Consider the following 56614-nt stretch of genomic DNA (forward strand, 5'->3'; position numbering starts at 1 on the left):
TCTCTCGAGCGCCCGGGTGAGAAGCGGATGGCTTCTACTTTCGGCTGTCAGATCGTGCGGAGTATAGCACGGGGGTATCAGGCCGTCAATCGCACGAAATCGAGTCGAGACTGTCAAGCCCAGGGTTGCGCTTCCCTTGGCCTATGATGTTGGTGTTCGACTTGCTAGCCTCCCTTGGTGATCATCGGAGTGCGTCTGGCATCACGCTGAAGGAGCCAGCTCGCCTGCACCACCACCGGCAGCGCCCGGCGGCGGTACTCCCGTAGCCCACTCCCCGCCCCCCTGGATAACCCCGTGCACTTGGCGCTGCGCCACCGGCTGCTCACTCAAGCCCGTCTTCACCGCCTGCCACAGATGCCACCGGTCCAGCCGGAACTCACAGTTCGGAAGATACTCGATCCCCTGCCGGATCCACCCCGCCCCATCCCCGTTCAGCACCGCCCACCGGACCTGCTCCAGCGCACAGTACCCGTGCAGGCTCAGCACCGCCCCCCGCCAGAATGCCTCGGCCCCTGCCACCGCCCCATACACGTGCTTCCTCGCCAGCCGATACTCCGCACTCCCCGGATGCCGCCGCTCCCACCCCCGGTCCCGCAGCCCCGGACTCACCGTCACCTCCGGCGGCAGCCCCACCGCCTCATCCAGCAGGTCCCGCCACCGCCGTTCCCCTGTCGCCAGCTCCTCCCGATACCTCCGCCGCCGGATCTCTACCCGCCCGATCAGCCCCTCAACTATCCGCCGCTTCCACCCGCAGTGCCGCAGCCCCGCCGGGCGCCGCGCCATCAACGCCGCGTCCAGCGCCTCCAGCACCGCCGTCAACTCCGCCCGACCCGCCGCGGCCGTCGCCTCCCAGATCTCTGCCTCCAGGGTCTTGAAGTCTGGCTCCCTCTGTAGGATGCTGGAGATGCTCCACTGCACCACGGAAAGACCTCACCCCTTTCTCCGCCTAGAGAAGTCGTGAGGTCTTTCTGCTTCCAGGCTCAGTACACCCTCAACTGCTACCCTGGACTTTACTCAAACAGCCAGGGCAGTGCGTACCCAGGGAAGCGCGCGCCCGCGCAGGGGAAACGCGCGCCAGGACAACGAACGAAGTAGGAGTATGCAGGGAAGCCCCAGGGGGATCCGTGACTCGCAACCGCCGGTCGCCGCGCTCGGGAGCGCGGTCCTCCACGGTTTGTCCGAACTCGGCAGGGCCGCCCTGATGCTGGCCGCGGCGCTCCGCTGGGTACTCCGCGGCCGGCTGGAGGTCCGCGAGACGGTGGCCCAGATCAACCGCATCGGCGTCGAGTCCGTGCCGGTCGTCCTGATCACCGGCGCCTTCTCGGGCATGGTCGTGGCCTTTCAGACAGCGCGGCAGCTGGCGGATTTCGGCGGTCAAGGCTTCGTCGGCGGTCTCGTGGGCCTATCTCTGGCCCGTGAGGCCGCACCGGTCTTCACCGCGATCACCGCGGCCGGCCGGGTGGGCGCTGGGATAGCCGCGGAGATCGGCACGATGGCCGTGACCGAACAGATTGATGCCCTGCGCGTGCTGGCCACCGATCCGGTACGCTACCTTGTGGTCCCGCGGCTGGCTGCGGCGGCCATGGCGCTGCCGATCCTGACCGTCTTCGCAAACGTCGTAGGAGGGGTCGGCGGATACACCGTGGCTACCGCCGCCGGTATCAGCAGCGGCGCCTTCATATCGTCGCTCCAACGGTTTCTCTGGCCGTATGACCTCGTGGTCGGCCTGATCAAAGCGGTGTTCTTTGGGCTCATCATCGCCTCGGTGGGCTGCTACCGGGGGCTGCACGCCACCGGTGGGGCGGACGGCGTGGGACGCGCTACGACCGGCGCTGTGGTTGCAGCGATTGTGCTGATCCTGGTGTTCAACTACTTCCTGGACCTAATATTCTTCTAGACCAGGTGGCCGCGTAAGACGATGGGAAGGGGAATGGGCGAGGAGAAGGCGATCGAACCTCATCCGCCGGGCACGCCGGGCGATGCGGTCATCGCCGTGTCGGATCTCTGGAAGTCGTTCGGCCCGACCGCGGCGCTGGCCGGCATTTCCATAGAGGTCCGCCGCGGCGAGATCCAGGTAATCATGGGCCCCAGCGGTTGCGGGAAGAGCGTCCTGCTCAAACACCTCGTGGGGCTAGTCAAACCCGATCGGGGCGAGGTCCTGGTTTTCGGACAGCCGGTGCACGCCATGTCGGACCACGAGCTCGACGCGCTGCGGATCCGGATCGGCGTCGTCTTTCAGTCGGCGGCCCTGTTTGACTCGCTCACCGTGGCGCAGAACGTGGCGTTCCCCCTGCGCAGACACCGCCACATGACCGAGAGGGAGGTCGCCGGGCGCGTACGCGATCTGCTGGCGCTCGTGGAGATGGACGGCACCGAGGACCTCGTGCCGGCGGCGCTCTCAGGGGGCATGCGCAAGCGCGTCGGCATCGCCCGCGCCCTGGCGCTCGACCCTCCTCTCATCCTGTATGATGAACCTACCAGCGGGCTCGACCCGCTGACCGCGCACACCGTGGACGGCCTCATCCTGCGGCTGCGGGCGGAGTTGGGGGTGAGCTCGGTGGTCGTCACCCACAGCTTGGACAGCGCCTTTCACCTGGCCGACCGGCTGGCGGTCATGGACTCCGGCCGCCTGACCGCCGCCGGCACGCCAGACGAGATCCTGGCATCCACGGACCCGTTCGTCCGGCGGTTCCTGGACACCCGTGCGATCGAGGTGAGGGCTTCATGAGCATGGAAACCAAGGTGGGGATCGTCACGCTGCTGGGGGTCGTCGCGCTGGTTGGATCCATCGCTTTGCTGCGCGGAGGGTTCGCATTCCGCGATCCCGACTACACCCTGCACCTCCGGGTGGCCAACGCCGGCGGTCTGACCCTGGGGGCTCCGGTGCACATGGCAGGGATCGATGTCGGCCGCGTGAAGCGACTCGGCCTCACGCCGGAGAAGAAGGCGGATGTCGTTCTCAGCGTGCGACACGGGGTTTCCATCCCGGAGGGCTCACGCTTCTCTATCACCTCCTCAGGGTTGCTGGGTGACCGTATGGTAACGATCATCCCGGGCCCGCCCGGCGCTCCGGCCCTTGCACCAGGGTCGGTGGTGGTGGGCACCGAGCCCCTGACGACCGACGAGCTGCTCGAGCGCGTGGTTTCGGTGGCCAGGCGCGCAGAGGAGGCGCTGTCGAGCGTCAACCGGGTCATAGGCGATCCGAACCTTGCCGAAGGCCTGCGCGAGACCGTGCTCAACGCGCGCGAGGCATCGGCCCGGATGGCACGCGCGGCCGACCACGTGGAGCGCACGACGCGGACGCTCGACCGCACTGTGACCGGCGAGGTCCCGGAGATAGCCAGGCAGTTGCGCGGCATGGCAGAGGAGCTGGCAGGGGCAGCCGGAGAGGTGCGGACGCTGGTCAGGCAGGTGGCGGCGGACGGTCGGACGGCAGAACAGGTTCGGGCGGCCGTGGCCTCGATCCAGAAGGCAACCCAGGGGATCGAGAAGATGGTGGGTGATCTCTCCGGCGTGGTCAACGAACAGGAGGTCCGCGCAGTGCGGTCCTCGCTGGCCGAGGCTCGGACCGCGATCACCGATGCCAAGCTGGCCGTGGGCGAGGCCCGTGCCGTGATCGGCCGCGCCGACCGCGTGGTCGAGCGGGTCGGGCGGATCCTGCCCGAACGGCTGGAACTCCCGGACTTCCGCAGCGCCTACCGGCTCGAATACGCCTTCTGGCACGACGGAACGCGCCTGGGACACGACGTGAGCTTCACTTTGCTGCCGGACGCGCCGCGCACCTACCTGTTCACGTGGCGAGAGGTCGGAGGGGCGAACCGCATCGGACTGCAGGCGGGCAGCAGGCTGGACGAGCGGATGTTGTTCCGCTACGGGCTGATAGACTCACACCTGGGTGTCGGCCTGGATTACAAAGCGTCGCCCAGCATCTCGTACGCCGTGGACCTGTACAACATCAACAACATCAGCCTGAACCTGTATGCCCGCTACTACCTCCGGCCGGATTACGGCATCACCCTGCGGGCTCAGGGCGTGTTCTCCCAGCCGACCTTCGGGCTTGGGATGTTCAAGAGGTTCTAGCCGGCCAGCACCGCCTGGAACGCCCTGGCCACGACCGGCACGTCATCGGGCACGATATGCCGGTTCGTCACAAGCCGGATCCGGCGCGGACCCGAGGCGCCAGCCCAGACGCCGTGTTCCCGCAGACGCTCCGTGACCGCGCCGGCCTCGTGGCCGACGAGATCTACCCGAACGATGTTGGTCTGCACGCGGGCCAGATCAATCTGCAGCCCAGGAATGCCGGCAAGAGATGCGGCCAGCGTGCGCGCAGTCCGGTGGTCGTCGGCGAGACGGTCCACCATCTGCTCCAGGGCCACGATCCCGGCTGCGGCCAGCACTCCGGCCTGACGCATCCCGCCCCCGAGCATCTTGCGGAAGCGCCTTGCGCGGTCCACGAACCCGGACTCGCCGCAGAGCAGCGATCCCACCGGCGCAGAGAGCCCCTTCGACAGGCAGAACGCCACCGAGTCAACCGGCGCCGACAGCGCCGCCGCCGGCACGCCCAGCGCCACGGCGGCGTTGAACAGCCGCGCCCCATCCATGTGCACGGGTATTCCGTGCCTGTGGGCGGTCGTGGCCAGATCCTCGATCTGCCGAAGAGGAATCACCGTTCCCCCATGCCGGTTGTGGGTGTTCTCCAGGCAGACCAGCCGCGTTGGAGGATAGTGCACGTTCGGCGGCCGTAGCGCTGCCTCGAGCTGCTCGCCGGTGATGCACCCCCACTCGGTCGGCAGGGCTCGCGGCATGGTTCCGGCAAGGGTGGCTAGCGCCCCACCCTCGTAGTGCAGAATGTGGGCCTCGGAGTCGGCGATTACCTCGTCGCCCTTCTGGGTGTGGGCCATGACCGCCAGCAGGTTGGCCATGGTACCGCTGGGAACGAAGATGGCAGCGGCCTTGCCCGCGCGCTCTGCGGCCAGGGTCTCCAGCGCGTTGATCGTGGGGTCTTCACGGTAGACGTCGTCGCCGACCTCGGCGCGCGCCATTGCCTCTCTCATCGCCTCGGTGGGATGTGTCACGGTATCGCTGCGCAGGTCTATGGCGCGCGCCGTGCGACCCTCCAGCCGCGGCAGGGCGCTACTGCTCATGGGGAGCCCTGGACGCGGAGTACAGGCCTATGCCGCGGCCGGCCACGGCCGATCCGACATAAGCCATCAGGAACAGCAACACTCCCTTCAAAGCCAGAGTCCGCAGCGCCTCGCCCGCGTCCACCGCAGGGGCAGGGCCCGTGAGTTGCCCGATGACGCCGGCCCCTGTGAGGTCCCGGTAGGCCAGCGTGAAGACAATCACCAGAAAAAGGATCCCCAACAGGAACACTGCCAGGCCCAGCCGCCTTCCCGATTGATCGCTCTCAGAGCGCACTTTGTTCATCCATCCCCCTCCGACGCGTATTCTGCTGCGGCCGGCTACGATCCGGCACCGACCAGCGCTGACCCACAGCGGCACGTCCGCTCGCCAGGCACCGCGGCCACCACGCCCAGTATCAGATCCCGCAGCCGGGGAAGGTTGGCCTGAAAGCTGCGGAGCACCTCTTCCGCGCTGACGGGTGAGGCCTGCGGGTCGCCCTCCACGCCCACATCATAGTCGGTTATCAACGAGATGTTCAGGTAGCAGAGTTCGGCCTCCCGGGCCAGGAGGGCCTCTGGATACTGGGTCATGTTGATGACCTCCCAGCCGGCCGCGCGGAACCAGCGGCTTTCTGCCCTGGTCGAGAACCTGGGGCCCTGTATGACGACCACGGTGCCCGCCGGGTGCGCGGGGAGGCCCAACCAGTTGGACACCTCATGCGCCACGCTCCGGAGCTGCGGGCAGTAGGGATCGGCCAGGCTGACGTGCACGGTCTCCGGCCCGTCAAAGAAGGTATCGCGCCTGCCGCTGGTTCGGTCCACGAGTTGATCGCAGATGACGAACTCGCCCGGACGGACATGGGCCTGCAGGCTGCCCGCGGCCGCCGGTCCAATGACGCGGGTCACCCCAAGCTGCTTCATTGCCGCGATGTTCGCACGGTAGTTGATGGCATGCGGCGGAAACTGGTGTCGCCGGCCGTGCCTGGGAAGGAACGCCACCTTTCGGCCCGCGACCTCACCCAGGGTGACCAGGTCGCTGGGCTGCCCGTACGGGGTCTCGACCTCTACCTCCCGCGCGCCCTCAAGAAGCGAGTAGAATCCTGAGCCACCGATGACGCCGATCTCTGCCTCGTTCATGCGGCCTCACGCCTCCTCCTGCACAAGTCGCGCCCGCACAAAGATCGGCCCGGCGCCGCCGGGCCGTCAACCTTAGAGGGTTGGCTCTGCGTGGGTACTATTTCTCTGCTCCTGCAGCCCCATCCTGCCCGAGCAGGGCCGCGATCTCCGCAAGCACGCCCCCTGCGCTCGCCCGGATCGTGATCGCGGCCCGGTCGTCGTACGGCGTCGGCTCGTGGTTGACGATGATGAGCCTGCCGCCGCCCTCCAGCACTTCCAGGGGCAGGTAGGCCGCAGGCGTAACCTGAAGCGATGAGCCCACAACGAGCATCAGGCGGCTGGCACGGGCCGCCCGCACCGCGGCCTGCCACGCTTCCTCTGGAAGAAGTTCGTCGAAGAGGACCACGTTGGGCTTCAGGAGCCCGCCGCAAGACGTGCAGCGCGGAAGGCTGCCGGCCTCCAGGGCGGCGCGCAGTTGCGCGGCGTGCCCCAGGTCTCCACACCCGATGCACACCGACTCCCGCAGGTTGCCGTGCAGTTCGATGACGCGGCAGGATCCTGCTGCCTGGTGGAGGCCGTCCACATTCTGCGTGACCACGGCCTTCACCCATCCTGCGCGCTCCATCGCCGCAAGAGCACGGTGCCCGGCGTTGGGAGCCGCGCCGGCCAGTGAACTGAGCCGCTCGCGGTAGAAGGTGTAGAAGATCTCAGGGCGACGCTCGAGCGTACGGCGTGACGCAACCGCGATGGGGTCCACTCCTGCCCACAGGCCGGACTCCGACCGGAAGTCGGGAAGGCCCGACTCGGTGCTCATGCCGGCGCCGGTGAAGACGATTGCTCCTCCGGCCGCCCTGACCATCGAGGCCGCCTCAGGCGCGCCCATCACAGGTCGGTCAGCCACCCGTCCGGGCCGAACGGCCACTCCCGGCTCTCGCCGATCTCGACCCCTTCCTGGCCCCGCATCTCCTCGGACACGACCCGGGATACCAACAGGCGCTCCAGGTGTAGGGTGTTCGGAATGCGCACCACCCTGGCCCCCCGAGGTTCAACGATGCCCAGCGTCTTGAACGCGGCTGCTATCGCGTCGCGGTCGCATGAGAGGGTGATGGGAATGAACGATCTGGTTATGAACGTGCTCGTAATGGCGTTCAGGTTCGTGATCTCCCGGTCTATGGCATTCACCAGACGCTGCGTTGTGAGGTCGGCAAGACCGATGCCGTTGGCATTGCCCTCGGACTCGGGCGAGAGGCGCAGGGCCACGATGCGGCCGATCCGGGGAGAAGCGGGCTCTGGGAATCCGGGGATGCGCATCCGCCCGATGATGTTGGGGTCCATCCCGGTGCCGGAGAAGTTCTTGCCGACCTGGTCCACCACGAGGACATCCAGGTTGTCCACGGGCAGGCGTGGCATCATCTCGCGCGCCCTGGCAAAGAGCGCAACCTCTCCCTCCACCAGTTCGTGCGGTGAGAGCGCCTCGACTATCGCGGGCTCGTCGCGCGCATTCTCAACGACGGCCAGCCCTCCCACGACCATGCCGCGATCAAGGTAGACCTGTGCCATTGCGCGGATCGCTTCCGGCAGTGCGGTCAGCCCCTGCCGGTGGATCTGCTCTGCCCCTTCCACCTTGCCGAGGCCGACCCCGAGCATCTTCATGAGGCCGCTGCCAAACGGCTCGAAGAAGATCGTGTGGGGCTTGATGCGGTTGATCACCAGTATCCCATCGCAGCCGGCGGCGGCGCGGTCGCAGAAGACGGCCAGGCCGTCCGGCGTGTGCCCGATGACAACGGTCTCCATGCGCGTGGAGATCGTTGCGCCCACGGTCTCCTGGGTAATGCCAAGATGCGCGAGCAACCGCCGCTGCCCCTCGCTCGTACCGCCGCCGTGGCTGCCCATGGCGGCCACGACCAGCGGATCGGCCCCGCAGCAACGCAGGTAGTCCACCGCGGCCCGCAGCACAACCGCGATCTGGGCGATCCCCCGGCTGCCCGCGGTGAGCGCGATGCGCTTCCCCCTGATCCGCGGAGCCATCTCCAGGCGCGCCAGTGCCTGAAGGGTCGCCTCCTCGACATCGGGAATCCGTGCGCCGGGCAGGCGCCGGCGCACAGGATGCATCTCCGGAAATGCTGTCATCAACGACCGAACGGCCTTCCTTCCGGGGGCTGGTCCTCCCCGGGCTCCTGCCACTGGGTGCGCTGGCGGCGCAGCCGCGCAATGTAGAGGCGGGCCGCCGTTTCCATGGAGGCGGCGCGGGCCGCTGCCTCGGCTTCATCCTCGATGCGCCACCGATCGGCGGCGGCGTACTCGGCGTCGTCGGGGACCGGCGCTTTGCTTACAACGGCCGCAGCCATCGCCGCCGCGCGCGCCAGGCCCTGCTCGATCGCCGGCAGGCGGCGGAGCGCGATCTCGGCCGCGAACCCCACCATAGCCATGGCACCGAAGAGGGGCCACAGCGGCCGTGACCTGCGCTCGGGAGAAAGCGGGGGGGCCAGGGCCTCGGCAGGCGTTGCCACGACGCGCGCGCCTGCCGCCTCGACCATTTGCGCGATCACCGCTCGGTTCAGCCCAACCTGCCGGAGCTCCGGCGAGTACGGTACAGCCATCGGGAGCGCAAACCGGCCCGTCTGGCGGCCGCCCTCGGACGCGGCCACCCTGACGAGATACCCCCCGGGCGGCGGAAGCGGAAGGTCGGCCTCGTACCAACCCGGCCGGGTCTGGAGCATGGGCGCTGTTCCGGCGTCGCCACCGTCGCCGACAAGGGTCACGGCGGCCTCCCAGCCCATGTAGGGAGAGCCGTCGGTGGCACGCGCGTCGAGCACGATGCGCACGCGCTCGCCGACCGTCTCGGCGTGGACGTCCAGCGATCCGGTCTGGCGGCTCATCGCCCAACGCACGGGCTGGGACCAGAACCGCGCCGCGCCGCTCCAACCGCTCCAGGGAGCGGTCCACCGGAACCGCGCGTCGGTCGTAATCGCCACTGCCCGTCCGGCGCCGTAGTTCCATGCCGCCAGGATCGGATCGTCGTGAGGGGAGGTCAGGATCACCTCCGCGGACGGCTTGGGCACCGACGCGAGGTAGCCCAGCAGCGGGGGCACCGGTCCCAGCTCCGCAACCATCGCCGAGGTGCCGGCGACGCGCGGGGTGAACCGTTCCCCCACCACATACGTCCGTGTTGCCAGGAGCGCCTCTGCCGCGAGGATCCTGGGGATGCTGTAGGCATCTTGGGCAACGTACGCCCGGCCGCGGCCCCATCCCGCGATGCTGCGCATGATCTCGACGTCGGCGTCACGGCCTATGGCGACCGTGCTCACGGTGATCCGTTCGGAGGCCAGCGCGGTGGCAAGACCGCGGAAGTCGCCGGGATCGGTCTGCCCGTCCGACAGCACTATGATGTGCTTGACCCTGGCTTCTACACCTCGCAGCGCCTCGCGTGCCGCCACCAGCGCCGGATGCAGGTTCGTGCCGCCTCCGGCGCGGATACGGCTCACCTCTTCCAGGATGCGTGCGCGCTGCGATGCGGCCGTGGGTTGCACGAGCCAGCGGGGCGCCTGATCAAAGGCCAGGACACCAACCACGTCGCGCTCTCCCAGCAGGTCTACCACAGATTGAGCGGTTTCCTTGGCCAGCTCCACCTTGGCCAGTTCGTTGCCGAAACCACCCATGCTCCCGGAGGCATCGAGCACCAGGATCACGGCCATCGTCGGTATCGCCAGCCGGTGCCGCACGTCCATGCTGACGGGAAGCGCCTCCTCCAGCGGGGTCCCGGCGTACCCGCCGATGCCGAAGCTCTGGGTGCCGCCCACTGCCACCAGCCCGCCGCCGCCGATCCGGACGTAGTCGCGCAGCGCGGCCATCTGCCCTGGAGAGAGCAGGTATGCCGGCACATCGTCGAGCACAACGGCCGCGGTTCCGTGGTACCCTGCTGCTGATCCTGGAAGCTGGGCAGGCGAGATCCTGCGCACGGAGAGCCGCTGCGACTCCAGCAGGGATGCCAGCGGGCCCGCGCGCTCGCTCGTATAGACGACCGACGGCCCTCCAGAGATGAGCCCGAGCGCGAACGCCCGGTTGTTTCCTGGCTCGGCGTCCGGGGATGCCTCGATCGTCGCGTCTATGCGGAGCAGCCCGGGCTGCGCAGCCAACACCTCCAGGTCCACACCGGTCCGGCCCGCACGCAGGTTCAGGTCCCGCGCGAGCAGCAGGACCCCATTGGCCCGAACGCGCAACTCGGCCTCGGCCGGCGCGGATGCGCGCAGGGCTACTGTGACTGGTGCCCGCTCACCCACCGATACCAGGGGCGGCACCGTAACCTCTTCGACCAGCACGTCCGGAGCAGGATCAGACGCCATCGGTGCCACGACCAGTTCAATACCGCGGGCCCGAACCTCCGCGAGAGCCGGCGCAAGATCTCCGGCCGTGGCCTGGCCGTCGGTCAGCAACACGAGCCGGCGCGCGGCACCTGCGGGGAAGGCCGGGATGGCGCGCTGGATGGCCGCGGCTATGTTGGTGCCATCGGTTCGCGGCCGCGATGCCATTGCCAGTCTGGGATGCTCGGAGGGCGCCTCCTCCAGTTCGGAATTGTATCCAAATGTCACCAGTCCAACGCGCATGCCAGGACCGGCCCGGGACCGCGCCTCGTCCAGGAACGCACGCATCCGCCGCGCGCCCGCCGGACCGATGCTGTCGGAGCGATCGGCGGTTAGGATCACGGTCAGATCTCCCACCGCGGATGCGATCTCAACCCCGGCGAGGCCCAGCACCAGAAGCGTGATCACACACATCCGCAGGGCCGCGAGGTTCTTCCTCCTGCGCGGCCGCGGCAGCAGACTGCGGGTCCACAGCCACCACTCCACCGCGATCAGGACCGACGCGAGCCCAAGCAGCCAGCGCGCCAACGGGACATGTGCCGGAAGCCGGACGGGCGGCGCGGTAGTGCTGATAGGGGAAGGCGCGACCTGGAGTTCCGACTCACGCCGATCCACGGCGGGCACTACCCAGCGCCGTTCCCATCCGTCGGTTCGGAGCCGGTAGGCACCCACGCGCTCGAACGGCGGCAGCAGAAAAGTGCCGTCCCGGGCGAGTACCTGCCGGGTACTACCCGCGGGATCGTGCAGCCAGGCCTGACGCCAGGGGCCGGCCAGCACTACCGGTGCGCTGCCCGGCGCCAGCGCCGAGCCGCCGCCCGCAAGCCAGTCCAGCGCATTGGCAATCAGTACCGGAAAAGCCGCGCTATGTGGAAGATCGCTCGCTGCCAGCGAGAACGGCAGCACCACGGCCCGGATGCCACGCCCCTCGTAGGCCCACACCAGCGGTACGTCGCCCTCGGCCAACACGGTGCCGGCTTGGGGCCGGAGTGCAATGGCTTCACCCACACGGACGCCGCGCAAATCAGCCATACGCATGACCCTATGGGTGGCAGATACCGTGCGGACTACCTGCTCGGCGGCGTCACCCTCGACGCGCACCGGCAGGTTGGAACCTACGGTACCTATCAACAGATAGGCGCCCGGAGCCAGTTCGGTCGGCGGCACCCTGTCGAGCACCACAACATCGGCCCCTCCCCATTCCGAAGGCGCAATCTTGTCGGTGCGCGAGAACCCTGCGAGGGGCACAGCCCGCAGTGCCGCATCCAGCACCGGGTTGTCCTCGCCCGCCACGAGCACACGCGGCAACCATTCCCGGCCGGCCGCGGCCACGGCCCGGTCGTCCGCGGCCAGCGCGTCGTGGCCCTCCAGCGAGGCCGCCACCTCCCCGCTCGTCGCGCCCAGGTCGAAGACAGCGGTTCTGGGGGTCCCGGGAACGAGGTCGAGGTTACGGCGGGCGATGGTCTGCCCACCTGCCGTAACCACGAGCGCCCGATCAGGGAAACTCCCGCCGAAGGCCTCAACCCTTACCAGCAGACGCGTGTTGCCCAGGGCGTCGGTGCGCGCGTGCACCGCGGTCACGGCCGCGTTGGGCGCCCCATCTCCGACCCTGTGCCAGCGCACGCGCGGGTCCGCCGGGGGCTGGTCGCCAAAGAGGTGCACCTCTGCGGGCCGTCCGTGCGCACGCAGGCTGCCGGCCAGCGCCAGCGCCTCGGCGACCGAGTCACCGGCATCGGATGCCCGCAGGCCGCCAAGCGCCCTCCCCAGCACGGCGCGATCGGTTGTGAAATCAACGAGCATCACAGGGCGGGCGCCCGCGGCGAGCAGCGCAACGGGCTGGCGCGGAGAGAGCCCGGCCAGCAACGCCCGGGCCTCCTGCTGCGCTGCGGCCAGGCGGCTGGGCCGGACATCCGTCGCCTGCATGCTGGCGCTGGTGTCCACCACCATGATCACCCCGTCGCCGGCAAGGCCTGGAAGCGAGATGGAGGGCCGGGCAAGCGCCAGCGACAGGAGGGCAATCGCCATCACCTGAAGCAGCAGGAGCAGATTGCGCTCGAACCGGCGCACCGGCATCCGGGCCACGAGATCGCGCGCTGCCCGCTCCCAGAGCAGCGTGCTGGAGACCACGCGGGGCTCCCGGCGCGCCCGCAGCATATAGAGCAGGATCACCAGGGGAACAAGGGCCAGCCACCAGAGCGCTGCGGGCGCGCCGAGGACCATCAGGCGATGAGCCCTCCCCGCCGCAGGTACCGGAGCACCAGGTCCTGGAACGGGATCGAGGTGGAAGCGCGCAGGTACTCCACTCCAAGCCTCAGAGCGGCCCGCTCGATCTCATCAAAGTACCGGTCCCGTGCGCGCGCGTAGGCCGCGGCAGACGCGGCGTCCGCGGTGACATCCACGGCGGAGCCGGTCTCGCTGTCCACAAGGCGCAGGTCGCCGTCGAGGACCGGGGCCAGCTCGTCGTCAGAGAGCAGGTGAACAAGGAAGGGCTCGAAGCGATGGTATCTGGCCAGGCGCAGCCCGGCCTCCACCCCGCCGGGGAGCATCAGGTCCGAGATCACGACCAGGATTCCGCGCCGCCGGGTGCGGACCGCATACTCCTCCAGCGCCGCGGCGAGATCGCTCGTGCCGGAGGGAGTGATGCCCGCCAGGAACCTAAAGAGAGCAAGGACTCCTGCCCTTCCCCGGCGCGGCGCCAGCGTGCGGACCGCGCGATCGCTGAAGGCCACCGCACCCACGCGGTCCAGGTTGGCCAATCCGATATAGCCGAGCGCGGCCGCGGTCTTGACCGCGTAGTCCAACTTGGAGGGCGATCCCCACCCCATTGATCCGCTGGAGTCCACGAAGAGGTGCACGCTGACATCCTCGTCCTCGCTGAAGAGCTTGACGAAGAGGCGATCCAGGCGTGAGTAGATGTTCCAGTCCACGTACCGGAAGTCATCACCGACCTGGTATGGACGATAGTCGGCAAACTCCACACCGCGGCCCATCGTCGCGCTGCGGCGCTCACCCCGGATTCCGCTCCGGTTCAACCGGCGCGAGCGCAGCGTGAGGCGTTCCAGCCGCGCCAGGAACTCCGGTTCGAGCAGCAGCGGCGCCCCGGTCATGGACTCCAGGAAGCAGCCGGGGTCGGCGGAACCTCGGCCAGGATGCTGCGGATCACCTCGTCAGGATCTACCCCTTCGGCCTCGCCTTCGAAGTTCAGGATGAGGCGGTGTCGCAACGCGCCCGGGGCAACGGCCTGGATGTCATCCGTGCTGACGTTGAACCTGCCTTCGGCAAGGGCGCGCACCCTGGCCGCAAGCAGCAGTGCCTGCGCCCCCCTCGGACTGCTGCCGTAGCGGACATAGCGGCGGGCTAGGGAACCCGCCGCCTCGTCGCCCGCATGGGTGGCACGCACCAGCCTGGCGGCCAGCAGCCGGACGTGATCCGCCGCAGGCACCTCACGTGCCAGTGCCTGCATGGCCTTGATCTCAACCCCGGTTGCCACAACGCTCGGGACCGGCTGTGTCGAGCCCGCTGTCCGATCCATGATCTCCAGCAGCTCGCGCAGCGTGGGGGATTCAACCTTGAGCTTGAACATGAACCGGTCAATCTGCGCCTCGGGCAACGGGTAGGTCCCTTCCATCTCGATCGGGTTCTGGGTGGCCAGGACCAGGAACGGCTCCTCGAGCACGTATGGACCGCCCGGCGCCGTGACGCTACGCTCCTGCATCGCCTCCAGCAGCGCGGACTGCGTCTTGGGGGTGGCGCGGTTGATCTCGTCGGCCAGAACGATCTGTGAGAAGATGGGCCCCCGCTGGAACTGGAAGTAGCGCCGGCCGTCGGCGTCCTGCACCACCACGTTCGTGCCGATGATGTCCGCGGGCATCAGGTCGGGCGTGAACTGTATCCGCGAATAACGCAGGTCCAGGCACTGGGCCAGCGTCTTGACCAGCAGCGTCTTGCCCAACCCGGGGACGCCTTCCAGCAGAACATGGCCGTTGGCGAACATCGCGTACAGCACGTGCTCTATCAGCGTCTCGTGCCCGACTATGACCCGCTGGATCTCGCGGCGGATCGCGGCATAGGTGTTCCGGAACGTGGCGGCATCCATCAACGGATCATCTCCTCGCCCTCGCGCGGCGGTCTAGCGGGACCCGGCCAGCGCCTCGAAGTACCTGCGGACTATCTCACGATATTCCGGTGGGATGCGCATGCGCGACATGTAGCGGTCGGCCTCAGCGCGCACCGCCTCGCCCGCGCGTCCCGGGGCTACCCGCACCTGTCCTTGCCTGCCGGGTCCCAGCAGGTCCGAGGTCGCGGCACGGCCCTCGCCCTGCATCCCGCGGATGCGGGTCTGCGGGCGTTCGCCCTCCAGCCGGGGAGTGCGCTCTCCCATCCTGTCCTGGACCGCGCCCTGCCCGGCGGTCGTCCCCTGGTTGGGGCCCGGAGGCGGCTCCTGCTCGGCCGGTCCCTCTCCCTGCTGGATCTGCCGCCGCCCTGGCGCCGCGCCCCCCGGCTGCACAGCGGCCTCGGGCTGCTGCTCCGACTGTGTGGGCGCGCCGCTTCCTCCTCGTGCTATCCGGTCCGCCGACCTGCGCAGGTCGCGCTGCGCCTGCGTCAATCCCTCTTCGTCGGCCAGCATCGCCCGGAGCTCCTCCATATCCAAGGCGCCCTGCCGCAGCGCCTGCCTGGCCCCTGCGGTGTTCCCGGCAGCCGCCTGCCGCCGGGCCGCCGCCGCCTGCTCCCGCCCGCGAGTTGGGACCTCCCCCTCGCTCCCACCCTGAGACAGGGCTTCGAGCTGGCGCATCAAGGAACGGCGCTCCTCGGGGGAGGGGTTCTGCGCCAAGCGCTCGGCGATCTCCCGGAACTGCCTGATGGTCCGGTCCAGGGCGGCGCGCTGGCGGAGGAGCTGCTGCGGCAGGGCAGGATCGGGCATGGCCAGCTTCTCTCCTGCCTTCTCGCGGCTGGCCCGCACCTGCCGGCGCGAGGCCTCGATCTGACGGCCCAACGACTCTATGCGCGAGAGCGCCTCGTAGCGGTCCAGCTGCTCGCGCTGGAGGTTCTCACCCAGGCGCCGGAGTGAACCTGCCATGCGTCGGGCGGCCCGGGCCCGATCAATACGCGCCTGGCTGTCCATCGCGTCGGCCGCCCTCTCGATCCGGCGGCCTTCCTGACGGATGGTCTGCGCCACCTTGCGCGCAGGCGTCCCGGGTACCGAGACCCCGGTAAGGAGCCAGCCGACCGCAACCGTAACAGCGGCCAGCCCCACGGCGGCCCACATCGTACGACCGGGCAACCACCCAATGCGCCCCTCGGGTGCCTGGACCGCTGCCCAGCGCGCGGCATCGGCCACCACAGCGGTTGACAGCGCCGTGGGAGGGTGCGTTCCAGCCAACACCTCAACAGCGGTCGCCATCCGGTCTCTACCTTCGAACCGGTGGTCCAGGACCTGCGCGGCCAAGAGGGGCGGCACGCGCCAGGTGGCGAACAGCAGCAAGAAGGTGAGTACGCCGGCAGCCAGACCCAGTCCGCAGAGCAATGCGTAGGGCAGGGTGATCGGGATCACGGCGCGCGCAAGCACGAGCGTCAGCACTGCTAGGATCCAACTCAGCGCGACCCGTCCACTCCACAGCCAGGCGCGGTGCGCGGCCAGGCGCCAGCATGCACCCGCAACGGCATCGAGGACCTCGGTGCGCTCCATCTGACCCCGGTTCCCAGTTGGAGCTGCCATCGTTTGCCCTACCCTCCTCGGCCCTCGGCCCGCATTGCGTCCACCTGACCGGCGATCAAGCGGACACCCAGGGCCGAGATGGCCAGATAGGCCGTGCCAGCAACACCCATCCACCAGTGCCACCCGCTGTTCACTACGAGGTCAACCATGCGGACCGGGCTGGCCGCCCACAGTGGCTCGGGCAGAGCCGCCGTCCCTCCGAACAACGCGGCCAAAGATCCCCAGTGCACGATCGTGCGCGAAAACTCCGAGACAAAGCGTCCGCCCAACCAGGCCCCCCAGACCCCTGCGGCAGTGGCAACGGCCACGGTCAGCACTCCGGCCCAGGCAACCGTTGCCATCTGGCCGCCGCGCAGGGCGGTGCCCAGCACCACAAGTGGGAGCAGGATCGCGACCAGGTAGAGGGCGTAGATGGCGCTGGATTGCCACTTGCCGGCGGCTATGGCCTGCGCAGGGAACGCGGACACAGCCAGGTCCGGTATCCCCTTCTCTCCTTCCAGTGCCAGCTCCAGTGAAGCGACGGCCGACGACACATAGGTGACCATCAGCATCTGGACCGTCAGCAGCAGCGAGAGGAGTTCGGCGTCGCGCAGCCCGAAGGCGCCGGACTCCGCGGGCAGTGTCAGCAACACCAGAGCCCCGAAGGCCGCCAGCATCGCGGTCTGCGTCCAGATACCCCGGGATGTACCCAGCCGTACTCGCAGATCCCCTCGGGCCACGGCGTTGATGCCTGGCATGGCCGCACCTCGGCCGCTACTCACGGCGCTGTGAGAGGTACCAGTACGAGCCGCAACGACCGCTCTGGTCGGTTGCCCCAGTGGAGTCCGCCCGCAGGATCACGGGTCCAACCTAGCAACCAGGCCGACTCATCTCCAAGTATAGCACCGGCCCCCAGGCGCGCGAACGCCCAAGCCAGCAGGGCGGGATTGGGATCTGCGCGCTGGATCCTTCCAGGGGCCTGCCACTGCCCGTCATCGAGCGCGATCCGCTCGGCGGGCCCCACCGCTGGAATCGCCTGGACCCTGCCGGCCGCGTACACCCAGGCCGGCTCGAGCCTGTGGCCTGAGCGGTTGGCCACGGTGACCTCGGCCCCACCAGGCATCGGTACGAAGGTCCCGGTAATCGGCAACGGCACGATCGCGGTGCCGGTGAAGGGCACGCCCCCGGCAGTGCTCTCTATCGAGGATCCGTTGGAGTGCACAACGCGAAGCCGGGCCGGAGTTGACGGGCGCAGCAGTAGGTCGCGTCCCGTCACCACGGCTGCGCCCTCGCCGTGCGCGTGGATTCCCCTTGCGGCGACCGCGAGCAGGCCGTGGCCGGTTCCCGGCAACCCCTCGATCACGCCGGAGGCAACCACGCCGGATGCAGCGCGGCGGGCGAACTGAGCCGTCCGCACGGCCGCACCGGTGGCAACCGCCAGCACCAGGACAGCTGCGATCATGCCCGCAGGTCGGAGCCCGGCCAGGAACCGGCTGAGCCTGCGCACCGTCAGCAGGTATGCGAGAACCAGTAGCCCGATCGCGGCCTGCGCGCGCGGCGGTACGCCGCGATCCGGTGGCACCGTGGCCTCGAGGCCCGGCGCCAGGAACGGGAGGTCGCCAGAGAGCACCTGCTCCCATGCCCGATCCTGTGTGGACCGGCCGCGGTGCTCAGGCAGGGCGGCGTCGTGCCTCCACACCGCTGTCCTGCCGAGTCCCGTGCCTCCGGCGGCCTTGCGCGCGAGCAGCGGTTCCAGCGTCGGGCCGCGCAGGTGCCGCGCATCGTCTCCCGACGGCATTGTCAGCAGCCGGCCCCCGGACCACACCCAATGGAGGATCGCCCGGCGCTGCTGATCGGTGATCCGGCGCTCATCCAGGTCCCGAACCACCAGCAGCCGGACTGCCTGATAGGCCTGCCAGACCTCTGGCAACGCCTCCGGTTCCATGTATACGACACCGATGCCGGCCAGACGCGCCACGACACCCTCGATGCCCAGCGGTTCGGCGGAGAGAACCGCCACGATCTCGTCCGCGGCGCGGAGGCGCGGCAGGGCAAGCGACGCCACCTGCCGCAGCCGGTCGTGAAACACCACGGTACCGGGCACACGCGCATCGTAGAAGATCGCCGGCACGAACACCCTCAGGCGTGCGCCCGGGGCCGCCCGAACCGGGACGGCAAAGCTCGTGCCGGCCTGGCCCCCGGGGCCGTAAGTGTCCACCTGCAGCACTCCGTCCACCCCGCCGGGCGGGGCTGTGAGATCAATCCACACCGGCGTCCAGGCACCCAACCGCGCCCGACCGTTGAAGCCAAGGCTCGCGACGGTGAGCAGTCGGTCGGCCGCGGCAAGGACAGGGACGGCAAACGCGGCCACCGCCAGGACGGCGATGGCCGCGGAAGCTACCCGGACAGGTATGAAACCGGGGTGGTCGTTGCCTAGGACTTCTCGGAAGCGGCCGGCGCGGATGGCGGCGTGGCCCCAGAGGTGCTGGCAGGGTCTTTCGGTGCGGTGTCGCCGTTGCCGGATGGCGATCTCTTCCGGTAGTCCGTGGTGTGAAACCCGCTGCCCTTGAAGATCAGCCCGACCGAAGAGTACACCTTCCTGGAATCCCCGCCGCACTGCGGGCAACCGGGCGCGGCCTCGCCCACGGGCTGGAAGCTCTCGAAATCGTGCTGGCACCGCGTGCAGCGGTATTCATAGATCGGCATCTGATACCTCCAACACCACGGGAGAACCTCTCTCCATGGCATCCACAAGTAGCAACGCGGAATCGTCCCTCATTATTCTGGGGCCTGCCAGCGATGTCAATCCCGCGGAGCGGGTCAGGCCCATCCCTACCGGGCCAGGAACCGGATGAACCAGACCGGTCCGGTGTGAGTTCCTGTATTCGTGCCAAAGGCCAACCGGGCATCATCGGGCGACCACGCCAAGGATAGGGCAACGGCCGGGTCGGGGAGTCCGATCCGGTGGCTGGCCACCAGCGCCGGAGTTCTGCGCGAGACCGAGGTTGCGTAGATCTCCGCCGTCGCCTCATCCCTCATCAAGCCGTACGCCAGCTTGTCCCCGTGCAGCGACCAGGCCAGACCGCACAGGCGCCGGACAGCAGGCGAGATCGGGGCCAGGCCGCCACCGCCGCGGCGGACAACGTAGGCGCGCTCCGCGCCAGGGCTACCAGCGACGAATGCCACCCACTCGCCGGTAGGGGAGAGCACTGCCTCCGCCACGGGAAACGGTGGTCCTGGGAGCCGGCGGGAATCCAAGTGGGCCGTGCGCACCTGCCACCACTCGACCGATGCCTCACCATCCTGTGAGGTCAGCCCCACGAAGAGATGCAACGAGTCCGGGAACCACCCCAGAGCCCCGATGTGACGCCCTTTCAGCTGCCACCTGATCTGCTGGGGTTCGGCGCCGCCGGGGCCGGCGATCCATAGTTGCGACTCCGCAGGGCCTGATCCCACGGTCCGTACCGCGAAGGCGAGCCGGTCGCCTCCCGGCGCCCAGGTTGGGCCGGCGGCAATCCCCCTGATGGGAATCCGGCGCCGGAGGCTTCCATCCGACTGAACGACCCAGAGGGCACCGCGGTCAACATAGGCCAGCGTGCCATCGGCCGGTGACCAGGCCAGGATCGTGACCGCCTCGCCAGGCGCGATCTTCCTACCTGTCGCATCGCCGACGTGATGGACCCAGACGCCGTCACGGCTGCCGTATGCAAACTGCCCACCGTCCGGCGACCAGACCATGGGGCTTAGCGCTGGCCTGTCGGTGGCGCGCACCACTTCGCCGACCCGCAGCAGCCCGATGCCAATGGGCGCTGCCCGCCGGTGCACCTGACATCCCGAGGCCGCCACGGCAACCGCCGTCACCAATAGGAAGGCAGCGGCCCCTCGGGGAAGCCCGAGTCCCTCAGCAGACGGGGTAGCGTCCCTCGGCAAGATCCTGCGACAGCTGCCGGATGTTCGCCAGTTCATAGTCGAGGATCTCGCGCACCCTTCGCTCCACGGCGCTGCGACGGGCGTGCCGCGCCAGCACGAGCTGGGCAGCGGCCACCTTGGGCTGGTCCACGGGCGATCCGATCTGGCTGAGCAGCCATACGTAGACCTCGTCAATGCCGGGAACGTCATGGTAGATCTTGTTGGCGACCTGGTGCGTCAGGATTGTGTAGATCTTGCCGACGTGCGACACCGGGTTCTTGCCTGCCGCGGCCTCGGTCCCCATCGGGCGGTTAAGCGCGATGACGCCATTCACCTTGTTCCCGCGTCCCACCTGGCCCGAGTCACCGCTCTCGGCAGAGGTACCGGTCACGGTCAGGTACATGCCTCCGATGCCGCGTCCTGGCTCGTCGAGCGTGTTCAGGTACAGTTGAGCCCTGGTGAAGGATTGTATCGTTGCCAGCCGGTCCGACACGGCCGAGTGCAGTTCGGCCTTCCTTCGGATGTAGGTGGCCTCGCTGTCAATGAACCGATCCACAAAGGCCACGGCCGCGGTCAGGTGTAGCTCGTCCCCCTTCCGGAATCCCATCACCTTGATGTCCTCCCCCACTTCGGGGAAGTGCTCCTTGAAGGTACGGGAGTTCATCATGCGCTCTATGTCCAGCACGGCCTGCTCGGTGGGCGTAAGCGGCGCATAACCCACGGCGGCGGATGTGTCGTTGGCCACGGGTGCGCCCTCGCGCTGGAATATGTCCACCAGCTCCGGGGCGCCGGGCTTGATCTGAACGTCGTATCCCACGTGCTTCTCGGAGTCCACGAAGCGCAGGTTCTCCCGAATCCACACCTTTGCGGTGTCCACCGCGATCTCTTCTACCGGGATCTCCTCACCGTTGGCCACCGCGGTCGCCCGATCGCCGAAGATCAGCCGCATCGGCTCGGTCACGATACCCCCACCCAACCGGATCTCTGCGTTGCCGGCCACCAGGAACGCCTTGTCAATGTTGTGGTGGAGAATCCGGCCAAAGCGTTGCAGGTATTCGCGGCTCAGCGCTATCGAGACCCGTTCCATGATCGCATCGCAGATCGAGTCGGGATGACCGATCCCCTTGCGTTCCACGATCTCGACCTTGTGGCGGGCTACAGGCGTGCGGGACAGAACGTCCACGGTGATGTTGCGCATTCTTACCCTCCTTGGCTGACCCGGTGTGGGCCACGCGCCACACTATAGCAGAACTGGCGGAGCGCGAGAAGCGACCGCAGGCCTCGGACTACTCCGCGCGGAGCCCGCGGCGCCTGGCGAACGCGGGCACGAGCACGGCCCCGGCCAGGAACCCCCCGATGTGTGCCCACCAGGCCACCGTCGTGACACCGGGCGCTCCCAGGGCTGCCACGCCTGACAGCAACTGAAGAACGAACCAGAGGGAGAGCACAAGCACCGCCGGCAGCTCCGCCAGGCGAACGAAGATCCCCAGCACCAGAAGAGACAGGATGCGCGCCCTCGGGTAGAGGACGATGTAGGCGCCGAGCACGCCTGCGATCGCGCCGCTCGCGCCTATCAGGGGAACGGGCGAGGACGGCGAGGTGATCACGTGCGCCAGCCCAGCGAGCACGCCGGTGACGAGGTAGAACACCAGGAACCGACCGTGCCCCATGGCGTCTTCAACGTTGTCCCCGAAGATCCAGAGGTAGAGCATGTTCCCGCCCAGGTGAGCCCAGCTACCGTGCAGGAAGATCGAGGTAATCAGGCCCAGCCAGGCATCGGGCCACGGCCCGCCTGTCACGGCCCTGGGAACCGCGCCCAGGGAAGCGTAGAGGGCCATCTGTGCGCCGCTGCCCAGGCTCTCTGCGTAGAGGAAGGCACCGACGCACGCGGCGATGAGGCCGTAGACGACAGCGGGCGACGACGCGGAGCGGGTGCTGTCCCGCAGTGGGATCACGGGGCGGGCCCGACCGCGCCGTACCGCTCGCGGGCAATCGTCCAGACCGCCTCCATGAGCGCGTCAATCAGTTCGTGCTCCGGAAGACTGGCCACGATCCCCCCGTCCCTGAAGATCAGCCCCATCCCCCGCCCGCAGGCCACGCCGACGTCGGCCATGCGCGCCTCGCCCGGCCCGTTTACCGCGCAACCCATCACCGCCACCTTCACTGGGGCCGGGACGTGGCGGAGGCGCTGTTCCACTTCCTGGGCGATCCGGATGATGTCCACCTCGGCACGGCCGCAGGACGGACAGGCCACGAACTGAACCCCGCGCGAGCGAAGCCCCAGGCTCTTGAGGATCTCATATGCGGCCCGTACCTCCTCTACGGGATCGGCCGCGAGCGACACCCTAATCGTGTCCCCGATCCCCCTGGCCAGCACCGTCCCGATCCCCACCGCGGACTTCAAGCCGCCGGCCCATGCGGTGCCGGCTTCGGTCACGCCCACGTGTAGCGGATAGCGGGTCCGCTCGCTCAGCGAAGTGTAGGCCTCAATCATCATTGGCACATCGGACGCCTTGACAGAGATGACGATGTCGTGGAACTCCAGGTCCTCCAGAACCCGCACGTCTTCCAGGGCGCTCTCCACGAGTGCGCCCGCGCAGGGCCCGCCGAATCTCCGTAGCGCGGCCTTTGACAGCGAGCCCACGTTGGCGCCGATTCGGATCGGGATCCCGCGCGCCCTGGATTCGCGCGCCACGATACGCGTGCGTTCGCGGCTGCCTATGTTGCCCGGGTTGATGCGCAGCTTGTCCACCCCGGCGTCCAAGGCCAGGAGGGCCAGGCGATGGTCGAAGTGGATGTCGGCGACCACCGGCAGTGGGCTCCTGGACTTGATCTGGGCCAGCGCCGCGGCGGCTTCGGCGTCGGGCACGGCAAGTCGCACGATCTCGCATCCTTCTGCAGCGAGCTGGTAGATCTGGGCCAGCGTTGCCTCAACGTCCCGCGTGTCGGTGGCGGTCATGGACTGCACGGCCACCGGCGCACCTCCGCCGATCTCCACCGGCCCGATCTTGACCTTGCGGGTCAGCAGACGGTGCATCCTGATTACAGTCGTGCGACGTCGCGTACGGTCAGCCCGACCAGGAGCAACAGCAGCAGGGCGAACCCGATCGTGTGCACCAGACCCTCGCGGCGCGGGTCGAGCGGACGCCTGCGCACCGCCTCCACCAGCAGGAAGGCCAGGCGGCCTCCATCCAGCGCCGGCAGCGGCAGCAGGTTGAAGAACCCGATGATCACGCTGAGAAACGCGGCCACGTGAAAGAACACCTGAGCTCCTGAATCCGCCGCCTGCGCCAGGATGCTGCCTGCGGCCACAGGCCCTCCCAGGCTGTCCAGCAGCTTGCGCTCGCGGGCCAGGGAAACCAGGGCCCTGCCTACCGCGGCCACGAGCTGCCCTGTCCGCTCCACGCCCCAGGAGAGGGCCGCCGCAGGGTTGAGGCGCTTCCAGAGCGGCTCAGGCGAGAACCCGATCCGGCCGACGCCGCGCCCTGGGTCCAGCCGGGGAGTAACGGTCACCGTGAACTCCTGCGTGCCACGGCGTATGCGCAGCTCCAATGGCCGCCCGGCGCTGCGGTGGATCGTTTCGATGATGCGCTCCCCATTCGGCATGGTGACGCCGTCTATGGACACGATCAGATCACCGCTCCGGAGCCCGGCGGCCGCTGCAGGCCAACCGCTCTCCACGGTACCGATGCGCGCGCTGGGTCCTGTCGGGATCCCGCCGGTTCCGGCGGCCACGGCCAGGATGACCACGGCCATCAGCAGGTTCATTATCGGGCCGGCGGCTATGATCGCCATCCGGGCGCCGACGCTTTTGGAGGTGAAGCTGTCAGAGCCGCTGCCGCCCTGGCTGTCCTCGCCCTCCATGCGCACGAAACCGCCCAGGGGTATGAGGTTGATGGAGTACCTCGTCCCGCCCCGCAGCCAGCCGATGATCTGGGGACCAAACCCCAGGGCGAATACGTGGACGCGCACACCGGCGCGGCGGGCCATCAGGAAGTGCCCCAACTCGTGGACGAAGATCATGGCGCCAAACGCGGCTATCGCCGCCAGTACGTTGTTCACAACCGTCACCCCGCGGGCCGAATCATCTCGGACACCCGGGCCCTGGCCCAGGCATCCGCCTCTAGAACCGCATCGAGCGTCGGGGCAGGACGCGGCTCATGTCGCGCCAGCACCTCGGCCACGGTCGCGGCTATCCCTGTGAAGCGCATCGCACCGCCAAGAAACCGCTCCACCGCTACCTCGTTGGCGGCGTTCAACACAACCGGCGCCGTTCCGCCCTGGCGCAGCGCCTGTCGCGCCAGCGCAAGCGCGGGGAAGCGCTCCGGCTCTGGACGTTCAAACGTCAAGGCGAGCCGGTCCCATTCCATCGGCGCTACCAGACCCGGGCGACGGCGGCCTCCGGAGAGGGCGTGTTGAATCGGCCCCCGCATGTCCGGCCGCGCCACCTGTGCGATCGTCGAGCCGTCCGCAAACTCCACCATGGAGTGCACGAAACTCTGTGGATGAATCACGACCTCGATCCGGTCCTGTGGAATCTCGAACAGCCAGTGCGCCTCTATTATCTCAAGCCCCTTGTTCATGAGGGTCGCGGAGTCAACCGTGACCTTCCTGCCCATGGTCCAGGTTGGGTGGGTCAGCGTCTCCTCCACGGTCACGGTTCCTAGTTCGGCCACTGGCCTTCGCAGGAACGGCCCTCCCGAGGCGGTGAGTATCAACCGGCGCACCGCGGCAGGATCCTCGCCGGTCAGGCACTGGAACACCGCGCTGTGCTCGCTGTCCACCGGGAGCAGTCTCGCACCGGTGCGCTCGCGGGCGGCTTTGACCAGATGGCCACCGGCCACCAGCGCCTCCTTGTTGGCCAGCGCCACGTCATGCCCGGCGCCCAGGGCCGCCAGCGTGGGACGCAGCCCTGCGACGCCTACCACGGCCACCAGCACCATCTCCGCCTCGGGGAGCGCGGCCAGCTCTGTTGCTGCGTCCGGCCCGATCAGCAACCTGGTGCCCGGCGGCAGGAGTCCCCGCAGACGCTCGGCAGAGGCCGCGTCTTCGATCGCGACGGCGCGCGGGCGCCACCGGCGTGCCTGAACTGCCAGATCCTCGCCTCCGCGGCGCGCCGCCAGCCCGACAACCCCCACATCGCCGAGAGCGGACGCAACCTCGAGTGCCGCCCGGCCTATGCTCCCTGTCGAGCCCAAAATCACCACCCGCGTCACAGCAGCCATCTCCACAGGTAGTACCCGGCAGGCACGCCGAACAGCACCGCGTCGAAGCGGTCCAGCACGCCGCCGTGGCCCGGGAGCAGCGCGCCCGAATCCTTGACGCCGGCCCTGCGCTTGAGGGCGGACTCCCACAGGTCTCCGGCCACCGCGGCCAGGGCGACGCCCAGGCCGATGCCGGTCAGCGATCCTACGGGCCAGTCCATCAGGAAGGCCAGAGCGGCCGCGGCCACCACCGCGGCCGCGATCCCTACAAGAAACCCTTCGACGGTCTTTCCCGGGCTGATCGAGGGGGCCAACTTCCGGCGACCCCAGGCGCGTCCGGCGAAGTACGCCGTGGTGTCGTTGGCCCAGATCAGCCCCACAACCGCCAGCGCTACCACCGGGCCGAGGGCATCGCGCATGAGGATCAGGTGAGCGAACAGGGCGCCGACATAGAACACCCCTAGCCCGGTCGCGGCAGCGTGCCTTGGCGCGGCGCCCCGATTCGCGGAAACGAGCGAAGCCGCGGCCGACGCCAGAACGAGCCCGGCCGCCAGCGCACCCGAGTCGGTCCACCGGCCCGCTGCCGCCAGGAGCGGGAAGAGCAGCGTGCCGGCGAGTACCAACACGGATATGCGGTATCCGGCCGACGCGGCCAGGCGACGGAACTCGACCGCGCCGACAGCGGAGAGGAGCAGCACCACGGCCAGCAGCGCCCAGCCGCCGAACCAGATGGCGGCGATCAGCACCGGCGCGCCCACGCACGCCGTGGCAACGCGCCGTGCCAGCGCCCGGTCCCGGGGCACCTGCGTTCGTTCAGGCACCGGTGGCGCCGCCAAATCGCCGTTGCCTCCTCTGGTACTCGTTGACCGCCGCGACGAGGTGGTGACGATCGAAGTCCGGCCAGTAGACGTCCAGGAAGACCAGCTCGGCGTAGGCCGCCTGCCACAGCAGGAAGTTCGAGAGCCGTTGCTCGCCGCCCGTCCGTATCAACAGCTCGGGGTCGGGCAGGCCGGCGGTGTACAGGCATTCGGCCAGGGCCGGCTCGGAGATCTGCTCCGCATCCAACTGCCCTTCCCGCACCCTGGCAGCCAGCGCGCGCGCCGCCCGCGTGATCTCGGCCCTGCCGCCGTAGTTGAACGCGATGTTGAGCAGCAGCGCCTGGCTTTCCACCGTCATGGCCTCTACCCGTGCGATCTGGGCGCGGGTCTCGGGCGCGATCACATCCAGATCGCCGACAACCCGCACGCGGATACCGCTCCGCTGCAATTCCTCGGCTTCGGCCACGAGCCGCTCGTGGAGCAGACCCATCAGCATGCCCACCTCGTCGCTGGGGCGTCGCCAGTTCTCGGTGGAGAAGGCGTACAGCGTGAGGATGCGGATGCCCAAATCACGGCAGCCCTCGATGGCCCGCCGGATGGCCCCCAGCCCAGCCCGGTGGCCGGCGGAGCGGGGCAGCCCTCGAGAACTGGCCCAGCGACCGTTGCCGTCCATGATGATGGCGATGTGAGAGGGAACGCGCAGGGGATCCAACGTCGCCGGGGACGGCTGTGAGTTCCGGCTAGCCACCCGGCGGCCTCGGCGCAGGCGCAAAGCGCTCGTGCGCCACCACCAGGCTGACAAGGCGGTCGGTCAGCTTCTGCTGTCGCACGACCCGCAACGCACCGGTTGGGGTTACCCGTCGTGGGCTGCGGGTCTCGGCCACCTCAACGGTGAAACCCTCCGCCTCCAGGGCAGAGCGGGCCTGGTCGAGACCGCGTCCCAGCACGTCCACCACGGGCGCCGACCTATACCTCCATGATCTCCTGCTCCTTGGCCTGGAGCAGGCGATCGAGTTGGGCGATCGTCTCGTCGGTCAGATGCTGGAGCCGTTCCAGACCCCGGCGGCACTCGTCCTCGGAGATGTCGCCGTCGTCCTCGAACTGCTCGAGCATCTCCTTGGCCTCGCGGCGAACGTTCCGGATGGCCACGCGGCCCTCCTCGGCGTGCTTGCGCGCGATCTTGGCCAGATCCTTCCGGCGCTCCTCGGTCAGCGTGGGGATGGGGATGCGAATCACGATCCCGTCGCTGCTCGGGACGAGGCCCAGGTCGCTCTTGAGAATCGCCCGTTCGATTTCGCGCGTCGCGGCCTTGTCCCACGGCTGGACTACGAGCAGCCGGGCTTCGGGTACCGATATCGTGGCGAGCTGGTTGATGGGCGTGGGAGTCTCGTAGTAGTCCACGCGGATCTGGTCGAGCAGCGCGGAGTTCGCCCTTCCGGTGCGCAGGCTGGCGAACTCCCTGCGCGTGGCCTCAACCGCCTTCTGCATGCGCAGCTTGGCGTCGCCCAGCACCTCGTCGGTCATGCCCGGCCTCCTCCCACGAGGGTTCCGATGGGATCCCCGGCCACGGCCCGCGTTATGTTGCCAGGCCGAGTGACGTCGAAGACGACGATGTCCATCTTGTTGTCCTTGCACAGGGCGGCCGCCGTGGCGTCCATGACGCGCAGGTCGCGGTTCAGGATGTCCATGTAGTCCAGGTGGGAGAACATCACGGCGTCGGGGTGCTGTCGCGGATCCTTGTCGTAGACCCCGGAGACGCCCTTCTTGGCCATCAGCACCGCGTCGGCCTGCATCTCGATCGCGCGGAGCGCGGCCGCCGTGTCGGTGCTGAAGTACGGGCTGCCGGTGCCGGCCACGAAGATCACGACGCGGCCCTTCTCGAGATGGCGCAATGCCCTCCGCCGGATGTAGGGCTCTGCCACCTGGTGCATCTCAATGGACGAGAGCACCCGCACCACCAGCCCAACCCGCTCCATGGCGTCCATGAGAGCCAGCCCGTTGATCACGGTGGCCAGCATCCCCATGGTGTGCCCGGTCACCTCATCGATCCCGAGGCGGCGGCTCAGGTCGGAACCGCGGACGATGTTCCCGCCGCCGACCACTATCGCCACCTGAACGCCGCGGGCCGTGATGTCGCGGACCTCGGTGGCGACCAGCTGGAGCACGTCGGGGTCGAGCCCGGCGCCTCCGCTGCCTGCAAGCGACTCACCGCTCAGCTTGAGCAGGATACGGCGATAGGGAGGCCGCTTCGCTGGTTCGGCTGCGGTGTCCATGATCTTCCCCTCGAGAGGCGTCTCTGCGCTACTCCCCCAGCTTGAACCGGGCAAACCGTCGTACCGCGATGTGCTCACCAACGCGCGCGGCGGCATCAGTAATCAGTTCGCGTACGCGCCGCCCTGCGTCGCGGATGTAGGGCTGATCCAGAAGAACGACCTCCTCGAGCCACTGCCCCAGGCGCCGTTCGAGGTCGCCGTCGGAAGCCCCGGGCGACTCGATGGCAATGGCGGCGCGCCGCTCAGCCATCAGGTCGGGGGTAACCTCGTCCTTGGATACGAAGCGCGGGGCTGCGGCGGCCACCTGCATGGCAAGCTCGCGCGCCATGGCCCGGAACTCTTCGGTGCGGGCCACGAAGTCGGTCTCGCAGTTGAGCTCCACCATCGCGCCGAGGCGGCTGCCGGCGTGCACGTAGGTTTCGATCACGCCCTCGGAGGTGGTGCGGCCTGCCCTCTTGGCGACGGCCGCCAGCCCTTTGGCGCGTAGCAGACCCGTGGCCGCATCCAGGTTTCCGCCGGCCTCTTCCAGCGCGCGCCTGCAGTCCATTATGCCGGCCCCGGTGCGCGCGCGAAGCTCCTTCACCATCTCGGTCGTCACTGCCATCGGTTACCCTCTCGCCTCCTCGGCTTCAGGGACCGCGCTCGAGAACTCGTGCTCCAGCACCTCGGGCACGCCCTCAGCCATCTCGTCTTCCTCGGCGGCGGGGCTGGTCTCGATCTCTTCCTCCTGCACCTCGCGCTTGCGGCGCTCCTCGATGCCCTCCAGACAGGCATTCGCAATGCGGCTGGTAATCAGCCGCACGGCCCGGATCGCGTCGTCGTTGCCCGGAATCGCGTAGTCCACCTCGTCGGGGTCGCAGTTGGTGTCAAGGATCGCCACCACGGGGATTCCGAGCTTGCGCGCCTCGGCCACCGCGATGTGCTCCTGGCGCGTGTCCACGACGTAAACGGCCGCTGGCTGGCGGTTCATGGTCTTGATGCCGCCGAGGAACTTCTCAAGCCGTGCCGCCTCCTCGGTGAGGCGGCTCTGCTCGCGCTTGGGCAGCACGTCCATCACGCCGCGCTGGCGCATGTCCTCGATCTCGCGCAGCCGCTCGACGCGCTTGCGGATCGTCTGGAAGTTCGTGAGCATGCCACCCAACCACCGCTGGTTCACGTAGGGCTGGCCGGCGCGCACGGCTTCCTCGCGGATCGCATCCTGGGCCTGCTTTTTCGTGCCGACGAAGAGCACGTCGCCTCCGGCGGCGGCCGCCTCGCGCACGAACCGGTAGGCTTCCTCGATCAAGGGCACGCTCTTCTGGAGATCTATGATGTGGATGCCGTTGCGCTCGGTGAAGATGAACCGGCGCATCTTGGGATTCCATCGTCGGGTCTGGTGCCCGAAGTGAACCCCCGATTCCAGCAACTGCTTCATGGTGACTACAGGCAACTGACAACCTCCCCTGGGATCCGGAGCCCGCCGGATTCCCTCATGGTTTTTCGCCTCCGCTCCCCTCATCCCCGCAGGCCGGGCCGAGGCCTCGAAAGGCACCCTCGGCGGGTCTGGAAGCGTGTGTAGTCTGGCGCCGCGGTAGTATAGCACGCCGCGGTACCGGAGGAAAACCCCGAGCAGGTCGCGTGTGCAGGTTGCGTTGGGGAGACTCCCGTCCCCGACCGGGGGGTGCGTCACGCCCTCGGGTGCGCCGACGCGTAGATCCGCTTGAGGTGGTCGCGCGAAACGTGCGTGTAGATCTGGGTCGTGGAGAGGCTCGCGTGCCCCAGGAGCTCCTGAACGACGCGTAGATCGGCGCCGCCGTCCAGCAGGTGCGTTGCGAAGGTGTGGCGGATGGCGTGCGGGCTGACGCGCTGCGCCAGGGCGGCGACCTTGACCCAGCGCGCAACAATCAATTGCACACCCCGCGCGGAGAGCGGCTGGCCCTGGGCGCTGAGGAACAGCGCATCGGTCTCGCCCCGCAGCAGGCGCGGCCTGCCGTCGGACAGGTAACGCCGCAACGCCGCGACCGCCTGCGCGCCTATCAGCACCAGCCGTTCCTTGTTTCCCTTTCCCCGAACGCGCATCTCATCGCCGCAGAGATGAGCGCACCGGATGCTGACGAGCTCGCCGACGCGGAACCCGCCGGCGTAGAGCAGCTCGAGGATGGCGCGGTCACGCAGCCCGGCAGGCCGGTCCAGGGGGGGAGAAGCCAGCAACGCCGCGATCGCTTCATGGGTGAGCGCAGAGGGGAGTCGGCGGCGGCCTCTGGGGGCCGAGGCCAGCCGCAGGGGGCTGGTCTCGACGCGGCCCAGGCGGCGCAGGAACCGGTAGAACGAGCGCAGCGTAGAGACGTGGCGCGCGACCGAGGTCCTTGCGTACCGCCGGTGGAGCGCGGCCACGTAGCGACGGACAACGGCCGGGGTCACCTGGTCCCAACCCGCGATGCCCTCGCTCCGTAGAAACACCCGGAAGGCATCGAGGTCGCGACGGTAGGCCGCCCGCGTGTGCGGCGAAGCGGCCTGCTCGGCCTCCAGCATCTCGAGGAATGCCCGGATCTCGGGGTCGGGAGCCGGCGCGCCCATGCCCTGCCGCCCCCTATCCCGCCGGAGGCGCGGGGGTCGCACGCGGCGCAATGGGACGGGCCGCCTCGCGCAGCGACACCCGATGGCCGCAGGCCTTGCTCGCGCAGCGCACCTCTTCCCCGCGCCGGGTGCGCTTGATCACCGTCAGGCCACCGCACTGCGCGCACCGGCGGTCGCCCGGGCGGTCCCATGAGGTAAACGAGCACTCTGGATAGGCGCTGCAACCGTAGAAGGTTCGACCGCGCTTGGTGCGGCGGGCCACGATCTCGGCCCCGCACTTCGGGCAGGCCACGCCGATGCCCACCGGCCGCGTGTACCGGCACTCGGGATAGCCCGCGCACGCGATGAACTCCCCGAACCGGCCGTGCTTGCGCAACAGCGGCCGGCCGCATTGCGGGCACGGTTCGCCGATCTCCACCTCGGGCACCTCGACCACCGGGATCCTGGCCTCGGCGTGCTGCAGTGTCTGCGCAAATGGCTCGTAGAAGTCGCGCACTATCTGCACCCAGTCGGCCTTGCCCTCCTCGATGCGGTCCAGATCGCTCTCGAGGCCAGCGGTGAAGTCCACATCCACGATATCCGGGAAGTGCTCCACCAGGATGTCGGTCACCTTCTGCCCGACTTCGGTCGGGACCAGCCGGCGCTCCCGCGATGCGATGTATCCGCGCTTCTTGACGGTCTCGATCGTGGGTGCATACGTGCTGGGCCGGCCGATCCCCTTCTCCTCCAGGGCGCGCACCAGGGAGGCCTCGGTGTAGCGGGGCGGCGGTTGCGTGAAGTGCTGCTGCGGGGTAACCCCGTCGAGGGTCAGGGGATCGCCGGGCACGAGCGGCGGCAGCCAACCCTCGCGCTCGTCGTCGCCGTTGTCGGTGGCCTCGCGGTACAGGATGAGGAAACCGGGGAACTTGATCCGGCTGCCGGTGGCGCGGAACGCGAACCGGCCACCTGCAACGTCCACTGAGAGCGTGTCGAGGACCGCCGCCGCCATCTGGCTGGCCAGGAACCGCTCCCAGATCAACCTGTATAGGCGGAACTGGTCCGACCGGAGGTGGGCCTTGATACGGTCGGGAGTTCGAGCCAGACTCGTGGGCCTGATCGCCTCGTGAGCATCCTGGGCGTTACGACGCGAGCGATACTGCCTGGGCCGGTCTGGAAGATACGCCTCACCGAACGCCCGGGCGATGTAGTCACGGGCGTCGTGCTGCGCGGATTCGGCCACGCGCACCGAGTCGGTGCGCATATAGGTGATGAGGCCGACCGTGCCCTCGGGTCCCACGTCCAGTCCCTCGTAGAGCTGCTGGGCCACGGCCATCGTGCGCGAGGCCGAGAATCCCATCTTGCGGTTGGCTTCCTGCTGCATCGTGCTGGTCGTGAACGGCGGCGCTGGATTTCGCGCCTGGTCCCTGCGCCGGACCTCACCGACCGCATACGACACCCGCTCGATCTCTGTGGCCAACGCGCGCGCCTCTGCCTCGGTCGCGATGACCACGGCGCCCTCTTCCTGGGGCGCGCCAATCCGCTCCCCGTCCCGCGTGAGCAGGCGTGCGACGAACGTCTGGTCGGAGGCGGTCCGAAACATCCCCGCCAGCGACCAGTACTCCGCGGGGACGAAGGCCTCGATCTCGCGCTCGCGGTCCACGATCATCCGCACGGCGACCGACTGCACGCGGCCCGCGCTGAGGCCGCCGCGTATCTTGCGCCAGAGGAGCGGGCTCAGCTTGTAGCCGACGAGCCGGTCCAGGACCCTACGGGCCTGCTGGGCATCCACGAGCTGTTTGTCTATCTCACGTGGGTGTTCGAGCGCGCGCCGGACCGCCTCGCGGGTCACCTCGTGGAACTCGATGCGCCGTATCTCCGGGTTGACGGGCCGCAGGACCTCTGAGAGGTGCCATGATATGGCCTCGCCCTCACGGTCAGGGTCGGTCGCCATGTAGATCGTTGAGGCCTTCTTGGCGGCCTCTTTCAACTCCTTGACGATGGGACCCTTGCCCTTGATCAAGATGTAACGCGGTGTGAAGTTGTCGTCCACATCCACGCCGAGCCGGCTCTTGGGTAGGTCCTTCACGTGGCCCATGGATGCCTTGATCTGGTGGGATCGCGCCAGCATCTTGCTGAGCGTCCGCGCCTTGGTAGGCGACTCGACGACGACGAGGGCTCTCGCAGGGCTCACTCCAACCTCCGGAACACCGGTCTCCTGGCTTCTAGCCATCCCTGCCCTGCCGTGCCGGGCTACGCATCACCATCTGCCCTGGAAGGGTCCGGACCAGACCCCGCATCTCCAACATGGTGACCAGCGCGCCTGCTGCGGCCGCCGACAGTGAAGCCTGCTCTGCCAGCTCGTCGAGCCGCAGGGGGCCTCCCTCCAGCAGGGCCAGCAGACGAGCTGATCCCTCCGCGCCCTCCGTGGGTACCGGAGCACCGCACGGTTCTCCGGGCCGGGCCCGCACCGAAGATCCCAATCCCAGCTCGGTCAGGATGTCACCGGCGCTCTCCACCATGCACGCGCCCTGCCGCAGCAGGCCATGCGGCGCGGCGCTGCGCGGGCTGAAGATGCTGCCAGGCACGGCGAAGACCTCGCGGCCCTGGTCCAGTGCGTAGTCCACGGTCACGAGCGCGCCGCTGTCCCCGGCGCCCTCGACCACCACCACACCCAGCGCGAGGCCGCTGATGAGGCGGTTGCGCCGCGGGAAGTGGCCGGGCAGCGGCGGTGTCCCAGGCGGAAACTCGCTCACCAGCGCTCCCCGCGTCGCAACCGCCTCGGCCAGCCGCCGGTGCTCTGGAGGGTAGGTCACGTTTGCGCCACACCCCAGTACCGCAACCGTGCGCCCGCCCCCGTCCAGCGCCGCCTTGTGCGCGGCACTGTCAATGCCCCGGGCCAGCCCGCTCACGATCGTTACGCCCTCCTGCGCAAGATCGAACGCCAATCTCTCGGCGACCGCCAGCCCATAGGGGGTGGCCCGGCGCGACCCTACAACCGCAACCGAAGCCGCCTCGTCGAGGCTGCCCCTAACATACAGTACCGGCGGCGGATCCGGGATCGCCCGCAGGAGCCCGGGAAATCCGGGATCGCAGGCCGCCAGCACCGTCAGGCCCAGCGAGCGGGCACCTTCCAGGATCGCGGCAGGATCCACCTTCCTCCACGCCGCCAGGATCTCCGCCGCCTCCGCCCGATTCTGGATGAAGGCGGGCAGGTGCTGCCAGACGGCCTGTGCCGATCCTGCCCGGCCCACCCACCCGGCGATCGTCCTGGGCCCCACGCCCGGCAGGCGACTGAGCCCCACCCAGGCCGCGACCTCGCCCCCTGACGCCGGGGCAGGCGGTTCATGCGGCGTGCCCCCCAAACCCATCCTATACCGTAGCATGGGGTGTCAAGGAGCCGGTGGTGCCCACCGGTCGAGCACGCGGTACCGGAGGGCTTCTGCAAGGTGCTGCACCGCGACCGCCTCGGCACCCTCCAGGTCGGCGATCGTCCGTGCAACCCGGAGAACCCGCTCAGTGGCCCTGGCGGCAAGCACCAGCCGGTCAGCGGCGGCACGCATGAAGGCCAGGGCCTCGGCGCTCACCGGGCCCCACCGCTGCGGTCCGCGCAGGAGCAGGCCGTCTGCCTGGCAGGCCGCGGCGCGGACCGCAGCCCGCATGCGCGCCGCGGTCACCCTCGCGCGCACTGCGCTGGACGGCTCGCCCGGATCGCCTGAGAGCAGCTCATCGGTGGGAGGCCGCGGTACCTCGACGTGGAGGTCAATCCGGTCCAACAAGGGGCCAGAGAGCCGGGCCAGATACTGCTGCAGCCGCCCTGGGGTGCAGGTGCAGTCGCGGCGATGGTCGCCGCGATACCCGCACGGGCACGGGTTCATCGCCGCAACAAGAGAGAACCGCGCGGGGAACCGCACGGTACCGTGGATGCGGGCCACAACCACGATCCCATCCTCCATCGGCTGGCGCAGCCCCTCCAGCACGTCGTGCCGGAACTCCGGCAGTTCGTCCAGGAACAGCACGCCGTGGTGGGCGAGCGTGATCTCGCCCGGCCGCATGCCGGAACCGCCACCCACGATCGCCGGTGCGCTGGCGGCGTGGTGCGGTGCCCTGAACGGGCGCCGGGTGATCAGGCCTCCCCAGGCCGGCAGCAGTCCGGCGACGCTGTAGATCTTGGTCACCTCAACGGCTTCCGGGCCCGACAGCCGGGGAAGGATCGTCGGCAGCCGGCGTGCGAGCATGGTCTTCCCGACTCCGGGCGGTCCGATGAGCAGCAGGTTGTGGCCGCCCGCGCCCGCGATCTCCAGGGCGCGGCGAGCGGCACCCTGGCCGCGCACCTCGGCCAGATCGTCCGGTGCCGCATCTTCCGGTGGAGGTTCGAACACCGTGCCTTCTGTCGGCCTGATGGGGTGGGTTCCCTGGAGGTGCTGCACAGCAGCCCGCAGGGTGGGGATCGCATGGACCGGTACCTCCTCGCCGGCGGCCGCTTCCCGCGCGTTCGCTTCCGGAACCAGCAGGCCGCGGGCGTGAAGCGCCCGGGCCGCCTGCGCCACGGCCAGCACTCCGGGGGTGGACCGCACAGAGCCGTCAAGACCCAGTTCACCGACCGCCAGATGGCCCGCGACCGCGTGCTGTGCCAGCTGGCCGGTGGCGACCAACACTGCCAGGGCGATCGGCAGGTCGAGTGCCGACCCTTCCTTGCGCCTGTCCCCGGGCGCCAGGTTTACGATGGTCCGCCGCGGAGGGATCTCGTAGTGGGAGTTGCGGATGGCCGACCGCACCCGCTCCCGCGCCTCCTGCACCGCGGGATCAGGAAGGCCGACGATGGCAAAGGTCGGCAGGCCCGGCCCGGCATCCACCTCCACGGACACGGGCAGGGCTTCAAGACCTACAATCGTTGCGCTCAAGACGGCAGCAAGCATGTAGACAGCGGGCAGAGGCCCGCTGTCTACATCGGACGGAGAGGATCGGTATTTCAGGTGGCGGGCAGTTGCCGGGAACCTCCAGGCGTCATCCGTTGCAGGATAATCACAACGGCGAGCAGCCCCAGACCCAGACCATCGGTTAGCAGGCCAGGCCTGATCAGCAGCAGCGCGGCCGGTACGAGTATCAGCCGCTCCAGCACCGTGGCCGGCCGCAGGAGGTACCCGATCGCGGCCCCGGCCAGGCACAACGTGCCGATCGTCCCGGTGGCAAGCGCCAGCACCGTGTGCTGCCACGGCCCCTGCGCGACAAGTATCGCCGGACCGTATACGAACATATACGGCACGAGGAAGCCCGCGATTGCCAGCCGCACCGCCTGGATCGCGGTATCCCACATCGGCGCCTTCGCCAACCCGGCGGCCGCAAACGAGGCCAGGGCCACCGGCGGCGTGATCGCCGAGATCACGGCGAAGTAGAGCAGGAACATGTGGGCGGCCAGGGGGACCACGCCGAGCTTGATCAGCGCCGGCGCCAGCACGCTGGCGCCGATCGCGTACGCCGCGGTCGTGGGCATCCCCATGCCCAGGATTATGGCCACCACCATGGTGGCGATCAGCGCGGGGAGCAATCGTCCGCCGGCCAGGTCGATGAGCAACTCGGAGAACTTGCCGCCCAGCCCCGTCAGGGAGAGCACCCCAACGATGATGCCGGCTGCGGCGCAGGTGGCGCCGATCTCGATCATGCGCTTTGCGCCGTCCTCCATGGCGCCGACGATCTTGGGCAGGTTCAGTCGAGTGTCTGCCCGCAGCCACGAGAGCACTACAGTCGTCGCCAGGGCGTAGAGCGCGGCCCGGAAGGGTGAGGCCCCGGCCCCCATGATCATGTACAGGAGCACCACCAACGGCAGCAGCAGGTAACCGTGCCGGAACAACACATCGCGGAACCGCGGCAGTTGCTCCCGCGGGAGCCCGTGCAGGTTCGAGGAAGCAGAGTACAAGTCAATCATCCAGTAGGCGGCCACGTAGTACAGCAGCGCCGGACCGATCGCGGCAACCGCGATCTCTGAGTAGGGCACGCCGATGATGTCGGCCATGAGGAACGCCGCGGCGCCCATCACCGGCGGCACGATCTGCCCGCCGGTGCTGTTCATCGCCTCGACCCCGCCTGCCACCGCGCCCCGGAACCCCGTGGCCTTCATCAAGGGGATGTTGATAACCCCATCCACCATCACGTTGGCCACCGAGGAGCCGCTGGCAGTCCCGAACAGGCTGCTGGTGATGATCGAGACCTTGGCCGGCCCGCCGCGCTTGGTACCGGCAACGGACAGGGCCAGGTGCACGATGAACTTGCCGATACCCGACGCCTCGATGAACGCCCCGAAGAGAATGAACAGGTAGACGTACCGGGCCGAGACGCCGATCGGGACCCCGTAGATCCCGTTGTCACTGAACAGGAACGATACCAGCGTGTCGAACCGGAACCCCTTGTGCGCCAGCAGCCCGGGCAGATATGGCCCGGCGAAGACATAGACGAGAAACAGCGCGCAGAGGATGGGAAGAGCCAGCCCGGTGGACCGCCGCACGGCCTCGATGGTGACGATGACGAGCAGGGAGCCGACGATCACGTCTTCGCGCGTGGGGAAGACGCCAGCCCGCCCGGTCAGCCCCTTGAAGGCCGCGAACACGTAGACCACCACGACTAGGCTGGCCAGGATCAGTGCCCAGTCGAAGATGGTCGGTGCCGCGGCCGAGGAGCGCCTGCCAGGGATCAACAGGAATGCGAACACCACCACGAATGTCAGGTGGACGGCGTACAGTTTCTGCGGATCTGTCACAACGCCGAAGAAACCGCCGAGTTGCAGGATGTGATAGGCGGCCATCCCGATTCCAAGCACCTGAACCAGCAAACGGAGGACACCCCGGAGGGGGCGCGTGCGGATCTCCGAGGTGTCCCCGAGCTGCTCGATGTCAATCGGGAGGCCGGTCGACAAATCGGCCATCAGGTCGTCTCCTCTCGTCGCCGACGCTACCGCTTCATCTCGGGCGGGATCTGCTCGTCGCTGAGCTTCACTCCCTGCTCACGGAAGTATCTCACCGCACCAGGGTGCAGCGGCAGCTTGATGTAGAAGACGTTCACGGGCAAGGACTCGTGCGACGTGGGGTGCACGATGGCCAGGAACTCGCGGTTGTCGAAGATCGTCTTGACGAGCGTATAGACGAAATCCTCCGGCATGTCTTTGTGCACGACCGCCGCGTTCCACATCTGCAGGGTGGGGATGACATAGTCCTGGCCGCGGTAGACGCCGGCGCGAATCGCCGTTCGCGCCAGGTAGGGGAATTTCTCGGTAAGCGTGTCAACCTGGTCCTTGGTGAATCCGAAGAACCGCGTCGGCCGGGTGAGCGAAGCCTCAACCCAGGCCGGGACCGGCAGCCCAATCACCCCGAAGTTGGTGTCCACGGTGCCGTCGCGCATCGCGGTGGCGCCGTCTGCGAAGCCCAGGTAGACCACCCGGCGGGGCTTGACCCCGAACAGCTCGAGCACCCGGTCGCCCACGAACTCCGCCGAGCCGCCGCGGGGACCCAGACTCACGACCTTGCCGGTGAGGTCTGCCACCGACCGGATGGGTGAGTCGGCGTTGACGATCCAGTGCGCGTACGAGGTGTACATAGGAAACGCCACGCGGATCGCGTCGGTCTTCTTGCCCTTGAAATCCCCGAGGCCGTTGAGGCCCTCGTAGGCAGGGCCCATCGTCGTCATGCCCAGCTCGATCTCTTTGGTCTGGACGAGCTGCACATTCTGCACCGGGCCGCCGGTGACACGGTTGGTGGCAGCCATGCCCATCTTCTCGCCGATCACCCGAGCATAACCGCCCGCCACCACGAAGTACACACCGCCGATCGTAGCCGAACCGATCGTGACGCTCCTGGGCCAGCCCGGCCGCGGCTGGGCCTGCACCGACGTCCCTACGAGGGCGAGTACCAGCACGGTCACAATCGCTAGCGCACGGTAGGCAATCATCCTGTATCCCCCCAAGCAGACACCTGTGCGTCGCCTAGTCTACGGCGCGCTCCTGATAGTTCGCAGTCACCGCCGGGAACTCCTACACAAGTACGGCGCCGAGTCTATTAAATTCGCGCGAATCCGTTCTACACCCTATCCCTCCCTGCGGCTTGGTGCCCCATCATGGGGTGCATCGGGATCGCGATGCCCGTGGGGGCGGGCCGCCTCGCGACCATTTGCCCTCTGGCCAGACGACCCAGAAGCCTGTAGATTAGTAGATTAGTAGAAGATTGCGTAGACTTGCGCAGAAAGGGTGCTGGGGCCCAGATGAGAAGGCAGCGCGTCGAACGCTGGTTGCCGCTCGGCGAGGCCGCGTCGCGCCTGGGAGTGGATGAAGCGACACTGAGGCATTGGGCCGACACCGGCAGGATAAGGACCTTCCGGACTCCCGGCGGTCACAGGCGGTTCCAGGAGGGCGATCTTGACGCCCTGATCCATCGAGAGGTCCCCCGCGTGGAGGATCTGGGGCACCTGCTGGAGCGCCGCTGTGCGAAGTTGCTGGCTCGAAAGCCGGCGCAGGTACTGGCGGCGCGACCGTGGTTCTCCGGGCTCGGCGAACCCCTGCGGGCGCGGGCGCGCGAACATGGCCGCCAGGTGTTCGACGGGGTGATCCGGTTCGCCATGGATCCCGGGGCGCGAAAGGCGATCCGCCAACAGCTCGAGGAAGCGGGCCGCGACTACGGCCGCCAGCTGCGCAGGGCGGGCCTGGGAACGGTCGAGGCCGCCGAAGCCTTCGGCTACTTTCGGCATCTCGTGCTGGAGATGGTCACCAAGCCGAGGGGACGCGGCGGGATGCTGGACGAGGAGCAGGCCCAAACGCTGATCGAAGTAAGCGATCTCCTGGACGTGGTATTCCTGTCCGTGCTGCGCGCATGGCAGGAGGTCCCTCCGGGAGACCAAGACGACCGGATGCGGATCCTGCAGTGAGACTGCGGATCGGCACGCGCGGCAGCGCGCTCGCGACGGCGCAGACCGCCCTTGTGGCCGCGGCGCTGGAGGACAGGGGCCTGAGTTGCGAGACGGTCACCGTCCGAACGCAGGGGGATCAGCACCCTGACCGGCCCGCAGTGTCGCTGGGCGTGGGGGCGTTCGTGCGCGAGATCGAGGCCGCGCTGCTCGCAGGGAGAGTTGACATCGCCGTTCACAGCGCCAAGGACCTCCCCGGCGAACCCACGCCCGGCCTGACCTTGGCGGCGTTCATGCCGCGCGAGGATCCCAGGGATGCGTTGGTGACCAGGGACGGAATCGGGCTAGGGGCCCTTGCCCCTGGCAGCGTTGTGGGCACCGGCAGCCCGCGGCGCCGGGCTTTCCTGCTCGCCGCGAACCCGTCTCTGTTGGTGCTCGACATCAGGGGCAACGTGGACACACGGATCCGGAAGCTCGAGGCAGGCGAGGTGGATGCCATCGTGATCGCCGCGGCAGGCCTGGAGCGGCTCGGCCTGGCCCATCGCGCCGGGGAACGGCTAGACCCCATGGTGATGCTCCCCTCGGTCGGCCAGGGTGCGGTGGTGATCCAGTGCCGCTGTGGCCATGACTGGCTCAACGAGCGGCTCTCTGCGATGGATCATTCCCCGACCCGTGCTGCAGTGGAATCGGAGCGGGCCTTTCTGGCTGCCCTGGGTGGAGGATGCCAGCGCCCAATTGCAGCGCTGGCCACCACCGATGGCAAACGCCTCTGGCTCCAGGGTGCAGTGCTGGACCCTTCGGGGGAGCGCATCGTCAGGGACCAGATCGGGGGCGATACCTCGACCGCGGCCGCACTAGGCATGGGGCTGGCAGCCCGGCTCCTGGAGCAGGGAGCAGGCGAGCTCCTGGCGGAGGCGGTCCGGTGAGCGCCGAAGGGCTGCCCCTGGCCGGGCGGCGCATCCTGGTTACGCGACCGCGCCGCCAGAGCCGGCAGATGTGCGAGCGGCTGAGCCGGCTGGGAGCGCAGCCGGTGGCGGTTCCAACGATCACCATTGCCGGACCGCGTCCGGGCGGACCGCTCGACGCAGCCCTGCGGGCGATTGACCGATACGACTGGGTTGTGATCACGAGCGCGAACGGTGCTCGCGCGGTCCTCGCGCGTGCCCGGGCCCTGGGAGTCAACCTGGCCGGAGGAATCCGCCCGCGCTGGGCAGCGGTGGGACCGGCCACTGCCGCGGTCCTCCAGGAGGCCGGGGTTCGGGTCGCACTGATGCCGCCACGGTTCCTCACAGGGGCGATCATCGAGGCGCTGGACCACGTCTCCGGCCTGAGGATCCTGCTGCCCCGCACGGACGCGGCCGGCCCTGCGCTGGGTGAGGCGCTGATCGCGCGCGGCGCGACCGTTGACGAGGTAATGGCCTACAGAACGGTGCTGGCGCCGGAGAGATCCCGCTCTGAGGTGCGCCGGCTCATCGGATCGCGGGACGTGGACACGGTGCTCTTCACGAGCGCCTCGACCGTCCGCGGCCTGGTAAGGCTGCTGGGAGAGACGCGCGACGGCCTGCGGGCATTGGTGATAGGATGCATCGGACCGGTCACCGCGGCAGCGGTCGCGGATGAAGGGTTCGAGGCGACCGTCGTCGCCTCCGAGCACACCACGGAAGGGTTGATCGCCGCCCTGGTTGCACATGGCGGCGGCCGGCCCTCCGGGACCAGAGGAGACGGCAATGTCAGAGACCATGCCCCGCGCTGATCTGCGGGAGCGTCCTCGCCGGTTGCGGACCAGGGACGCGCTCCGCCGGCTCGTCCGGGAGGCCCGCCTTTATCCGGAGATGTTCGTTGCGCCGCTGTTCGTCCGCCCGGGCCGCGGCGTCAGGGAACCGATCTCCTCCCTGCCAGGCCAGATGCGGCTCTCTCCAGACGAGCTCGTCCGCGAGGTGGACGGCCTGGCAGATCTCGGCATCAGGGCCGTGCTCCTGTTCGGCGTCCCCGAAGCGAAGGATCCGGAGGGCAGCGGTGCCTACGCCGACGACGGTATCGTCCAGGAGACGGTGCGCCTGCTTCGCCGGGGGAGCCGCGAGCTCGTGATCATGACCGACGTCTGCCTGTGCGCCTACACCGATCACGGGCACTGCGGGATCGTCACCGGAGGGCAGGTGGACAACGATGCCACCCTCGGCCTGCTGGCCCGCACCGCGGCCTCGCACGCCGCGTCCGGCGCAGACGTGGTCGCGCCCAGCGCCATGATGGACGGCCAGGTCGCGGCCATACGGGAGGCGCTAGACGCGTCCGGCTTCAGCCAGGTAGGCGTGATGGCCTACGCCGCCAAGTATGCATCGGCGTTCTACGGTCCTTTCCGTGAAGCGGCAGGGTCATCCCCGCAGTTCGGCGACCGCCGGACCTATCAGATGGATCCGGCCAACGTGCGCGAGGCCCTGCGCGAGATCGCGCTGGACATCGAGCAAGGCGCCGACATCGTCATGGTGAAACCCGCCCACGCGTATCTGGACGTCATCCGCGCAGCCAGGGAAGCCGTGGACCTTCCGATCGCGGCCTACCACGTCAGTGGCGAGTACGCGATGCTCAAGGCGGCGGCGCAGCTCGGGTGGGTCGAGGAGCGCCGCGCGATGCTCGAGGTGCTGACCGCCATCCGACGCGCAGGGGCCGACATCCTCATCACCTATGCCGCGGCCGACGCCGCGCGCTGGCTGGCGGAGGGCACCGGGGGTTGAACGATTCGATGATCCTGTCGGCGATCGGGCTCAGCCACAAGACCGCGCCCATCGAGATCCGCGAGCGCATGGCCTTCGCCGAAGCAGATCTCCCAAGCGTCCTCGGCACGCTGCGCGGACGGGGGGGAATCCGCGAGTGCATGCTGCTTTCCACCTGCAACCGCACCGAGGTGTACCTGATCACGCCGGGCGCACCACGAATGACCGATGTGGCCGAACTGCTCGCGGATGCCCGCGGAGTCCCTCCTGAGGCGTTCGCTCCATCGCTATACCAGCACTGCGGGATGCCGGCTGCCCGGCACGTGATGCGGGTGGCATCCGGCCTGGACTCGATGGTGCTGGGCGAGCAGCAGATACTGGGACAGGTGAAGCGCGCCTTTGACCTGGCGCGTCTGAGTCGGAGTACCGGACCCGTGCTCAACCGGCTGATGGCGCTCTCCATCACCACCGGGCGCCGCGTGCGCCGCGAGACCGGCGTCTCGCGCAGCGCGCCCTCGGTTCCCCGGGCCGCGCTTTCGCTTGCCAAGCGCACGTTGGGCTCGCTGAACGGGCGGGCCGCGCTCGTGGTGGGAGCAGGAGAGGCCGCCGGACTGGTAGTGAAGCTCCTCGTGGCATCTGGAGCACGGGTAGTGGCCGTGGCCAACCGCACTGTGGAGTCGGCGCGTGGGCTGGCCGCGCTTGCCGGAGCCGAAGCAGTCCCCCTGGAGGCGATCGTAGCAGCAGGCCGAGGTGTTGACCTCATGGTAGTCTGCGTGGGAGCCAGTGCGCCGCTCGTGTCGCCGGCCATGGTCGGGGGTGACCGGGATAGACCCTTGCTGGTGCTTGACCTCGGCATTCCTCGCGGCGTGGATGCCACGGTGGCCGCTCTTCCGGGCGTCGCGCTCCACGTGCTTGACCAACTCCCGGTCGAACCCGCTTCCGGAGGGGCTCCTCCCGAGGAGCTGGCCCGGGCCGAGGAGATCGTCGAAGCGGCCCTGGCAGGATTCGAGGAATGGATGGCCTCTCGCATGGCGGCGCCGATGATCGCCGCGCTGCACGACCGGGCGGACCGGGTCGTGGAGGGCGAGCTTGCACGTGCGCGCGCGCGACTGCAGGGGCTGGACGAAACGCAATACGCGGCGGTCCGCGCGGTCGCTCGGGCCGTGGCGCGCAAGCTGCTCCAGGCGCCGATCGTACGCCTGCGTAGGTCGGCGGCCCGCCAGGATGCGCGCGCCCTGGAGCTGGCCTGTGAGCTGTTTGACCTGGCAGTGGACCCAGAAGGGTCCAGAGAGGCGTGAGGAACAGGATGGACGATTTCATGGCCGCGGGTCCGCGAGCCGCGGCCCTCTTCAAGGAGTCCGAGGGTCACTTCCCTGGAGGCGTGAACAGCCCGGTGCGGGCGTTCAGGGCGGTCGGTGGCGAACCGCTCGTGGTGAGCTCCGCGCGCGGCGCACGCCTGACCGACCTCGACGGCCGCGAGTTCCTGGACTACGTCGGCTCCTGGGGGGCGTTGATCCTGGGACACGCCGACCCGGACGTTGTTGCGGCCATCCAGCAGAGGGCCGCGGAGGGGACCAGCTACGGCATGCCCACTCCCGGCGAGGTCGAGCTGGCCCGTCTGGTCCGTGCCGCGGTGCCGACCATCGGAAGAATGCGCTTCGTCAGCTCCGGCACCGAGGCCTCGATGAGCGCGATCCGCGCAGCCCGCGGTTTCACCGGAAGGGACAAGATCGTCAAGTTCGCCGGCTGCTACCACGGCCACGCCGACCCCCTGCTCGCCCAGGCGGGTTCCGGGGTAGCCACCTTCGGGCTCCCCAGCAGCGCCGGCGTGCCCCAGGCCGCGGTCGCCGACACGCTCGTGGCCCGGTACAACGACCTGGACGCGGTGCGGGCCCTATTCTCCGCCAACCCAGGGGCGATCGCCGCGGTCATCGTCGAGCCCGTGGCAGCCAACATGGGCGTCGTGCCGCCGGTGGAAGGGTTCCTGGAGGGCCTGCGCGCCATCACCTCCCAGGAGGGCGCGCTGCTGATCTTCGATGAGGTCATCACCGGCTTCCGGCTCGGATTGGGAGGCGCGCAGGCGCGGTACCGCGTCGCCCCCGACCTGACCTGCCTGGGCAAGATCATCGGCGGGGGGCTGCCTGTCGGCGCCTACGGCGGGCGGTGGGAGGTCATGGAAACCGTCGCGCCGCTCGGCCCTGTGTATCAGGCAGGAACCCTCTCCGGCAGTCCCCTGGCGATGGCGGCCGGGGTCGCGACGCTCAGGCGTCTTGTGGACCCTGCGTTCTACGAAGGGCTCGACGCCCTGACCGCCCATCTTGCCCAGGGTCTTTCCGCGGCGGCGACCGAGGCCGGGGTCCTGGCATCGGTCACGCGCGCTGGCTCGATGCTGACGGTGTTCTTCACCGAGACGCCGCCCCGCGACTACACGGCCGCCTTGACAGCGGATGCCAGCCGGTTCGCGCGGTTCTTCCGGGGGATGCTTTCGCGCGGCGTGCTGCTCCCACCCTCCCAGTTCGAGGCCTGGTTCGTGTCGGCGGCGCACACCGAGCCAGACATCGCGCGCACCGTCGCGGCGGCGCGGGCCGCGTTCGCGGAGGCAGCCGCGTGATGCCGCCCCCCCGCGTCCGGCCCGGCACAACTGAGCCGTCGTACGAGGCGGTGCGGGCGGCGCAATCCGGATACGAGTATACCCGGGCGCCCATGCTCATCTATTGGGAACTGACCAGGGCCTGCGACCTGGCATGTCGCCACTGCCGGGCCGAAGCGGTGGTGGATCGCGACCCGGACGAGTTGAGCACGGATGAGGCCGGGGCGCTGCTGCGTCAGGTGCTGGCCTTCGGCAATCCGCTGCCGCACATGGTGTTCACCGGCGGCGATCCTCTCAAGCGTGATGACCTGTACGAACTGATCGAGGAAGCCGGGGGGATGGGAATCGGCGTCTCGCTGGCGCCCAGCGGCACGACCCGCCTGACCCAAGGTGCAGTCCGACGGCTGCGCGCCTGTGGCGTCCAGAGCATGTCGTTGAGCCTCGACGGCTCCACCCCTGATCGGCACGACGCCTTTCGAGGCGTGCCGGGTTGCTTCGAGATGACCATGCGGGCAGCGGGGTGGGTGGCCGAGGCAGAGATCCCTCTCCAAGTAAACACCCTGGTAACCGAGGAGACCGCGGGCGATCTGCCGGCGATCTGCGACCTGCTGGCCTTGATGCGTGTCGAGCGGTGGAGTCTCTTCTTCCTGATCTCCGTGGGGCGCGGGACCGCGCTGCGCGAGGTGACGCCAGCGGAAGCGGAGCGGCTGATGGAATGGCTCTACGGGCTGAGCGGGCAGGCCCCATTTGCGATCAAGACCACGGAGGCGCCTCAGTTCCGGCGCGTGGCGCTGGCGGGTATGCACGCCGCCGGGCTGGACGGCGCCGGTGTGCGCGGCAGCAGCATCGGCCGGGGATTTGGCATTCGCGACGGCAACGGTATTCTGTTCATCTCCAGGACCGGCGACGTGACGCCCTCGGGATTCCTCCCGCTGGCCGCCGGGAACGTGAGGGCCGCCTCCCTGGTGGAGCTCTACCGCGCGAGCCCCCTCTTCACCGCGCTGCGCGACACCTCGCGGCTGCGCGGCCGGTGCGGCCGCTGCGAGTTCAGGGCCATCTGCGGGGGGTCCAGGGCGCGGGCCTTCGCGCATACCGGTGACTTCCTGGGCGAAGACCCTTTGTGTCCTTACGAACCTGCATGATCGATCGGTTCCTGCGCGCCTGCCGCCGCGAGCCCACCGATTGCACCCCGGTGTGGTTCATGCGCCAGGCGGGTCGCTACCAGAAGGAATACCGTGCGCTGCGGACGCGCCACTCCATGCTCGAGTTGTGCGGCACGCCGGAGCTGTGCGCCCAGGTAACGCTGTTGCCGGTGGAGCAGTTGGGCGTGGACGCGGCGATCCTGTTCGCGGACATCATGCTTCCCCTGGTCGGCCTGGGCGTGCCTTTCGACATCGTGGAGGGCACCGGACCGGTCATCGGGACGCCGATCCGCACGGGCGCACAGGTGGACGCGCTGCGCCCCCTTGAACCGGAACGCGACCTGCCATTCGTGCTGGAGGCAATCCGCCTGATACGAGGGGAAGTCCGCGTCCCGCTGATCGGATTCGCCGGCGCGCCGTTCACCGTGGCCAGCTACCTGATCGAGGGCCGCGGCACGCGAGACCTGCCGCAGACCAAGGGGATGCTACACGGCGCGCCCGCGCTCTGGCACCGGCTCATGCACCGCCTGACCGACGCGACGATCGCGTACCTGCAGGCACAGGTGGCCGCAGGCGCACAGGCCGTGCAGCTCTTCGACTCGTGGGTGGGCGCGCTGGCGCCGCGCGACTACGAGGCCGCGGTCATGCCACACGTGCAGCGGCTGTTCGGAGCGCTGACCGCTCTGAACGTCCCCGTGATCCACTTCGGCACCGGCACCGCGGGCCTGCTGCCCCTGATGGCGCGGGCCGGGGGCGACGTCATCGGCGTGGACTGGCGCATCGGCCTGTCCGACGCCTGGGCTCGGATCGGCGATGCCGGAATCCAGGGAAACCTGGATCCGGCATCGCTCCTGGCGCCTTTCGAGGTAGCGGTCGAGGCCGCGCGTGAGATCCTGGCCCAATCGGCCGGGCGACCCGGCCACATTTTCAACCTGGGACACGGCGTACTACCGCAGACGCCGCCGGATCACCTCCGGCGACTCGTAGACCTGGTCCACGAGCACACCCAGGTGGCACCAGGGCACCCATGACAGGAGTTCTGCTGATGGCCTACGGCAGCCCGTCCGGCCCCGAGGCCCTGGAGGAGTTCTACACAAGGGTCCGGGGAGGCAGGCCACCGTCGCCCGAGATGCTGCGCGAGCTGGGTGAGCGCTACCGCGCGATCGGCGGGCGTTCTCCGCTGCCGGAGATCACGCGGCGTCAGGCCGCGGCGTTGCAGGCCTGCCTCGACCGCGACGCGCCCGGACGGTTCCGCGTCTATGCCGGCATGCGGCACTCCCCACCGTCTATCGCTGAGGCCGTTGCCGCCATGGCAGCCGATGGGATCACAGCCGGCGTGGGACTGGCACTGGCGCCGCACTACTCGCGGGTCGGCGCCGGCGCATACATCGCGGCGGCGGAGGCCGCACTCGAGGGGATGCCTGCGTTGTCGCTACGGTACGTGGAGAGGTGGGGCGAGCATCCGCGCTTCCTGGACGCTGTGGCGGGCCGCCTGGGGGACGCGCTGGCAACCCTTCCGGCGGAGATGCGCAGAGGTGCTCCCGTGGTCTTCACGGCCCACAGCCTGCCCGAGCAGGCCCTCGCCGAGTGGGACGCGTATTCCGGAGAACTGCGCCGCACCTGCCAGGGAGTCGCCGACCGATCCGGCACCCGGGAGTGGATCCTGGCTTACCAGAGCGCCGGCCGCACCGCAGGCCGGTGGCTGGGGCCGGAGGTACGCGAGGTGCTACGTGGGCTCGGCAACAGCAGGGCGCAGGCAGTGGTGGTCTGCCCGGTGGGCTTCGTCTCCGACCACCTGGAGGTTCTCTACGACATTGACATCGAGTGCCAGGCACTGGCCGCGTCCGCGGGCCTGCGTCTGGTGCGCGCGGCATCGCTCAACGATAGCCCGCTCCTGACCGAGGCGCTGGCCGACCTGGTGGGAGAAGCCGCTGCCTCTTTGACGATGGAGCAACCGGTCCCGTGAGCGCGCACGTCGCGATCGTGGGGGGCGGAATCACCGGCCTTGCCGCGACCCATGCGCTGGCGCTCGACCGCAGGGCGCGCGACCTGGGGGTCAGGTGCACGCTCGTTGAGCAGGAGTCACGTCTGGGCGGCAAGCTGCTCACCGAGCGGATCAACGGGTGCCTGGTCGAGGCCGGGCCGGACTCGTTCCTCGCCACCAAGCCCTGGGCGGCCAACCTCTGCCGTGCGCTGGGACTGGGCGATCGCCTGATCGGCACGCTACCGGGCCAGCCGGTCTATGTCGCCTTCCGCGGGAAGCTGCACCCGTTCCCAGAGGGCCTGGCCCTGGGCGTGCCGTCGCGCATCGCTCCGCTGGTGCGCACGCGCCTGCTGTCACCCCTGGAGAAGCTGCGGGTCGGATTCGACCTGGTGCTACCCCGGAGGCACGAGGCCACGGACGAGACCATGGGCGCCTTCATCCGGCGCAGGCTGGGCGACGCGGTGGTGGCCCGCCTGGCCGGCCCGATGCTGGCAGGTATCTATGCTGGCGACGTGTATGCGCTGAGCCTGCGGGCAACGTTCCCGCAACTCCTCGAGTGGGAGGCCAGCCACCGCAGCCTGGTACTGGCTGCGATGGCTCGGAGGAAGCAGATGGCGGCAGCCGCTTCCGGCAGTCCCAGCCCGATGTTCCTGAGCCTGACAGGCGGTGTCGGCGAGCTCGTCGAGGCACTGGTGGCCGCGCTGGGCGGTCCACGGGGTAGCGACAACACGCGTTTCGTGACCGGAAGGTCCGTGGTGCGCCTGGCACCGGTGGTCGAGCATGGGCGCACATCCTACGCGCTCCACCTCGACGACGGCGGAACCATCATCGCCGACGGGGTGGTGCTGACGGTGCCTGCCTTCGCCAGCGCCGCCCTGCTTGCGCCTGTGGCGCCCCGGGTGGCCTCCCTGCTGGAGGGAATCCCGTACGTGTCCACCGCAGCCGTAACGCTGGCCTTTCGACGCCAGGAGGTCGGCCATCCGCTCGTGGGCCACGGCTTCGTGGTCGCCCGCGACGAGCCCATGGAGATAACCGCCTGCACCTGGGTGTCGTCCAAGTGGCCGCGCCGGGCGCCGCCCGACCTGGTGCTGCTGCGGTGCTACCTCGGCGCCGCCGGCCGTGAGGCCATCCTCCAGGAGAACGATGACCGGCTGGTATCGCTCGTGCGTCGCGACCTTCGCACTACGCTGTGCCTGGACGCCGACCCGGTCTTCACTACGGTAGCACGCTGGCCGAACTCCATGCCCCAGTACCTCAGCGGGCACCTCGATCGGCTCGAGGCGATTGGCACGGAGCTGCGGGCCTATCCCAACCTGGCCCTCGCGGGCGCCGGCTATGGGGGCACCGGCATCCCTGACTGCATCCGCCAGGGCACAGACGCCGCCGAGCGGCTCCTAGGTCACATCTCGGCGCAACCCGCCTCGGCTCCCGCTAGGTAGATCGCCGAGGCTCGCTGAGCGTCAACGGCTCCTCCAAGTCGCCGGATACATGCGCAGAAGCTGCGCCCTCTCTTGCTCCGTCAGCGGGAAGAGTTGTGACCGAGTCCGATGGCGTGCCCCAGCTCGTGGGCAACCACGTTGCGGTAGACGTTGGGCAGCGTCATCGGATGTAGGCGGTGGCTCCTGATACCTATCAACACCTTCTCCGGAGACGATGATCTGGCGGAGAATGACACCGGTACTGTTTCCCTAGATTCCACCACGGGTCCGAGCCGGAACGGCGTGCCGATTTCAGCAAATGTGCGGTTCCAGAAATCGACCGCCTCTCTTGCGACCTGCAGTCTCGGATCCTGCTCCGGGGCCACCAGGACAATTGCGGGAACCTTGGTCCAGGCTCCCGGCTGCGCCCAAACGTCGAGCGCGGCCGGTCCGGCCAGGGCGCCCGCGGTCGCGGCCAGTGCCAGAAGTGCCATCACGAACGCCTGTCTCCGAGACACCGGCTAACCTCCTGGGAGCCTGCGTTTCAACCAGGCCGCTGGCGTTCGATTCATTCCAACATCACCTGAAACGCGTCGGGTATGTGCTCGATCTGCACAACCCCTCCATTGGGCGTGGCATGGACGGCGATCACGTCAAACCGTGTCGCGCACCCTTCCAGCCCGTGGGTCAGCAGGTACGCCGACGCGAGCCTCGCCAGGCGGCGCTGCTTGGCAGTGGCGACGGCCTCGCCGGGGTGTCCGAACCCGGCGCCGGTGCGGCTCTTCACCTCAACGAAGACCACAACGCTCCCGGAGCGCGCAACCAGGTCTATCTCGCCGTGGCGGGTGCGCGCATTGCGGGCCAGCAGTTGGTATCCCTGCTGTGCTAGCCAGGCGGCAGCCGCGGCCTCCCCGGCTGCGCCAAGGGTGTAGGAACGTGGAGGCGCCATACTGCAGTTATTATCGGCCAGGCAGGGAAGGAATGCCGGGGGGCAGGAAGGCCCGGCGGTGCGCCGGGGTGGGTCCCCACCGGCGTAACGCTGCCAGGTGCTGCGGGGTGGCGTAGCCCTTGTGCCTGGCAAACCCGTAGCGCGGCTCGTAGAGATCGAGGGCAACCATCAGGCGGTCCCGCGTCACCTTGGCGACCACCGAGGCGGCGGCGATCGAGGCGCAGCGCTGGTCACCTCTGACCAGCGTCACCTGGGGCACGGAGACAGGGGCGCGCACGTTCCCATCCACCAGGACCAGCGCCGGTACCTGCCCGAGCGCCGCGACCGCCCGGCCCCATGCCAGTTTCGTCGCGCCCAGGATGTTCAGCCGGTCAATCTCTACTACATCGGCGATGCCGACCCCAATCAGTGCATCCGAGGCCCGTATCGCGTCGAATACGACTTCACGCATCCGTGGCGTCAGCTGCTTGGAGTCACGCAGGTTGGGAATCGGGCGTTCGCAGGGGAAGATGACCGCGGCCGCAACCACTGGTCCTGCGAGCGGCCCGCGGCCCGCCTCGTCCAGACCGGCCACCGGCGAGATACCCTGCGCCCAGGCCTCGCGCTCTTTTGTGAAGAGCGCTGCGGGCCTGGTCACCGCACAAGACCTATCCTTTCGAGCGGCCAGTAGACAACCATCGCCCGTCCCACCACGTTCTTGACCGGCACGAACCCGAAGAAACGGCTGTCCTCGCTATTGCATCGGTTGTCGCCCAACACGAACACCTTATCGGGTGGCACAACCTCGGGACCGTAGTTGCTGGAGCAGGCCCTGTCGCCCCCGGGCAGCGCGGTCGGGTATAGCTCCCCCAGCGGGCGGCCGTCAATCAGCACCAGCCCCTCCTTCAGTTCTATGCGCTCCCCGGGCAGGCCCACGACACGTTTGACGAAATCCTTGTTTGGATTCAGCGGATACCGGAACACGATCGTGTCCCCGCGCCGGATCTCCGTCAGCCGGTAGGCGAACTTGCCAACCAGGATGCGGTCGCCGATGCGCAGCGTGGGCTCCATGGAGCCCGAGGGGATGAAGAAGGCCTGGACCACGAAGACGATGATGACCAGACTGATCAGCGCCGCGAAGATCGTGGCGTCCAGCGTCTCCACTATGGAGAGGCGCACCGCCGGCGGGATTCGGTAGACGCGGCGGACGATCTGGCGCAGCACGAACAGCCCCAGCGCCAGGGCAAGGATCAGCGTGGGTATGCCAAACGGGATGCGCTCGGCGAGGGCCAGAAAGTCGCGGCTCATGTTGCTGGGACCGGGGCTAGCGCCGTTCCTTGATGCGCGTCTCCTTGCCGACCTTTCCTCTGAGGAAGTACAGCTTGGCGCGCCGCACCTTGCCGCGGCGGACCACGTCAATCTTCTCGACCCGCGGCGAGTGCAGCGGGAAAACGCGCTCCACGCCGATCCCGTGACTGATGCGCCGCACGGTGAACGACTCGTTAGAGCCCGCGCCCCGTCGCGAGATCACGGTGCCCTCGAACGCCTGCACGCGCTCGCGCCCGCCCTCGGTGACGCGGATGTGGACCCGAACGGTATCGCCGGGGGTGAAGGCCGCGACCTTCTTCTTGACCTGACCGGCCTCCACCATCTTGAGCTTGTCCATTACTTTCGCCTCCCTGTCGGCCGACGCATCCTGCGGCGCCGCAGTCACGACTGCTGATTGTAGCACAGAGCGCCCTAGGCGTCATCGTCGCGCAGCAGCGCGAGGTCCTCTTCGCCCAGGGTGTCCCGGCAAAGCAGGTCCGGCCGCCGGGCCAGGGTGCGCCGCAGTTGCTCGCGGCGGCGCCACCGCCGGATCTCCTCGTGGTGCCCGCTCAGCAGCACCTCGGGCACGCGAAGCCCGCGGAAATCGGCCGGACGCGTGTAGTGTGGGTGATCGAGCAGCCCGCCGGCGAACGACTCCGCCACGACCGATGCGGCGTCGCCCACAACGCCGGGGATCAACCGCACCGTGGCATCCACCACGACCATCGCGGCGATCTCGCCGCCGGTCAGCACGTAGTCGCCTATCGAGAGCTCCTCGGCGCCGAGGCCCTCCACCACCCGTTCGTCCACTCCCTCGTACCTGCCGCAGAGCACGATCAGGTGCGGCTCGCGGGAGAGTTCCTCAGCAACACGCTGATCGAACCGGCGGCCCTGCGGGGAAGTCAGCAGGACGCGCGGGCGCGGACCCCCGGGCGGTGTCAGCGCCTCAACCGCCGCGAAGAACGGCTCGGGCTTCATGACCATGCCCGGACCGCCTCCGTACGCCACGTCGTCCACCTGCCGGTGGCGGTCGGACGTGAAGTCGCGCAGGTCCACTACCGAGATCTCCACCAGCCCCCGCGCGCGGGCGCGGCCGAGGATCGAGACCTCCAGCGGAGCCAGGGCCTCTGGAAAGATCGTCACGATGTCAATGCGCACGGTCCGGCTCCTCCATGCCCGGCAGGAGGGCAACGACCATTTCGCCCGAGGCCGGATCAATCCGACGCACTACCTCCCGCGTGGCCGGCAGCAGGATCTCTCCCGCGTCACCCCGGACAACGTAGACATCGTTGGCCGGCGCCCGCATTACCTCTGCAACGGTGCCCAGCAGCCGCCCCTCCTCGGTCCGCACGCGCAAACCGAGAACCTCGAACACGTAGAAGGCGCCTTCCTCCAGAGGTACGGCGGCGTCGCGGGAGACCGCGATCTCCGCGCCGCGCAGTCCCTCGGCTGCCTCCAGGTCGCCGATCCCGTGGATCGTAAGCAGCAGGCCTTCCTTGTGTGGCCGTCTGCCGGTTATCCTCGCTGCCTCCACCCGGCCGGACTGAACCAGGTAGACATCTCCAAGGCGCTCAAACCGCTCCGGGAAATCCGTCTCCAGGCGCACGCTCACCTCGCCGCGCAGCCCGTGCGGCCTCACCACGCGTCCCACCGTGACGAGGTCGCCAGGATCCGGCAGCCCGCGGCTAGCCCTCGCGGATCTCGATGACGATCCCATCCTTGATGACGACCTCGGCTCGCGCCAGTCGCGTGAAGAAGTTGTCGCCGACGTTGAGATCAATCATGCTCTCCAGAGTGCCCTGGGAGAACTCGGATTGGAGCTCGAGCGCCTCGGCCTCCTTTATGCGCGCTGCCAGTTCCATGCGGGCGGCTTCCTGTCTGGACCGCTCCACCTCGAGCTGCTGGCGGATCGCCCGCGACTGCGGGGAGACCTGCCGCTCCAGCTCGGAGCGGCGGATCTGGGTGTCAATCTGCGTGATCACGGCGTCGAGGCGCCGCACGGTATCCTCGAGCTCGCTCAGGTACTGCTTCTTGAAGATCTCTGTGACTATGGCCCTTACGACTACCGGTCGAACCACGGTTATCCCCATGCCGGCCTCCATCATCCCGTGTTGCGATTCTGCACGATCTCCACCATCACGCGCCGGCCATCGGGCAGGGCTGCGGCCCGGGCCAGGGTGCGAATCGCGCCCACGATGCGCCCGCGGCGGCCGATCACCTTGCCCAGATCTCCTACGGCCACTCGGATCTCTATGATCACAAGGCGGTCACGCTCCGTTGCCCGCACACCGACCGCCCCGGGGTCGTCCACCAACCCCCGGACCAGATACTCGACCAACGCCCGCAGATCAGCTCCTGGCATGGCGTTTCAGACCTCTCCCTACGCGCCGCCGGAGCGACCGGCCTCCCAGCGAGGGAGGATGCCGGTCTTCACCAGCAGCACGCGGGCCGCCCCCGAGGGCCGGGCGCCCCGGTCGAGCCACGAGCGCGCCTTCGTCTCGTCAATCTGTATCGTCGAGGGCTCGGTCCTGGGGTTGTAGTGCCCGAGCGCCTCCAGGTACCTGCCGCCCCTCGGGGCCTTTGAGTCGGCCACCACCACGCGGTACGACGGTTGGTGCTTGGCGCCTATTCGCATGAGTCGGATCTTCACGGCCATCGGTCTGCCTCCTTGAGTATGCGTTCCATGCTAGTCCACCGGCCCTCCCCTGGGGAGGAATGGACGCCTCCTGCTGTCCCGGCCGTGCTCGTCCGCGTGCCGCACGAGCCGGCGCACTTGCTCGAACTGCTTCAACAACCGGTTTACTTCCTGCACGGATACGCCGCTCCCCCGCGCGATGCGGCGGCGGCGGCTGCCGTCAATGACCGCCGGTGTGTCGCGCTCCTGCGGCGTCATGGACTGGATCATGGCCTCGACCCGACGCAGCTGCCCTTCGTCCACGGACGCGCCGGCCTCACGGATACGGGCGAAGCCCGGAATCATCTCGAGCAGTTGGTCGAGCGGCCCCATCTGGCGAACCTGGCGCAGTTGCTCCAGGAAGTCGGCGAAGGTGAACTGATGCCGCCGCAGCTTTCGCTCAAGCTCGGCGGCTGCCTCGGCCGAGACGGTCGCCTCCACCCGCTCGATCAGCGTAAGGACATCGCCCATCCCAAGGATGCGGGAGGCCATGCGGTCGGGGTGAAACCGCTCCAGCGCATCGGGCCGCTCTCCCACCCCCACGAACAGGATCGGCCTGCCGACCGTGGCCACGACCGAAAGCGCCGCTCCCCCGCGGGCATCGCCATCGAGTTTCGTGAGCACCACGCCGTCCAGCGGTATGCGCGCGCCGAACTGCTCGGCCATGCGCACCGCGTCCTGCCCGGCCATCGCGTCCAGCACCAGCAACGTCTCGTGCGGCGCCAGCGCCGAGTGCATCGCGGCGAGCTCGGCCATCAGCTCGTCGTCCACGTGCAGCCGGCCCGCCGAGTCCACGATGACCACGTCGTGTCCACCGGCAACGGCCGCCTCCACCGCGGCACGTGCCACGCTCACAGGGTCCTTTTCCCCGTGATGGGCAAACACGGGTACTTCCACCTGGTCTCCCACCACCTCGAGCTGCCGGATCGCGGCAGGCCGCTTCAGGTCCGTGGCCACCAGGAGGGGTGCGCGGCCCCGGCGCCGCAGGTAGCCGGCCAGCTTGCCGGCGGTCGTGGTCTTACCCACGCCGTGTAGACCGATCAGCAGGATGATCGTGGGAGGCGCTGATGCCAGGCGCAGATCGCGCGCCCCTCCTCCCAGGAGACGGATCAGCTCCTGGTGCACGATCTTGACCACCTGCTGGCCAGGGCTCAGGTGCTTCCACACCTCCTGCCCAACCGCCGCCGCGCGGATCGCCTCGACGAAGTCACGGGCGACGCGGAAGTTCACGTCGGCCTCAAGCAGGGCCATCCGCACCTCCCGTAATGCCGCGTCAACGTCCTGGAGGTTCAACACCCCGCGGCCGGCGATCTTGCGGACGATCTCCCCCAATCTTGACTGCAGCGCCTCAAACACCGACGGTTACCTTCTCGTTCGCATCGTGCTCGCGCCGGGCCTCGTAGACGCGATATCCCTCGGCCGCCCGCACCTGGCGTGCCTCGCCGAACCGCCCGGCCACAAGACTTGCCAGCGTCTTGGCTCCCTGTGCTGTGCGCACGACCATGTAGAGCCGGCCACCAGGCCTCAGCACCCGCCACGCCCCTTCAATGAACTGGGTCACGACCCGGCGCCCGGCCCGTATGGGCGGATTGGTGAGCACCAGGTCAACGGAACCGTCCCTGAACGGGGCGGCGCCGTCGCCTACCAGCACGCAGACGTTGGTCAGCCCGTGCGCCGCGGCGTTGGCGTGTGCCAGCCGCGCGGCGCGCCTGTTGAGATCCACCAGCCACGCGCGGCCGCGCGTTGCAAGCGCGGCCGCCACCAGACCGATCGCCCCGTAGCCGCATCCCAGGTCCAGGATGCGATCACCGCGGCGGACCTCCATTGCCTCTATCAGCAGGCGTGTCCCGGCGTCGAAGCGGCGGTGCGCGAAGACACCTGAAACCGACCGGAAGACCCAGGCCCGGCCGCGCAGTTCCACCCTCTGCTCCCGCGTCCTCGGCAC

At 68.8% G+C, this 56614-nt stretch carries 57 protein-coding genes (1 of these 57 cut by a window edge); 13 read left to right on the forward strand and 44 right to left on the reverse strand.

From position 1 onward, the window contains the following. Window positions 1-201 precede the first annotated feature (201 nt). Window positions 202-918 (reverse strand): hypothetical protein, encoded by a 717-nt coding sequence (locus FJX73_01320; protein MBM3469423.1) that lies wholly within the window; start codon window positions 916-918, stop codon window positions 202-204. A gap of 181 nt (window positions 919-1099) precedes the next feature. Between FJX73_01320 and FJX73_01325 the strand changes: the two genes are divergently transcribed. From FJX73_01325 to FJX73_01335, 3 genes are read left to right on the forward strand one after another with little or no spacing between them, the layout of a single operon-like run. Further along, window positions 1100-1897, forward strand: coding sequence for an ABC transporter permease (locus FJX73_01325; protein MBM3469424.1), 798 nt, complete (start codon window positions 1100-1102; stop codon window positions 1895-1897). A 33-nt stretch (window positions 1898-1930) separates the two neighbouring features. Further along, on the forward strand, window positions 1931-2728 hold the full coding sequence (locus FJX73_01330) for an ABC transporter ATP-binding protein (GenBank protein ID MBM3469425.1): 798 nt from the start codon (window positions 1931-1933) through the stop codon (window positions 2726-2728). Continuing rightward, complete coding sequence (locus FJX73_01335) at window positions 2725-4080, forward strand: MCE family protein (GenBank protein MBM3469426.1); 1356 nt, start codon at window positions 2725-2727, stop codon at window positions 4078-4080. Before FJX73_01330 ends, FJX73_01335 begins: the two co-directional genes overlap by 4 nt. Here FJX73_01335 and ltaE read toward each other — a convergent pair. The 31 genes from ltaE to FJX73_01490 all read right to left on the reverse strand — a co-directional run bounded on the left by ltaE (window position 4077) and on the right by FJX73_01490 (window position 38966). Continuing rightward, window positions 4077-5144: a low-specificity L-threonine aldolase gene (ltaE, locus tag FJX73_01340; GenBank protein ID MBM3469427.1), complete on the reverse strand. Its 1068-nt coding sequence runs from the start codon at window positions 5142-5144 to the stop codon at window positions 4077-4079. The genes FJX73_01335 and ltaE overlap by 4 nt on opposite strands. After that, complete coding sequence (locus tag FJX73_01345; protein ID MBM3469428.1) at window positions 5134-5427, reverse strand: hypothetical protein; 294 nt, start codon at window positions 5425-5427, stop codon at window positions 5134-5136. Before FJX73_01345 ends, ltaE begins: the two co-directional genes overlap by 11 nt. Window positions 5428-5462: 35 nt before the next feature. Continuing rightward, window positions 5463-6260 (reverse strand): S-methyl-5'-thioadenosine phosphorylase, encoded by a 798-nt coding sequence (locus tag FJX73_01350; GenBank protein MBM3469429.1) that lies wholly within the window; start codon window positions 6258-6260, stop codon window positions 5463-5465. A gap of 97 nt (window positions 6261-6357) precedes the next feature. After that, a complete protein-coding gene (locus tag FJX73_01355) occupies window positions 6358-7122 on the reverse strand; it encodes an NAD-dependent deacylase (GenBank protein ID MBM3469430.1) in 765 nt (254 codons plus the stop codon). Beyond that, window positions 7122-8369 carry a DUF2088 domain-containing protein gene (locus FJX73_01360; protein ID MBM3469431.1) on the reverse strand — a complete coding sequence of 416 codons (1248 nt, stop codon included), beginning with the start codon at window positions 8367-8369 and terminating at the stop codon, window positions 7122-7124. The genes FJX73_01355 and FJX73_01360 overlap by 1 nt, the downstream gene beginning before the upstream one ends. After that, window positions 8369-12817, reverse strand: coding sequence for a VWA domain-containing protein (locus FJX73_01365; protein ID MBM3469432.1), 4449 nt, complete (start codon window positions 12815-12817; stop codon window positions 8369-8371). The genes FJX73_01360 and FJX73_01365 overlap by 1 nt, the downstream gene beginning before the upstream one ends. Next, window positions 12817-13704 (reverse strand): DUF58 domain-containing protein, encoded by an 888-nt coding sequence (locus FJX73_01370; GenBank protein ID MBM3469433.1) that lies wholly within the window; start codon window positions 13702-13704, stop codon window positions 12817-12819. The genes FJX73_01365 and FJX73_01370 overlap by 1 nt, the downstream gene beginning before the upstream one ends. Further along, window positions 13701-14693 (reverse strand): MoxR family ATPase, encoded by a 993-nt coding sequence (locus FJX73_01375; protein MBM3469434.1) that lies wholly within the window; start codon window positions 14691-14693, stop codon window positions 13701-13703. The genes FJX73_01370 and FJX73_01375 overlap by 4 nt, the downstream gene beginning before the upstream one ends. Window positions 14694-14726: 33 nt before the next feature. Further along, complete coding sequence (locus tag FJX73_01380; protein ID MBM3469435.1) at window positions 14727-16313, reverse strand: hypothetical protein; 1587 nt, start codon at window positions 16311-16313, stop codon at window positions 14727-14729. An 8-nt stretch (window positions 16314-16321) separates the two neighbouring features. Continuing rightward, window positions 16322-17050 (reverse strand): hypothetical protein, encoded by a 729-nt coding sequence (locus tag FJX73_01385; GenBank protein MBM3469436.1) that lies wholly within the window; start codon window positions 17048-17050, stop codon window positions 16322-16324. Window positions 17051-17070: 20 nt separating this feature from the next. Next, window positions 17071-18663, reverse strand: coding sequence for a hypothetical protein (locus FJX73_01390; protein ID MBM3469437.1), 1593 nt, complete (start codon window positions 18661-18663; stop codon window positions 17071-17073). Between the two features lie 62 nt (window positions 18664-18725). Beyond that, complete coding sequence (locus FJX73_01395) at window positions 18726-18998, reverse strand: zinc ribbon domain-containing protein (protein ID MBM3469438.1); 273 nt, start codon at window positions 18996-18998, stop codon at window positions 18726-18728. A gap of 126 nt (window positions 18999-19124) precedes the next feature. Beyond that, a complete protein-coding gene (locus FJX73_01400) occupies window positions 19125-20153 on the reverse strand; it encodes a hypothetical protein (GenBank protein ID MBM3469439.1) in 1029 nt (342 codons plus the stop codon). A 40-nt stretch (window positions 20154-20193) separates the two neighbouring features. Next, window positions 20194-21399: a methionine adenosyltransferase gene (locus tag FJX73_01405; GenBank protein ID MBM3469440.1), complete on the reverse strand. Its 1206-nt coding sequence runs from the start codon at window positions 21397-21399 to the stop codon at window positions 20194-20196. 88 nt (window positions 21400-21487) lie between these two features. Continuing rightward, window positions 21488-22156: a rhomboid family intramembrane serine protease gene (locus FJX73_01410; protein ID MBM3469441.1), complete on the reverse strand. Its 669-nt coding sequence runs from the start codon at window positions 22154-22156 to the stop codon at window positions 21488-21490. Further along, complete coding sequence (ispG, locus tag FJX73_01415; protein MBM3469442.1) at window positions 22153-23238, reverse strand: flavodoxin-dependent (E)-4-hydroxy-3-methylbut-2-enyl-diphosphate synthase; 1086 nt, start codon at window positions 23236-23238, stop codon at window positions 22153-22155. The genes FJX73_01410 and ispG overlap by 4 nt, the downstream gene beginning before the upstream one ends. A gap of 5 nt (window positions 23239-23243) precedes the next feature. Then, a complete protein-coding gene (locus FJX73_01420) occupies window positions 23244-24272 on the reverse strand; it encodes a site-2 protease family protein (protein MBM3469443.1) in 1029 nt (342 codons plus the stop codon). After that, complete coding sequence (locus FJX73_01425; protein ID MBM3469444.1) at window positions 24269-25426, reverse strand: 1-deoxy-D-xylulose-5-phosphate reductoisomerase; 1158 nt, start codon at window positions 25424-25426, stop codon at window positions 24269-24271. Before FJX73_01425 ends, FJX73_01420 begins: the two co-directional genes overlap by 4 nt. Next, complete coding sequence (locus FJX73_01430) at window positions 25414-26295, reverse strand: phosphatidate cytidylyltransferase (protein ID MBM3469445.1); 882 nt, start codon at window positions 26293-26295, stop codon at window positions 25414-25416. Before FJX73_01430 ends, FJX73_01425 begins: the two co-directional genes overlap by 13 nt. Then, the gene (locus FJX73_01435; GenBank protein ID MBM3469446.1) at window positions 26219-26935 is read right to left on the reverse strand and encodes an isoprenyl transferase; all 717 of its coding nucleotides are present in this window, start codon (window positions 26933-26935) and stop codon (window positions 26219-26221) included. Before FJX73_01435 ends, FJX73_01430 begins: the two co-directional genes overlap by 77 nt. Before the next feature lie 28 nt (window positions 26936-26963). After that, window positions 26964-27176 carry a hypothetical protein gene (locus FJX73_01440; GenBank protein ID MBM3469447.1) on the reverse strand — a complete coding sequence of 71 codons (213 nt, stop codon included), beginning with the start codon at window positions 27174-27176 and terminating at the stop codon, window positions 26964-26966. A gap of 13 nt (window positions 27177-27189) precedes the next feature. Next, entirely contained in the window at window positions 27190-27747 is a 558-nt protein-coding gene (locus FJX73_01445) for a ribosome recycling factor (protein ID MBM3469448.1), read from the reverse strand. Continuing rightward, window positions 27744-28496: a UMP kinase gene (locus tag FJX73_01450; protein MBM3469449.1), complete on the reverse strand. Its 753-nt coding sequence runs from the start codon at window positions 28494-28496 to the stop codon at window positions 27744-27746. Before FJX73_01450 ends, FJX73_01445 begins: the two co-directional genes overlap by 4 nt. Before the next feature lie 28 nt (window positions 28497-28524). After that, the gene (locus FJX73_01455; protein ID MBM3469450.1) at window positions 28525-29100 is read right to left on the reverse strand and encodes an elongation factor Ts; all 576 of its coding nucleotides are present in this window, start codon (window positions 29098-29100) and stop codon (window positions 28525-28527) included. A 3-nt stretch (window positions 29101-29103) separates the two neighbouring features. Beyond that, complete coding sequence (gene rpsB / locus FJX73_01460; GenBank protein ID MBM3469451.1) at window positions 29104-29925, reverse strand: 30S ribosomal protein S2; 822 nt, start codon at window positions 29923-29925, stop codon at window positions 29104-29106. A gap of 236 nt (window positions 29926-30161) precedes the next feature. Further along, window positions 30162-31052: a tyrosine recombinase XerC gene (locus FJX73_01465; protein ID MBM3469452.1), complete on the reverse strand. Its 891-nt coding sequence runs from the start codon at window positions 31050-31052 to the stop codon at window positions 30162-30164. Window positions 31053-31065: 13 nt separating this feature from the next. Next, window positions 31066-33261: a type I DNA topoisomerase gene (topA, locus tag FJX73_01470; GenBank protein MBM3469453.1), complete on the reverse strand. Its 2196-nt coding sequence runs from the start codon at window positions 33259-33261 to the stop codon at window positions 31066-31068. Then, window positions 33254-34414 carry a DNA-protecting protein DprA gene (gene dprA / locus FJX73_01475; protein ID MBM3469454.1) on the reverse strand — a complete coding sequence of 387 codons (1161 nt, stop codon included), beginning with the start codon at window positions 34412-34414 and terminating at the stop codon, window positions 33254-33256. The genes topA and dprA overlap by 8 nt, the downstream gene beginning before the upstream one ends. 6 nt (window positions 34415-34420) lie before the next feature. Continuing rightward, window positions 34421-35947: a YifB family Mg chelatase-like AAA ATPase gene (locus FJX73_01480; protein ID MBM3469455.1), complete on the reverse strand. Its 1527-nt coding sequence runs from the start codon at window positions 35945-35947 to the stop codon at window positions 34421-34423. A 53-nt stretch (window positions 35948-36000) separates the two neighbouring features. After that, entirely contained in the window at window positions 36001-37947 is a 1947-nt protein-coding gene (locus FJX73_01485) for a TRAP transporter permease (protein ID MBM3469456.1), read from the reverse strand. Window positions 37948-37973: 26 nt separating this feature from the next. Next, on the reverse strand, window positions 37974-38966 hold the full coding sequence (locus FJX73_01490; protein ID MBM3469457.1) for a TAXI family TRAP transporter solute-binding subunit: 993 nt from the start codon (window positions 38964-38966) through the stop codon (window positions 37974-37976). Window positions 38967-39275: 309 nt separating this feature from the next. On the opposite strand from FJX73_01490, the gene FJX73_01495 reads away from it, so the two are divergent. The 10 genes from FJX73_01495 to hemG are packed head-to-tail and all read left to right on the forward strand — an operon-like array spanning window position 39276 to window position 49780. After that, window positions 39276-39935, forward strand: coding sequence for a helix-turn-helix domain-containing protein (locus tag FJX73_01495; GenBank protein ID MBM3469458.1), 660 nt, complete (start codon window positions 39276-39278; stop codon window positions 39933-39935). Continuing rightward, entirely contained in the window at window positions 39881-40840 is a 960-nt protein-coding gene (hemC, locus tag FJX73_01500) for a hydroxymethylbilane synthase (protein ID MBM3469459.1), read from the forward strand. The genes FJX73_01495 and hemC overlap by 55 nt, the downstream gene beginning before the upstream one ends. Further along, the gene (locus tag FJX73_01505) at window positions 40837-41667 is read left to right on the forward strand and encodes a uroporphyrinogen-III synthase (protein ID MBM3469460.1); all 831 of its coding nucleotides are present in this window, start codon (window positions 40837-40839) and stop codon (window positions 41665-41667) included. The genes hemC and FJX73_01505 overlap by 4 nt, the downstream gene beginning before the upstream one ends. Next, window positions 41654-42646 carry a porphobilinogen synthase gene (gene hemB, locus FJX73_01510; GenBank protein MBM3469461.1) on the forward strand — a complete coding sequence of 331 codons (993 nt, stop codon included), beginning with the start codon at window positions 41654-41656 and terminating at the stop codon, window positions 42644-42646. Before FJX73_01505 ends, hemB begins: the two co-directional genes overlap by 14 nt. After that, window positions 42643-43923 carry a glutamyl-tRNA reductase gene (locus FJX73_01515; GenBank protein MBM3469462.1) on the forward strand — a complete coding sequence of 427 codons (1281 nt, stop codon included), beginning with the start codon at window positions 42643-42645 and terminating at the stop codon, window positions 43921-43923. The genes hemB and FJX73_01515 overlap by 4 nt, the downstream gene beginning before the upstream one ends. A gap of 8 nt (window positions 43924-43931) precedes the next feature. Then, entirely contained in the window at window positions 43932-45236 is a 1305-nt protein-coding gene (hemL, locus tag FJX73_01520; GenBank protein MBM3469463.1) for a glutamate-1-semialdehyde-2,1-aminomutase, read from the forward strand. Further along, window positions 45236-46357, forward strand: a complete 1122-nt coding sequence (locus FJX73_01525) for a TIGR04053 family radical SAM/SPASM domain-containing protein (GenBank protein ID MBM3469464.1) — start codon at window positions 45236-45238, stop codon at window positions 46355-46357. Before hemL ends, FJX73_01525 begins: the two co-directional genes overlap by 1 nt. Beyond that, window positions 46354-47388: a uroporphyrinogen decarboxylase gene (gene hemE, locus FJX73_01530; protein ID MBM3469465.1), complete on the forward strand. Its 1035-nt coding sequence runs from the start codon at window positions 46354-46356 to the stop codon at window positions 47386-47388. The genes FJX73_01525 and hemE overlap by 4 nt, the downstream gene beginning before the upstream one ends. Then, on the forward strand, window positions 47385-48323 hold the full coding sequence (locus FJX73_01535) for a ferrochelatase (GenBank protein ID MBM3469466.1): 939 nt from the start codon (window positions 47385-47387) through the stop codon (window positions 48321-48323). The genes hemE and FJX73_01535 overlap by 4 nt, the downstream gene beginning before the upstream one ends. Next, complete coding sequence (hemG, locus tag FJX73_01540; GenBank protein MBM3469467.1) at window positions 48320-49780, forward strand: protoporphyrinogen oxidase; 1461 nt, start codon at window positions 48320-48322, stop codon at window positions 49778-49780. The genes FJX73_01535 and hemG overlap by 4 nt, the downstream gene beginning before the upstream one ends. An 80-nt stretch (window positions 49781-49860) precedes the next feature. Here the strand turns inward: hemG and FJX73_01545 are convergent, their stop codons facing one another. From FJX73_01545 to FJX73_01600, 12 genes are all read right to left on the reverse strand, one after another. After that, window positions 49861-50277, reverse strand: a complete 417-nt coding sequence (locus tag FJX73_01545) for a hypothetical protein (protein MBM3469468.1) — start codon at window positions 50275-50277, stop codon at window positions 49861-49863. A gap of 50 nt (window positions 50278-50327) precedes the next feature. Continuing rightward, window positions 50328-50708, reverse strand: coding sequence for a YraN family protein (locus tag FJX73_01550; protein MBM3469469.1), 381 nt, complete (start codon window positions 50706-50708; stop codon window positions 50328-50330). Window positions 50709-50718: 10 nt separating this feature from the next. Then, window positions 50719-51345, reverse strand: coding sequence for a ribonuclease HII (locus FJX73_01555; GenBank protein MBM3469470.1), 627 nt, complete (start codon window positions 51343-51345; stop codon window positions 50719-50721). Further along, window positions 51342-51854: a signal peptidase I gene (gene lepB / locus FJX73_01560; protein ID MBM3469471.1), complete on the reverse strand. Its 513-nt coding sequence runs from the start codon at window positions 51852-51854 to the stop codon at window positions 51342-51344. The genes FJX73_01555 and lepB overlap by 4 nt, the downstream gene beginning before the upstream one ends. A gap of 157 nt (window positions 51855-52011) precedes the next feature. After that, on the reverse strand, window positions 52012-52353 hold the full coding sequence (locus FJX73_01565) for a 50S ribosomal protein L19 (GenBank protein ID MBM3469472.1): 342 nt from the start codon (window positions 52351-52353) through the stop codon (window positions 52012-52014). A gap of 74 nt (window positions 52354-52427) precedes the next feature. After that, entirely contained in the window at window positions 52428-53153 is a 726-nt protein-coding gene (gene trmD, locus FJX73_01570) for a tRNA (guanosine(37)-N1)-methyltransferase TrmD (GenBank protein MBM3469473.1), read from the reverse strand. Continuing rightward, window positions 53143-53712 (reverse strand): 16S rRNA processing protein RimM, encoded by a 570-nt coding sequence (gene rimM / locus FJX73_01575; GenBank protein ID MBM3469474.1) that lies wholly within the window; start codon window positions 53710-53712, stop codon window positions 53143-53145. Before rimM ends, trmD begins: the two co-directional genes overlap by 11 nt. Further along, a complete protein-coding gene (locus FJX73_01580; GenBank protein MBM3469475.1) occupies window positions 53681-54100 on the reverse strand; it encodes a hypothetical protein in 420 nt (139 codons plus the stop codon). Before FJX73_01580 ends, rimM begins: the two co-directional genes overlap by 32 nt. Continuing rightward, entirely contained in the window at window positions 54097-54357 is a 261-nt protein-coding gene (locus FJX73_01585; GenBank protein ID MBM3469476.1) for a KH domain-containing protein, read from the reverse strand. The genes FJX73_01580 and FJX73_01585 overlap by 4 nt, the downstream gene beginning before the upstream one ends. A gap of 18 nt (window positions 54358-54375) precedes the next feature. Beyond that, complete coding sequence (gene rpsP / locus FJX73_01590) at window positions 54376-54651, reverse strand: 30S ribosomal protein S16 (protein MBM3469477.1); 276 nt, start codon at window positions 54649-54651, stop codon at window positions 54376-54378. A gap of 30 nt (window positions 54652-54681) precedes the next feature. Continuing rightward, a complete protein-coding gene (locus tag FJX73_01595; GenBank protein ID MBM3469478.1) occupies window positions 54682-56025 on the reverse strand; it encodes a signal recognition particle protein in 1344 nt (447 codons plus the stop codon). Further along, window positions 56018-56614, reverse strand: partial view of a methyltransferase gene (locus FJX73_01600; protein ID MBM3469479.1) — the 3' portion only. 264 nt of this gene lie beyond the right edge of the window; only the last 597 of its 861 coding nucleotides appear in the window; its start codon lies beyond the right edge, outside the window — the gene reads right to left on this strand; the stop codon is at window positions 56018-56020. Before FJX73_01600 ends, FJX73_01595 begins: the two co-directional genes overlap by 8 nt.

It is taken from the genome of Armatimonadota bacterium, from assembly GCA_016869025.1.
In the GTDB taxonomy this organism is placed as follows: domain Bacteria; phylum Sysuimicrobiota; class Sysuimicrobiia; order Sysuimicrobiales; family Humicultoraceae; genus VGFA01.

What these genes read in the sequence shown, in the direction of transcription:
- FJX73_01325 (MBM3469424.1), top strand. Translation starts at nt 1,100, where the DNA reads ATGCAGGGAAGCCCCAGGGGGATCCGTGACTCGCAACCGCCGGTCGCC.
- FJX73_01330 (MBM3469425.1), top strand. Translation starts at nt 1,931, where the DNA reads ATGGGCGAGGAGAAGGCGATCGAACCTCATCCGCCGGGCACGCCGGGC.
- FJX73_01335 (MBM3469426.1), top strand. Translation starts at nt 2,725, where the DNA reads ATGAGCATGGAAACCAAGGTGGGGATCGTCACGCTGCTGGGGGTCGTC.
- ltaE (MBM3469427.1), bottom strand. Translation starts at nt 5,144, where the DNA reads ATGAGCAGTAGCGCCCTGCCGCGGCTGGAGGGTCGCACGGCGCGCGCC.
- FJX73_01345 (MBM3469428.1), bottom strand. Translation starts at nt 5,427, where the DNA reads ATGAACAAAGTGCGCTCTGAGAGCGATCAATCGGGAAGGCGGCTGGGC.
- FJX73_01350 (MBM3469429.1), bottom strand. Translation starts at nt 6,260, where the DNA reads ATGAACGAGGCAGAGATCGGCGTCATCGGTGGCTCAGGATTCTACTCG.
- FJX73_01355 (MBM3469430.1), bottom strand. Translation starts at nt 7,122, where the DNA reads ATGGGCGCGCCTGAGGCGGCCTCGATGGTCAGGGCGGCCGGAGGAGCA.
- FJX73_01360 (MBM3469431.1), bottom strand. Translation starts at nt 8,369, where the DNA reads ATGACAGCATTTCCGGAGATGCATCCTGTGCGCCGGCGCCTGCCCGGC.
- FJX73_01365 (MBM3469432.1), bottom strand. Translation starts at nt 12,817, where the DNA reads ATGGTCCTCGGCGCGCCCGCAGCGCTCTGGTGGCTGGCCCTTGTTCCC.
- FJX73_01370 (MBM3469433.1), bottom strand. Translation starts at nt 13,704, where the DNA reads ATGACCGGGGCGCCGCTGCTGCTCGAACCGGAGTTCCTGGCGCGGCTG.
- FJX73_01375 (MBM3469434.1), bottom strand. Translation starts at nt 14,693, where the DNA reads ATGGATGCCGCCACGTTCCGGAACACCTATGCCGCGATCCGCCGCGAG.
- FJX73_01380 (MBM3469435.1), bottom strand. Translation starts at nt 16,313, where the DNA reads ATGGCAGCTCCAACTGGGAACCGGGGTCAGATGGAGCGCACCGAGGTC.
- FJX73_01385 (MBM3469436.1), bottom strand. Translation starts at nt 17,050, where the DNA reads ATGCCAGGCATCAACGCCGTGGCCCGAGGGGATCTGCGAGTACGGCTG.
- FJX73_01395 (MBM3469438.1), bottom strand. Translation starts at nt 18,998, where the DNA reads ATGCCGATCTATGAATACCGCTGCACGCGGTGCCAGCACGATTTCGAG.
- FJX73_01405 (MBM3469440.1), bottom strand. Translation starts at nt 21,399, where the DNA reads ATGCGCAACATCACCGTGGACGTTCTGTCCCGCACGCCTGTAGCCCGC.
- ispG (MBM3469442.1), bottom strand. Translation starts at nt 23,238, where the DNA reads ATGCACCGTCTGCTGACCCGCAAGGTCAAGATCGGGCCGGTGGAGATC.
- FJX73_01425 (MBM3469444.1), bottom strand. Translation starts at nt 25,426, where the DNA reads ATGGCTGCTGTGACGCGGGTGGTGATTTTGGGCTCGACAGGGAGCATA.
- FJX73_01445 (MBM3469448.1), bottom strand. Translation starts at nt 27,747, where the DNA reads ATGACCGACGAGGTGCTGGGCGACGCCAAGCTGCGCATGCAGAAGGCG.
- FJX73_01450 (MBM3469449.1), bottom strand. Translation starts at nt 28,496, where the DNA reads ATGGACACCGCAGCCGAACCAGCGAAGCGGCCTCCCTATCGCCGTATC.
- FJX73_01455 (MBM3469450.1), bottom strand. Translation starts at nt 29,100, where the DNA reads ATGGCAGTGACGACCGAGATGGTGAAGGAGCTTCGCGCGCGCACCGGG.
- FJX73_01465 (MBM3469452.1), bottom strand. Translation starts at nt 31,052, where the DNA reads ATGGGCGCGCCGGCTCCCGACCCCGAGATCCGGGCATTCCTCGAGATG.
- topA (MBM3469453.1), bottom strand. Translation starts at nt 33,261, where the DNA reads ATGGCTAGAAGCCAGGAGACCGGTGTTCCGGAGGTTGGAGTGAGCCCT.
- dprA (MBM3469454.1), bottom strand. Translation starts at nt 34,414, where the DNA reads ATGCTACGGTATAGGATGGGTTTGGGGGGCACGCCGCATGAACCGCCT.
- FJX73_01480 (MBM3469455.1), bottom strand. Translation starts at nt 35,947, where the DNA reads ATGCTTGCTGCCGTCTTGAGCGCAACGATTGTAGGTCTTGAAGCCCTG.
- FJX73_01485 (MBM3469456.1), bottom strand. Translation starts at nt 37,947, where the DNA reads ATGGCCGATTTGTCGACCGGCCTCCCGATTGACATCGAGCAGCTCGGG.
- FJX73_01490 (MBM3469457.1), bottom strand. Translation starts at nt 38,966, where the DNA reads ATGATTGCCTACCGTGCGCTAGCGATTGTGACCGTGCTGGTACTCGCC.
- FJX73_01495 (MBM3469458.1), top strand. Translation starts at nt 39,276, where the DNA reads ATGAGAAGGCAGCGCGTCGAACGCTGGTTGCCGCTCGGCGAGGCCGCG.
- hemC (MBM3469459.1), top strand. Translation starts at nt 39,881, where the DNA reads ATGGCAGGAGGTCCCTCCGGGAGACCAAGACGACCGGATGCGGATCCT.
- hemB (MBM3469461.1), top strand. Translation starts at nt 41,654, where the DNA reads ATGCCCCGCGCTGATCTGCGGGAGCGTCCTCGCCGGTTGCGGACCAGG.
- hemL (MBM3469463.1), top strand. Translation starts at nt 43,932, where the DNA reads ATGGACGATTTCATGGCCGCGGGTCCGCGAGCCGCGGCCCTCTTCAAG.
- FJX73_01525 (MBM3469464.1), top strand. Translation starts at nt 45,236, where the DNA reads ATGCCGCCCCCCCGCGTCCGGCCCGGCACAACTGAGCCGTCGTACGAG.
- hemE (MBM3469465.1), top strand. Translation starts at nt 46,354, where the DNA reads ATGATCGATCGGTTCCTGCGCGCCTGCCGCCGCGAGCCCACCGATTGC.
- FJX73_01535 (MBM3469466.1), top strand. Translation starts at nt 47,385, where the DNA reads ATGACAGGAGTTCTGCTGATGGCCTACGGCAGCCCGTCCGGCCCCGAG.
- FJX73_01550 (MBM3469469.1), bottom strand. Translation starts at nt 50,708, where the DNA reads ATGGCGCCTCCACGTTCCTACACCCTTGGCGCAGCCGGGGAGGCCGCG.
- FJX73_01565 (MBM3469472.1), bottom strand. Translation starts at nt 52,353, where the DNA reads ATGGACAAGCTCAAGATGGTGGAGGCCGGTCAGGTCAAGAAGAAGGTC.
- rimM (MBM3469474.1), bottom strand. Translation starts at nt 53,712, where the DNA reads ATGGGATCGTCATCGAGATCCGCGAGGGCTAGCCGCGGGCTGCCGGAT.
- FJX73_01580 (MBM3469475.1), bottom strand. Translation starts at nt 54,100, where the DNA reads ATGATGGAGGCCGGCATGGGGATAACCGTGGTTCGACCGGTAGTCGTA.
- FJX73_01585 (MBM3469476.1), bottom strand. Translation starts at nt 54,357, where the DNA reads ATGCCAGGAGCTGATCTGCGGGCGTTGGTCGAGTATCTGGTCCGGGGG.
- rpsP (MBM3469477.1), bottom strand. Translation starts at nt 54,651, where the DNA reads ATGGCCGTGAAGATCCGACTCATGCGAATAGGCGCCAAGCACCAACCG.